Origin of the sequence: Pseudomonas sp. PA-1-6B, assembly GCF_021609545.1 — a bacterium.
GTDB classification, from domain to species: domain Bacteria; phylum Pseudomonadota; class Gammaproteobacteria; order Pseudomonadales; family Pseudomonadaceae; genus Aquipseudomonas; species Aquipseudomonas fluorescens_BV.
In genome coordinates, this window is sequence record NZ_WJZM01000023.1 from 1 (window position 1) to 57671 (window position 57671).

The 57671-nt window shown below is 62.3% G+C and carries 33 protein-coding genes (1 of these 33 running past the window's edge); 19 read left to right on the forward strand and 14 right to left on the reverse strand.

Features of this window, described 5'->3' with window-relative positions; genetic code table 11:
• On the forward strand, positions 1 to 254 hold a 254-nt coding region (locus tag GIV35_RS13045; RefSeq protein ID WP_236265952.1), incomplete at its 5' end, for a hypothetical protein.
• On the opposite strand, the gene GIV35_RS13050 is transcribed toward GIV35_RS13045, so the two are convergent.
• The 5 genes from GIV35_RS13050 to GIV35_RS13070 all read right to left on the reverse strand — a co-directional run bounded on the left by GIV35_RS13050 (position 232) and on the right by GIV35_RS13070 (position 4429).
• Entirely contained in the window at positions 232 to 1461 is a 1230-nt protein-coding gene (locus tag GIV35_RS13050; RefSeq protein ID WP_089042803.1) for a M20/M25/M40 family metallo-hydrolase, read from the reverse strand. The genes GIV35_RS13045 and GIV35_RS13050 overlap by 23 nt on opposite strands.
• A gap of 48 nt (positions 1462 to 1509) precedes the next feature.
• Positions 1510 to 2568: a diguanylate cyclase gene (locus GIV35_RS13055; protein WP_236485881.1), complete on the reverse strand. Its 1059-nt coding sequence runs from the start codon at positions 2566 to 2568 to the stop codon at positions 1510 to 1512.
• Between the two features lie 79 nt (positions 2569 to 2647).
• Positions 2648 to 3280: a LysE family translocator gene (locus GIV35_RS13060; RefSeq protein WP_034127731.1), complete on the reverse strand. Its 633-nt coding sequence runs from the start codon at positions 3278 to 3280 to the stop codon at positions 2648 to 2650.
• A 69-nt stretch (positions 3281 to 3349) separates the two neighbouring features.
• On the reverse strand, positions 3350 to 4219 hold the full coding sequence (locus GIV35_RS13065) for a sugar phosphate isomerase/epimerase family protein (RefSeq protein WP_236265919.1): 870 nt from the start codon (positions 4217 to 4219) through the stop codon (positions 3350 to 3352).
• Positions 4220 to 4246: 27 nt separating this feature from the next.
• The gene (locus GIV35_RS13070; protein ID WP_014718115.1) at positions 4247 to 4429 is read right to left on the reverse strand and encodes a rubredoxin; all 183 of its coding nucleotides are present in this window, start codon (positions 4427 to 4429) and stop codon (positions 4247 to 4249) included.
• A 158-nt stretch (positions 4430 to 4587) separates the two neighbouring features.
• Here GIV35_RS13070 and GIV35_RS13075 point away from each other — a divergent pair, with 158 nt between their 5' ends.
• Positions 4588 to 6018 (forward strand): aminotransferase-like domain-containing protein, encoded by a 1431-nt coding sequence (locus tag GIV35_RS13075; RefSeq protein ID WP_105226591.1) that lies wholly within the window; start codon positions 4588 to 4590, stop codon positions 6016 to 6018.
• A gap of 51 nt (positions 6019 to 6069) precedes the next feature.
• Here GIV35_RS13075 and GIV35_RS13080 read toward each other — a convergent pair whose 3' ends face one another.
• Positions 6070 to 7059: a GlxA family transcriptional regulator gene (locus tag GIV35_RS13080; protein WP_236265521.1), complete on the reverse strand. Its 990-nt coding sequence runs from the start codon at positions 7057 to 7059 to the stop codon at positions 6070 to 6072.
• Between the two features lie 109 nt (positions 7060 to 7168).
• On the opposite strand from GIV35_RS13080, the gene GIV35_RS13085 reads away from it, so the two are divergent.
• Positions 7169 to 7711: a thioesterase family protein gene (locus GIV35_RS13085; protein WP_105226589.1), complete on the forward strand. Its 543-nt coding sequence runs from the start codon at positions 7169 to 7171 to the stop codon at positions 7709 to 7711.
• A gap of 9 nt (positions 7712 to 7720) precedes the next feature.
• On the opposite strand, the gene pvdP is transcribed toward GIV35_RS13085, so the two are convergent.
• The gene (gene pvdP, locus GIV35_RS13090) at positions 7721 to 9349 is read right to left on the reverse strand and encodes a pyoverdine maturation tyrosinase PvdP (protein WP_236265522.1); all 1629 of its coding nucleotides are present in this window, start codon (positions 9347 to 9349) and stop codon (positions 7721 to 7723) included.
• Positions 9350 to 9491: 142 nt separating this feature from the next.
• Here pvdP and pvdM point away from each other — a divergent pair, with 142 nt between their 5' ends.
• From pvdM to pvdO, 3 genes are read left to right on the forward strand one after another with little or no spacing between them, the layout of a single operon-like run.
• Positions 9492 to 10841: a pyoverdine-tailoring dipeptidase-like protein PvdM gene (gene pvdM / locus GIV35_RS13095; protein WP_236265524.1), complete on the forward strand. Its 1350-nt coding sequence runs from the start codon at positions 9492 to 9494 to the stop codon at positions 10839 to 10841.
• A gap of 18 nt (positions 10842 to 10859) precedes the next feature.
• The gene (gene pvdN, locus GIV35_RS13100; protein WP_236265526.1) at positions 10860 to 12128 is read left to right on the forward strand and encodes a pyoverdine-tailoring periplasmic protein PvdN; all 1269 of its coding nucleotides are present in this window, start codon (positions 10860 to 10862) and stop codon (positions 12126 to 12128) included.
• A gap of 29 nt (positions 12129 to 12157) precedes the next feature.
• A complete protein-coding gene (pvdO, locus tag GIV35_RS13105; protein WP_213153954.1) occupies positions 12158 to 13030 on the forward strand; it encodes a dihydropyoverdine dehydrogenase in 873 nt (290 codons plus the stop codon).
• 123 nt (positions 13031 to 13153) lie between these two features.
• On the opposite strand, the gene GIV35_RS13110 is transcribed toward pvdO, so the two are convergent.
• On the reverse strand, positions 13154 to 13981 hold the full coding sequence (locus GIV35_RS13110) for a N(5)-hydroxyornithine transformylase PvdF (protein ID WP_236265529.1): 828 nt from the start codon (positions 13979 to 13981) through the stop codon (positions 13154 to 13156).
• Between the two features lie 202 nt (positions 13982 to 14183).
• On the opposite strand from GIV35_RS13110, the gene GIV35_RS13115 reads away from it, so the two are divergent.
• Entirely contained in the window at positions 14184 to 15836 is a 1653-nt protein-coding gene (locus GIV35_RS13115) for a cyclic peptide export ABC transporter (protein WP_019816834.1), read from the forward strand.
• Between the two features lie 118 nt (positions 15837 to 15954).
• Complete coding sequence (locus GIV35_RS13120) at positions 15955 to 18396, forward strand: TonB-dependent siderophore receptor (protein WP_236304467.1); 2442 nt, start codon at positions 15955 to 15957, stop codon at positions 18394 to 18396.
• Positions 18397 to 18540: 144 nt separating this feature from the next.
• Here GIV35_RS13120 and GIV35_RS13125 read toward each other — a convergent pair whose 3' ends face one another.
• Positions 18541 to 30396, reverse strand: a complete 11856-nt coding sequence (locus tag GIV35_RS13125) for a non-ribosomal peptide synthetase (RefSeq protein ID WP_236485882.1) — start codon at positions 30394 to 30396, stop codon at positions 18541 to 18543.
• 3 nt (positions 30397 to 30399) lie between these two features.
• On the reverse strand, positions 30400 to 44433 hold the full coding sequence (locus GIV35_RS13130; RefSeq protein WP_236491402.1) for a non-ribosomal peptide synthase/polyketide synthase: 14034 nt from the start codon (positions 44431 to 44433) through the stop codon (positions 30400 to 30402).
• A gap of 210 nt (positions 44434 to 44643) precedes the next feature.
• On the opposite strand from GIV35_RS13130, the gene GIV35_RS13135 reads away from it, so the two are divergent.
• The 3 genes from GIV35_RS13135 (at position 44644) to GIV35_RS13145 (ending at position 46498) form a co-directional block, all read left to right on the forward strand.
• Positions 44644 to 44895, forward strand: a complete 252-nt coding sequence (locus GIV35_RS13135; RefSeq protein ID WP_223023880.1) for a type II toxin-antitoxin system HicA family toxin — start codon at positions 44644 to 44646, stop codon at positions 44893 to 44895.
• On the forward strand, positions 44892 to 45254 hold the full coding sequence (locus GIV35_RS13140) for a type II toxin-antitoxin system HicB family antitoxin (protein ID WP_105226582.1): 363 nt from the start codon (positions 44892 to 44894) through the stop codon (positions 45252 to 45254). Before GIV35_RS13135 ends, GIV35_RS13140 begins: the two co-directional genes overlap by 4 nt.
• Positions 45255 to 45493: 239 nt before the next feature.
• Positions 45494 to 46498, forward strand: a complete 1005-nt coding sequence (locus GIV35_RS13145; protein WP_236265053.1) for a terpene synthase family protein — start codon at positions 45494 to 45496, stop codon at positions 46496 to 46498.
• Between the two features lie 13 nt (positions 46499 to 46511).
• Here GIV35_RS13145 and GIV35_RS13150 read toward each other — a convergent pair whose 3' ends face one another.
• Positions 46512 to 47684 carry an MFS transporter gene (locus tag GIV35_RS13150; RefSeq protein WP_105226580.1) on the reverse strand — a complete coding sequence of 391 codons (1173 nt, stop codon included), beginning with the start codon at positions 47682 to 47684 and terminating at the stop codon, positions 46512 to 46514.
• Between the two features lie 144 nt (positions 47685 to 47828).
• Between GIV35_RS13150 and GIV35_RS13155 the strand changes: the two genes are divergently transcribed.
• A complete protein-coding gene (locus tag GIV35_RS13155) occupies positions 47829 to 48416 on the forward strand; it encodes a TetR/AcrR family transcriptional regulator (protein ID WP_054918657.1) in 588 nt (195 codons plus the stop codon).
• Here the strand turns inward: GIV35_RS13155 and GIV35_RS13160 are convergent.
• Both GIV35_RS13160 and GIV35_RS13165 read right to left on the reverse strand, forming a co-directional pair.
• Positions 48400 to 49755: an MATE family efflux transporter gene (locus GIV35_RS13160; protein ID WP_236265055.1), complete on the reverse strand. Its 1356-nt coding sequence runs from the start codon at positions 49753 to 49755 to the stop codon at positions 48400 to 48402. The two genes, GIV35_RS13155 and GIV35_RS13160, sit on opposite strands and share 17 nt — an antisense overlap.
• A gap of 80 nt (positions 49756 to 49835) precedes the next feature.
• Positions 49836 to 50666, reverse strand: coding sequence for an IclR family transcriptional regulator (locus GIV35_RS13165; RefSeq protein ID WP_236265057.1), 831 nt, complete (start codon positions 50664 to 50666; stop codon positions 49836 to 49838).
• 242 nt (positions 50667 to 50908) lie between these two features.
• On the opposite strand from GIV35_RS13165, the gene GIV35_RS13170 reads away from it, so the two are divergent.
• From GIV35_RS13170 to GIV35_RS13200, 7 genes are read left to right on the forward strand one after another with little or no spacing between them, the layout of a single operon-like run.
• Complete coding sequence (locus GIV35_RS13170) at positions 50909 to 51937, forward strand: ABC transporter ATP-binding protein (protein ID WP_223023875.1); 1029 nt, start codon at positions 50909 to 50911, stop codon at positions 51935 to 51937.
• A complete protein-coding gene (locus GIV35_RS13175; RefSeq protein WP_198714555.1) occupies positions 51934 to 52779 on the forward strand; it encodes an ABC transporter permease in 846 nt (281 codons plus the stop codon). Before GIV35_RS13170 ends, GIV35_RS13175 begins: the two co-directional genes overlap by 4 nt.
• Positions 52780 to 52783: 4 nt before the next feature.
• Positions 52784 to 53578 carry an ABC transporter permease gene (locus tag GIV35_RS13180; protein WP_198714554.1) on the forward strand — a complete coding sequence of 265 codons (795 nt, stop codon included), beginning with the start codon at positions 52784 to 52786 and terminating at the stop codon, positions 53576 to 53578.
• Positions 53578 to 53868, forward strand: a complete 291-nt coding sequence (locus GIV35_RS13185) for a (2Fe-2S)-binding protein (protein WP_198714553.1) — start codon at positions 53578 to 53580, stop codon at positions 53866 to 53868. The genes GIV35_RS13180 and GIV35_RS13185 overlap by 1 nt, the downstream gene beginning before the upstream one ends.
• Positions 53865 to 55208: an FAD-dependent oxidoreductase gene (locus GIV35_RS13190; protein WP_202691571.1), complete on the forward strand. Its 1344-nt coding sequence runs from the start codon at positions 53865 to 53867 to the stop codon at positions 55206 to 55208. The genes GIV35_RS13185 and GIV35_RS13190 overlap by 4 nt, the downstream gene beginning before the upstream one ends.
• A complete protein-coding gene (locus tag GIV35_RS13195; RefSeq protein WP_236265058.1) occupies positions 55205 to 56302 on the forward strand; it encodes an NAD(P)/FAD-dependent oxidoreductase in 1098 nt (365 codons plus the stop codon). The genes GIV35_RS13190 and GIV35_RS13195 overlap by 4 nt, the downstream gene beginning before the upstream one ends.
• 13 nt (positions 56303 to 56315) lie before the next feature.
• Positions 56316 to 57347, forward strand: coding sequence for an ABC transporter substrate-binding protein (locus GIV35_RS13200; RefSeq protein ID WP_198714550.1), 1032 nt, complete (start codon positions 56316 to 56318; stop codon positions 57345 to 57347).
• Positions 57348 to 57350: 3 nt separating this feature from the next.
• Here GIV35_RS13200 and GIV35_RS13205 read toward each other — a convergent pair whose 3' ends face one another.
• Positions 57351 to 57671 carry the 3' end of an isochorismatase family protein gene (locus GIV35_RS13205; RefSeq protein ID WP_202691569.1) on the reverse strand. 327 nt of this gene lie beyond the right edge of the window, so the window shows 321 of its 648 coding nt (coding positions 328–648); its start codon lies off the right edge, out of view; the stop codon is at positions 57351 to 57353.

A 57671-nucleotide genomic window follows, 5' to 3' on the forward strand; every position in this document is an offset into this window, starting at 1 on the left:
ATACGTCGAAAACCACGGCCTCGCTCAAGAAAGGCGCTGATGGCGGAAAGCTTGAATTGCGTCGTGTATTTGCTCATGAAAAAGCCCCAGGAGTTGGATGGGTGTCCAACTTCTGGGGCGCACTTCACACCGCCTTCGCGGGCAAGCCCGCTCCCACAGGGGATCTGCGTTTGCCGGACGGGCACTTCTCCCCCATTCAAACCCGATTCGTTCTGCAATCCAGTGTTCTGATCAGCGCTTGGAAAGCTCCATGATCATCCGACTCAACAAATAAACCCGCGGCACCACACTCTCCACCTCGGCATATTCCTCCGCCGTGTGAATATTGCCCCCCACTATCCCAAACCCATCCAGCGTCGGCGTGCCTACACCGGCGGACAAGCTGGCATCCGCCGCGCCGCCGCTGCCTTCGATGGTCAACTTGCGTCCCAGTTCGCCATAAATCCCTTGGGCTATCGCTACCAACTTATCCGACTCTGCGGTCTGCGGCATCGGTGGCAGGCCGCGCTGCAGGCTGGTTTTAACTTCGGTTTCCGGGATCAATTTGTTGGCTGAAACCCGCGCCAGGTCTTTCTCGATCCGGTCGAACTCTTCCGGCAAGGCCGCACGCACGTCGGCCTTGGCGGTGGCTTGGTCAGGGATGACGTTGGTGCGGTCACCGGCCTTGAGCACGGTGAAGTTGATGGTGGTTTTCTTGTCTTCATCGCCGAGTTTGCCCAGTTGCAGGATCTGGTGCGCGGCTTCCATGGCGGCGTTGCGTCCCAGTTCCGGCGCAACGCCGGCGTGGGCGGCCTTGCCTTTGACTTCGACCACCGCGGTGGCGCTGCCTTTGCGCCACACCACCAGGCCGTCGGCGGGGCGGCCGGGTTCCAGGTTCAGGGTCACGTCGTGGCCCTTGGCAGTGTTGCGGATCAGTTCGGAGGCGGCGTCGGAGCCGGTTTCTTCGCTGGCGTCGAGCAGGAAGGTGATCTGCGCGTAATCCTTGAAGCCCTGGCTTTTGAGGACCTTGAGCGCATAGATGCCCGCAACGATGCCGCCCTTGTCATCCATCACGCCGGGGCCGTAGGCGCGGCCGTCCTTGATGTGGAAGGGGCGCTCGGCAGCCGAGCCTTCCTTGAATACGGTGTCCATATGGGCCATCAGCAGGATCTTGGCCTTGCCGGTGCCTTTGAGGGTGGCGACCACATGGCTATTGTTGGCGGCTTTATCCGGCACCAATTCGATGGTGAAACCCAACTGTTTCAACTCATTCACGGCGATATCGCGCACTTGGGTCAGGCCCGGCTCGTAGCCTGAGCCCGAGTCGATATTCACCAGGCGCTCCAGCAGCTTCAAGGCTTCGGCCTTGTATTGTTCGGCCTGTTGCTGGATCTGTTTATGAGGCTCGGCGCTGTAGGCCGGCAGGCTGAAAGACAAGGCCAGGGTAGCGGCCAACAGGGTACGCGGGAACGTGAAGAGCATGGACCGATCCTTGTTTTTTGTTGGAGGGTGCCCCGCCACCCTACCCCACTAAACTGACCGCAACCAACTGCCCTGTACCGAACTGACCCGGTTGCGCCCGCTGCTCTTGGCCTCGTACAGCGCCTGGTCGGCGTCGTTGAGCCAACTGATGGAGTCGGCGTGGCTCGGCTGGTACGGCGCCAGGCCGATGCTCAGGCTCACTCGCAGTGTTGGGTCCTGAGCGTAGGCCAAGGCGTTGAAGCGACCGCGCAAGGCCTCCATCACCTCGGTGGCACGGTTGAGGGGCATACCTGGCAGGATCACGCAGAACTCATCGCCGCCATAACGGCCGGCCAGGTCGGTGGTGCGCAGGTTTTGGCGCAGCACCTTGCTCAGTTGGCGCAGGACGATATCGCCAGTCACATGGCCGTAGGTGTCGTTGATGGTCTTGAAGTGGTCGATGTCGATCAACGCGATAGCCGCACCGGCCGGGCCACGACGGCAACGTTGAAACTCGATCTCCAGGTGGTCCTTCCAGGCGCCGTGGTTGAGCAGGCCCGACAGGCTGTCGGTGCGGCTCAAGGCCAGCAGTTCACGTTTGTGGCGGGCCAAGGTGACGGCTTGGCGGTAGCAGATCCAGCCCAGGGCCAGGGGATACAGCATCAGGATCGGCAGGCAGGCATACAGCTGGGCCTGGGTGGTCACGGCGATAAACCCTGGTGTGAACAGCAGCAACGCGGTGCTCAACCCCAGCGCCTGCGCCACCCAACCCGCGAACAGGAAGCGCGGCCCGCCGATGGCAACGTTGTTCATGCTCATCATCGACAGGGTGGTGACGCTGGGCAGCGGGTTGAAGTGCATCGCGCCAACCCAGAACCCACCGCAAAAGGAATCGAACAGCAGGCTGCGGCGTTCGCTGCGCAAGGTATTGGCCGAGCGCAAAGAACATTGAAAAGCCAGGTGCGGCCACGCAAAGGCATTGATCAGCATCCAGGCCCACACCCACAGGGACGGATTCAACGGATACATGCCGAACGCCACGCACACAAAGCCGAGCGTCAGCCCCAGCACGCGAGATTTGTACAAGCGCAAAGCGAGCGGAAGTCCTTTTCCTCCGACGGCTGGCATGGTGGGGGCGATCCTGGGTGAATGCCTGGAGTCTATCAGGGCGACGGCAAATCGCCACTACCGCTTATTGGCTAATACTTCAGTGCGAAAACCCACGCGCCAGCATCAAGGCGACGCCCAGCAGCAACACGGCCGTGATTCGCTGCAACAACACCCGCCGCTTGGGGTTTTCCAGCACGTGTTTGATGCGCTGGCCGAAATAGCAATACAGGCAGCCGCTGGCAAATTGCAGCAGCAGGAAGGTCAGGCCAAGGATGGCGATGTCCGCCGCCGAACTGTGTTCACCGGCGCCGGCAAACTGCGGGAACACGGCGCTGAACATGATGATGGTCTTGGGGTTGGAAAACCCGGTCAACAGTCCTTTGCCAAACAAGCTGCGCGCGCCCTCGACCTTGTCGGCGTTGTTGATCGACACGCCACTGCTGGTCCACTGCTTGTAGGCCAGGTAAAGAATGTAGGCCACCCCGACAAACTGAATGGTCTGGGTAATGGCGAGGTTGCCCTTGATCAACTCCGAGAAGCCGACGGCAAAGATCAGGATCGAAATCAGGTACGACACACTGGCGCCGACCTGCGCCGGGATCGAACTGCGCAGGCCGTCCTTCAAGCCCAGGCTCAGCAACAGCAACGTCATGGGGCCCGGGCTGAAGGTCATGGTGGCGCAAAACAGCAGAAAGTAGAGAAACGACGACAGGGTTAACGCACTTGTCATGGCCAGCACCTTGAATAAAGAGAAACAGCAGCAACGGGGCGAACGCGGCCGGCGCTCGCCCCAGGCCGATCAGGCGACGGCGATTTCGGTGGTCAGGGAGTCGCGGTACATCACCGCCAGGTCAGCCAGGGCAGCCTTGGCGGTCTGGTTGCGGGTTTCAAACGCGACCAGGCCCTTCCAGTTGGTCTCGACAATGGCCTGCAGCACATCGGCGTAATCGCAGTTGCCGTCATGGATGCCGAAGTGCTGGTCTTGCACGCCGTTGTTGTTGCTGAAGGAAATGCCCTTGATCAGGTGGTGGTATTTGCGCACCACTTCTGCCGGCAGGCCGTTCTCGATGTTGGCGTGGCCGGCATCGAGGAAGAAATACACATTGCTGTGGGCTTGCAGGCGCTCGAACACAAAGGCGTATTCGGCTTCATGGGTAAAGATGTAGTGGAACGGCCGATAGTTGACGTAGTTGGACAGGTTCTCCAGGTAGATATCCGTGCCCTTGGACTCGGCGTAGCGCGCCAGTTCCTGCACCGACTTGAGGTAATGCTCCAGGGCAACCTTCTTGGCCATCAGCACCATTTTCGGCTCGACGATGCAACCACCGTGAATGATCAACGGCGCGCCCAGGCAGCTGGCGATGTCGATTTCTTTTTTGACGTACTCCACAGCCGCACTACGGAAGGCTTCGACATCACTGCCCAACGGCGCTTTGAAGTTGCCATGGAAAACCGGCTTGACCCCCGTGGCCGCGATTTGCGCCTGCAGGCTCTCGATACGCGCCTCGGTCCAGTCATCGACCATTTCGCCGAACAGGCTGCCGTCGATGTACCAGTGGGTGCAGTCACCTTCGATGGCGGTTTGCAGGCCCTTTTCGGCGCCCAGGTACTTCTGGTGGGCCACACCGGTGCAGAACGGGACGGTGGCGTTGATCAGTTTGCTGTTCATGGGACGATTCCTTTCGTTGATGGAGTGTCAGGCGAATTGACGTTCAGGAAGATTGATGGCCATGAAATCGGCCTTGGTCACGCCGCAATCCGGGCATGTCCAGTCTTCAGGCACCTCTTCCCAAGGGGTGCCTGCGGGAATTCCGTCCTCCGGAATACCCAGTTCTTCTACGTACATAAAACCGCAGGGTGCGCACATATAAGTCTTCATGGAAATGCAAAATCCATTGCTCAGGTGTAGGAAATATCGCCATCTCCTGGCGAGATGCCGCGCAGTCTAGGGGAGTGGCATTGCGCAAGGCAGGTAAAGTGGTGCCTAATCCGGCCTAACTTCACCGGTAAAAGCACCGGCAAACACAAGGACGCGTCATGTTTGTATCCGCCATCGCTTTCGTAGAAGGCACGCCCAAGGTCCAGCAGATCGTCGAGGCGTTCAGCCAGGCCATCGAAAATGGCGAATGGGCACCGGGCAGCAAACTGCCATCCGTGCGTGAACTGACCCAGATCCTCGGCGTCAGCAAGTTCACCCTCAATGAGGCACTCGACCGCCTGCGCGGTCGCCACCTGCTCACCTCGAGCCAGGGCCGCGGCTACTTCGTGGCGATGGACAGCACCCGCCCTGCCTCGGTGACCTGGGTGGACCTATTGCCCCAAGACCTGCTCAGCGTATTGCGCCGGCCCTTGGCCACCGCCAGTGGCGAACTGCGCCCCGGTGGCGGGCACTTGCCGGAGGACTGGCTCAATGGCGAAGCGATCCGCCAGGCCATGCGCAGCGTAGTGCGTGCGCCGTCACTGCGCATCGCCGGGCTGGGCACGCCGGCGGGGCTGTTGCCGCTGCGCCAGGCGCTGCAACAGAAACTGCACGGCGAAGGCTTGTCGGTGCCGGTGGAACAGATCATCACCACACCCAATACCGTGCAGGGCCTGGACATGCTCATGCGCCTGCTCGCACGCCCCGGCGACACGGTGCTGCTCGACGCGCCGTGCTACTTCAACTTCCACGCCAACCTGGCGCTGCACGGCGTCAAAGTCATCACCATTGCACGCCGCCCCGACGGCTTTGACTTCAGCGCCCTCGAACAGCTGCTGGCCGAACACCGCCCCAGCCTGTATCTGACCACCAGCGTGTTGCACAATCCCACCGGCCACTCCTTCAGCCCCAGCCAAGCGTTTCGCCTGTTGCAACTGACCCAGCAGTACCACTGCCACATCGTCGAGGACGACCTCTACGGCGACTTGCACCCCAACCCTCCCCCACGCCTGGCCGCCGTCGCCGGGCTGGACCAGGTCACCTACCTGTCGGGGTTCTCGAAGATCCTGAGTGCCAACACCCGCGTCAGCTATGTGGTGGCCGCTCCGCAACTGGCCGCCAACCTGACCAACATGAAATTGATGAGCGGCGGCGTCACCTCGGAACTGTTCGAACAGATCGTCTACCGCATGCTCAGCGAAGGCAGCTACGCCAAGCACCGCAAACGCATGGTGCAGCGCCTGATGGAAGCCGGTGGGCGCGTCGAACAATGGCTCAAGCGCTGCGGGTGCGAACTGCCCATGGCGTATGAAGGCGGGATGTTCATCTGGGCACGCCTGCCGCCTGGCGTGAACGGCGAACTCCTGGCCCAGGAAGCCCTGAAACGCAGCATGGTACTGGCACCTGGCGCGCTCTTCGGCTACGACCCGGCCCACCGCGACTCAATGCGCTTCAATGTGGCCCACAGCGACGAACCACGGGTACAGCGGGTGTTTGAGGCGCTATTGCTGCACGGTGTTGCACAGAGCAATCCCCGCGCAAAAAAGTGATACACGTCCACGGCGCAGCGCGCCTGCTTACCTGAGCGGCATCAAGGCAAATCAGGACCTCGGTGCATCAGGTACACAGGCGTCGCCCTGGGCGATCAGGAACTTCTTGCGATACGCCGCCGGCAGCATCCCCACCCGTTGCTGGAACAGACGCCGAAACGAGTTGCTGTCCTCATAGCCCACCGCATACGTGATGCTGGCGAGGGTCATGCGTGTTGACTCCAGCATCTGCTTGGCTCGTTCCAGGCGCAGGGTTTGCAGGTAGCCAATCGGCGTACAACCAGTGGCATCCTTGAAACGCCGCTTGAAATTACGCACGCCAAAACCAAAGCGCCGGGCCACCTCATCGATCACCATTGACTGGGCAAAGTGCTGCTCCAACCAATGCTGCACACGCAGGATCTGCGCATCACCGTGGCTTTTGGGCAGCGACCACATCGCGTAGGCCGACTGCTCGGTGCGGCCGGCATCGATCAGCAGGTACTTGCCGCAGGTATGAGCCAGCTCCGGCGAGCCGAAACGGCGGATCAGGTGCAGCATCAAGTCCATCGCCGCCGTAGCGCCCCCGCACGTGATCAGGCGATTGTCTTCGCAAAGGATCTGCCCCTCATCCAGGCTGACCTGGGCATACCGACGCCGGAAGAACCCGGCAAATGCCCAGTGAGTCGTCGCACGCAAGCCGTGCAATATCCCGGTCTCGGCCAGCATGAAGGCCGCCGTGCACATCGACGCCAACACGGCGCCCTGCCCATGCTGCTCACGCAACCAGGGGCCGTAGGCGGCAAACGTCGGCATAGCTTCCTTGAGGGTAAAGAGAAACCCGGGAATCAGCACCAGGTCGGTGTGCGCGATCTGCGCCAGTGAACCGTGCACCTGCAGGCACTGCCCGCCCCATGCTGTCACCGGCTGGCCGTCCATAGACGCGAGCATCACCTCAAACGGCGGGCTGTCAGCGAACAGATTGGCCGCACTGAGCATTTCCATGGCCAGGGTGGCACTGGCAGCGGAACATTGATCCGCCAGGAGCAAGGTGACATGCATGTAATAACTCCGGCTTGCACTTTTCGCATGTAATAAGTCATTTACGCATCTACCTTAGCCGATTCCGCCCCCGTACAGTGCGGCCATTGATCAACTGTCTGGCGTTTTTATGAATCTCTGGTTTCGATTACTGCACATGCTGTTGCGCCGCCCCTGGCGCAAACCGGTTCACGGCCTGGCCACCACGGTGGTGCGCATGCGGGTCTGGCCGCTGGACCTGGACCTGAACCGGCATGTCACCAATGGCCGGTATTTCACCCTGGCCGATGTGGCGCGTATGGATTTTGTGCTGCGCACCGGCGCCTTTCGCGTGGCACTGCGCCATAAGGCGATGCCGATAGTCGGCGATACCTGGGGCAAGTTCCGTAGGGAATTGAAGCTGTTCGAGGCATTCGAGGTGCATACCCGCATTCTCGGCTGGGACCACAAGTGGAACCTGATGGAGCACCGTTTTGTCAGCCATGGGCGAGTGGTCGGCGTGGTGGTGATGCGTGGGCTGTTTCGATCTGCCAAGGGCACCCTGCCCCCGGCCGAATTTATCCGCGAGTTGGGCTTGGACGACACCTCACCGCCGATGCCGCAATGGTTGAGCGACTGGGCACGCAGTTGCGATGAGATGAGTGCGCAATTGCGCGAGCAAGAGCAGGTTTAAAAACCCCTGCTAAGCCTCGCGTTTGAGTTTCAGATGCCGCGCATACCATGGCCGCTGCGGCACACGTTTGAACAGCCCCTTGAGCAGCGCTTCATCGGCACCGAAGGTAATGCGCAGGGCCAGCTTCATGATCTCTGGGTCCATCTCCATCGAGCGCCCCTGTTGCAGCCCCGGCGTGGTGCTGCAGCCGTGGGTGTCCGGGCCCAGCCACGGGTCACCTATTTCCACCCAGCGGCCTGGCGCAAACCAGGCTACGCCGTTGACTTCCAGTCGGCTCACCTCGCCTGGGTTGAAGCGCTCGTGGGCACGAAACCAGTCTTCGATGCGGTCATCGATCCAGCCGTGGAAATGCCAGAACACCGGGTTCACATGGGATGAAAACGGGTCGCCCAGAAAGTCGTTCTCCGGCGCATACCAACGTGCGGCAAAGTCTGCGGGGTCACGGGCGAAGGGGACCGGGGCGCCGTTGGACGGGTCGCGGGGCACCGAGGCCCAGCGCATATGCAGCCAATCGTGCAGGCCCAGCTCCATTTCCGAGCCCAGTTGGCCCAGGGTCAACTTGGCCAGGTAGCGCGGGTCGCGGTATTGGGATTCCCATACCTGGAAGTTGCTGTGGTAGGTCTCGGCCGCCTTGATATCGCTGACCCACTGGGTGTAGTCGGCATCATCCGGCGCTGACCAACAGGGCGGCAGCGCGAAACCGTCGTGGTTGTCAAAGTAGCGTACAAAGCCCAGGCGATCCCGCTCCAACGGCGGTTGCGGCTCGGGGAATTGCGGCCAGGAGGGCAAGTCCTGCATGGAACGTGCGGTGCCGAGCATGTGGCGGTGCATGAAGAAGAAGTCGATGCCCGAACCATTGCGGTCCTTGCGCTTGCCGCGGGCGTCGCGTTCCTGACCACGGGGCCCCGGTTGCCAGCCGATGCCACGCAGGGCCTCGCGTTTTTCTTCGGAGAGCTTGTGCCATTGGTCACGGGTGGCATGCCACAGTTGGTGAAACAGGCGGTGCTCGGGAGAAATCAGCCAGGCCAGCAAGGTTGGGTTGAGGCCGATGCGCTGGCGGGCCTCGGGGAACAGTTGTTTGTGGGCGATAAAACGGTTATCGCGTTCGGTCAGCGCCAGGGGCCGCTCGAGGTCGAGGATATTCCCGCTGAGGGTGGCGCTGCCGGCATTGCCGAAATCGGCCCAGACTTCATCCAGGGTCATCTTGAATTCATAGGCCGGCACGCCGCCGGCTGAATCGCGGTCGATCAAGCGCCAATAGAGCACGGCGCCCTCGCCCGTGAGCACATCACCCAAGACCCGGTAGCGCGGCTCGCCTTCAGCGCGCAGCTGCTCGGCGGTGTCCAGGTAACCGCGCAGGCCACGGCCACGGGGGGCGATGTCGAGCAGTAACTCCAGGCCATGCAGCGGCAGGCCCGCAAGGCCCGCATCGCGGCCTTCCAGGCGCAGGTTCCAGACGCCCCGCAGGGTGTTCGCCAGGTGCTGGCCCTGGGTGTCAGCGAGGTCGACCGTGGCTTCGCCGGGGGTGATGGGAAACTCTTCTTCCCGTGTCAACTCGCGATGGGCATAAAAGGCCGCGGGCACGGCTGCACCGGTCAGCGCCAGGCCTGCGATGAACCCACGTCGGGAGATTGTCATTGGCTACCTTAGGAAACGGCTTGATCAGAGCTAGAACGTTTGCAGCCTGACGAAATTTACCGCCCTGCCCCCGCCACCTAAATTTCCCCCGTCATCGCTCGTTCTTCCCTGATAGCAAAGGCCTCAACTGACTGAGATGGCAATGACAAAATCACGTTCGAAAAAGGCGCTGTATATCGGCCTGCCGCTGGCCCTCGCTATCGGCGCCGGGGCTGGCTTGCTGGTCTGGGATCAGTGGTTCAAGGGCAACGCCGGCTACCCGCTGGAGGTGATCAAGCAGGCCAATGAAATGCAGGATCGCCTGTTGTCGTTCGACAGCCACATCACCCTGCCCCTGGATTTCGGCACGGCGGGCAACGAGGCCGACAAGGATGGCAGCGGCCAGTTCGACCTGGCCAAGGCCGCCCGCGGCCGATTGTCGGGCGCCGCGCTGACGATCTTCGGCTGGCCGGAAATCTGGAACGGCGCCAACGCCCCGCACAAGCCCACCGACGGTTTTGTCGAAGAGGCCCGCCACGAGCAGGAAGTGCGCTACAAGATCATCTCCGGCATGGTGCGTGACTTTCCCAACCAGGTGGGCATTGCCTACACACCGGACGATATGCGCCGCCTGCACGGCGAAGGCAAGTTCGCGATTTTTATCAGCATGCTCAACGCCTACCCCTTGGGCAATGACCTGAACCAGCTGGACTTGTGGGCCGCACGCGGCATGCGCATGTTCGGGTTCAGCTACATCGGCAATAACGCCTGGTCCGACTCGTCGCGCCCGCTGCCGTTCTTCAATGACTCCACCGATGTCCTCGAGGGCCTGTCGCCTATCGGCCAGCAAGCGGTGCATCGCCTCAATGACCTGGGGGTGATCATCGACGTGTCGCAGATGTCGACCAAGGCCCTGGAGCAAGTCGCGCAGTTGAGCCGCACGCCGATGGTGGCGTCGCACTCGGCGCCACGGGCATCGGTGGACATCCCGCGCAACCTCAGTGACAAGGAACTGCAACTGATCAAGAACAGCGGCGGCGTGGTGCAAGTGGTGGGTTTCCCCGCCTACCTGCGTCCCTTGAGCCAGCCGACCCAGGACAAGCTCAATACCTTGCGCGCACGCTTCGACCTGCCGCCACTGCCCAACCTGGCCATGGCCCTGATGCCCGGCGATGCAATCATTGCCGCCTGGCCCGAGCAACGCTTCGGCCAATACGCCAGCGCGCTGTACGGCATTCTCGAGGAAGAACCCAAGGCCACCCTCAAGGACCTGGGCGACGCCATCGACTACACCGTGCGCAAGATCGGCATCGATCATGTCGGCATTGCCTCGGACTTCAACGATGGCGGCGGCCTCCAGGGCTGGGAGAACGTCGGCGAGGTGCGCAACGTCACTGCCGAACTGATCCAGCGCGGCTACTCCGAAGCCGATATCGCCAAGCTGTGGGGAGGCAACTTCCTGCGGGTGTGGGACCAGGTACAAAAAGCCGCCAAGCCATTGGCCAATCGCTAACCACCACGAAGTAAGTCCATGACCGACCGCCGTACATTTCTCAAGCAGGCCGGCGTCTTTGCCGCGAGCCTGCCACTGGGCACCGCGTTGCTGCCTCAGGCAGTAGCCACCGTTACGAACGACCCATGGACGGGATTGAAGCAACTGTTCAACCAGGACCCCAATTACCTGCATTTTTCCAACTTCCTGGTGGCCTCGCACCCCAGGCCCGTGCGCGAGGCCATCGAACGCTACCGCCAACAGATCGACCGCAACCCTGGCCTGGCCATGGACTGGGACCTGCAGGAAACCTGGAAGCGTGAGGGCCAGGTACGCGAGTGGGCCGGCCGCTACCTGAACGCCACGCCAGCGCAGATCGCCCTCACCGGCAGCACGTCCGAAGGGCTGGCGATGATCTATGGCGGGATCAAGGTGCGCGCCGACCAGGAAATCCTCACCACGGTGCATGAGCATTACGCCACCGCGTTCAGCCTGGACTTCCGGGTACGCAAGGAGCAAACCCAGGTTCGCAAGATACGCCTGTTCAAAAACCCCAATCAGGTCTCGGCCGATGAAGTGCTGGGCAACATCCAACGCAACATTCGCCCCAACACCCGCGTGCTGGGCATGACCTGGGTGCAATCCGGCAGCGGCGTAAAACTGCCCATCGGTGAGATCGGCAAGCTGGTGGACGAACACAACCGCAACCGCGACGAGCCGGACCGCCTGCTCTATATCGTCGATGGTGTGCACGGCTTCGGCGTGGAAGACCTCGACTTCCCCGCTATGCACTGCGACTTCTTCATCGCAGGCACTCACAAATGGATGTTCGGCCCGCGTGGCACCGGCCTGGTGTGCGCCCGCGAGACCGAAAACAAATACGTCACACCGATGATTCCGACCTTCTCCGAAGACAAAAACTTCGCCACGACCATGACGCCTGGCGGCTACCACGCCTTCGAACATCGCTGGGCCGCCGACGAAGCCTTCAAGTTGCACCTGCAACTGGGCAAGGCACCGGTGCAGGCACGTATCCATGCCCTCAACACCGAACTCAAGGACCAACTGCTGGCCCACCCGCAGATCGAACTGGTGACGCCGCACAGCCCCGAGCTGTCAGCAGGTTTCACCTTCTTTCGGGTCAAGAACCAGGACAGCGATGCCGTCGCGGCCTACCTGATGAAAAACCGCGTGGTGGTGGACGCAGTGGACCGTGACGTTGGCCCGGTGATTCGCACCTCGCCGGGCCTGCTTAACAACTCGGATGAGATCCAGCGCTTCATGACCCTGCTGAGCCAGCGGTTATGACCCCTTTTCCCTTTGAACGAGACGCTTCCATGACGCCATCCCGACTCAAACCGCTCACCGTATTGGCACTCACCGCCCTGTGCGGCGCCCTGCTGCCCGGCCTGGCCCAGGCCGCCGCCCCACAACCAGGCAAGGTCTTCAAAGACTGCAAGGACTGCCCGGAAATGGTGGTGCTGCCCGCCGGCACCTTCACCATGGGTACGCCGGACGACGAAGTGGGCCGCGAGCCTGACGAAGGCCCTATGCATGCCGTGACGTTCGCCAAGCCGTTCGCCATGAGCCGCTTCCACATCACCGCAGGCGAATGGGACAGCTACGTGCGCCAGACCGGGGTCAAGATCGCCAATGGCGACGACCGCCCCGGCCGCGAATGCATCGCCAGCAAGCCGCGCTACCCCCAGGGGCCACGCCAACCGGCGGTGTGCATGGACATGGACGACATCAAGCAGTACGTGAGCTGGCTGTCGAAGAAGACCGGGCACACGTACCAGATGGTCAGCGAAGCCCAACGCGAATACGCCGCCCGCGCCGGCACCACCGGCCCGTTCCCCTTCCCGTTCGACGAAGGCAAGGGCTACAGCATCGCCCAGCACGCCAACACCTACGGCCCGGCGGACGGCTACAGCTATTCGTCGCCCGTGGGCAGCTACCCCCCGAATGCCTTTGGCATGTATGACATGCACGGCAATGTGTATGAGCGGGTGGCTGATTGCGAGCATCCGAACTACGTCGGCGCACCAACTGATGGCAGTGCCTGGGTGGAGCCCAACTGCGAGGCCTACCAGATCCGCGGCAATGACTGGGGCGAGGCGCCGGTGTTTTCACGCTCGGGTAATCGCAACAACATCTACCCGCAGACGCGCGGGGACTGGATTGGCTTTCGGGTCGTGCGCGAGCTCTAATACCTTGTAGGAGCGAGCTCGCTCGCGAAAAACGCCAACGATGACGCGTGTTCTCTGAATAAACGCGGCGTCTGTGAGATTTTCGCGAGCAAGCTCGCTCCTACAGGGTTCGCGTCCGCCTGTTCAGCCTTGTTTGGCCAACAGCTCCAGGCCTTCATGCAGCGCCGGGAACAGGCTGTTGTTGAAGTTGTTCCAGCGCAACTCAAGGATGGTGTCTTCGGGCGAAATCTCGGTCTTGAGCACGTCGTGGAATACCTCTCCCGAGTCGATGCCGTTATCCACGTAGTGAAATGACGCACCGGTCCAATACAACGGCTCGCACGCCTGAGTCGCTTTGGTTGCCCAGTCGGTGATCGCCTGCCCACGTGCGCCGTACAGCGCATTCCAGGTGGCGTACGCCCCACGGCGCTCGTAAGGCGACTCGAGGCGGGTGATGCCCGGATGAATGTTCATGATGCGCCGCGCAAACGGCGCACCCGGGCGCACCAGTTCGTCGAGGATCACCAGCAAACCATCCAGCACCACGATGTCAGCCTCCAACTCCACCAGGGTGTCATGCAGCCGACGCTCGAAATCCTGCTTGCCGGCGACATGTTCGGCGCTGCCTCGTGGCAGACGACGATAGGTCGACGGCACGCTGAGCAGCAGGTCATTGACCAACGTGCCTTGCACACGCAAATCCGCCGGGTACAACCACTGGCGACCCGGCTGGTAGGCGAAGCCGTAGTCCGCCACCAACTGCTGGTCCCGCGGGTTGTGCTCATCGTCGTCATACACCACGCCTACGAGGTTGTAAGCCTCGCCCAGAGACGTGTCGTTGAGCGAGCCCACCAGAAACTCCAGCACCGATTTCATATAGCGCTCGTGGTCTTTATAGGCCACCGGCTGCCCCGCCTTGTCGGCGGCGGCGTTTCTCAGGGACCAGACATACACCAGGTTCTTTTTCGTCATGTGTTTCGCTCTCGCTCAAAGGGCCACGCACTGTGTCGGTACACGTGCGCCTACAGAACAAGAACGAACCAGGCCCCGGGCAATTTATCGCTCACTGTCACCGTCCGGCACGCCGCGCTAAATAGTCACGCCACAGCTTCGTTTGTCATGGGTAAGGGTCTGTGTGCCCAGCCCCCTCTTTTTCACTTTCCGGGAAGTATTTATGACCGACCCCAAGCGCGGCGCCTTCAAAGGTTTGCTCGCATTGCTCAGGCCCTTTCGCACCATCGTGACGGTCTCCGTCGCCCTTGGCATGGCGGGCGGCTTGGCCATTACCTTGCTGTTGGCGACGATTAACAATGCCCTGCATTCGGCGGGGGGGATGACTCAGGGTGTGGTGTTGACCTTCGCCGCGTTGTGCGTGGTGGCGCTGGTCAGCTCGATTATTTCCGACATCGGCACCAACTACGTCGGGCAACGGATCATTGCCGCCCTGCGCAAGGACCTGGGTGAAAAGGTGCTGTCAGCGCCCATCGGGCAGATCGAGCAATATCGCTCTCACCGCCTGATCCCGGTGCTGACCCACGACGTGGACACCATCAGCGACTTTTCCTTTGCCTTCACGCCCCTGGCCATCGCCGCCACCGTTACCCTGGGATGCCTGGGTTACCTGGCTTACCTGTCCGTGCCGATGTTCCTGATGATGGTGGTCGCAATCATCATCGGCAGCGCCGTGCAATTCATCGCGGGCGGCAAAGGCATCCAGGGCTTCGATCTGGCCCGTAGCCACGAAGATGAATTGCAGCGTTACTACAATGCGATTGCTTCGGGAGCCAAGGAACTGCGCATGCACCGTCCGCGGCGGTTTCGCATGAACACCCACCGCATCCAGGAAACCGCAGACCGCATCAGCGATATCCAGGTGCGTTCAGTCAACATCTATATCCTGGCCAAGACCTTTGGCTCGATGCTGTTCTTCGTGGTCATCGGCCTGGCCCTGGCAATGCAGGCCTACAACCCCAACCCCGACCCCACCGTGATTACCGGCTTCGTGCTGGTACTGCTGTATATGAAAGGCCCGTTGGAACACCTGCTGGGCTATTTGCCCGTGGTTGGCAAGGCGAAGATTGCCTTCGGGCGCATCAGCGAACTGTCGGAGCGCTTTTCTTCGCCCGAACCCCACTTGTTGATGGACGACAGTGAAGCGCCGAAGCCTGTGGTCAACAGCCTTGAACTGCGCGGCGTCAGCTACAGCCCGCCAGCGGTTGAAGGCAGCCAACCGTTCCACCTGGGGCCGATCAACCTGAGCATCAAGCAAGGCGATATCGTGTTTGTCGTGGGCGAGAACGGTAGCGGCAAAACCACCCTGATCAAGCTGCTGCTGGGCCTGTATCCGCCTCAGGCGGGTGAGATCCTGCTCAACGGTACAGCGGTGACCGACCCAGAGCGCGACGATTATCGCCAGTTGTTCACCACGGTGTTTTCCGACTATTACCTGTTCGATGACCTGGTACAAGGCAGCGCCACCCAGTCCCTGGACAGCGCCACCCAATACCTTGAGCGCCTGGAAATCGCGCACAAGGTCAGCGTCAAGGACGGCGTGTTCAGCACCACTGACCTGTCCACCGGCCAACGCAAGCGCCTGGCCCTGGTCAATGCCTGGCTGGAAGAGCGTCCGGTACTGGTGTTCGACGAGTGGGCCGCCGACCAGGACCCGGCCTTCCGCCGCATCTTCTACACCGAGCTGCTGCCGGACCTCAAACGCCTGGGCAAGACCATCATCGTGATCAGCCACGATGATCGTTATTTCGACATCGCCGATCATCTGGTGCGCCTGCGTGCCGGTCAGGTGGTGCATGAGATGGAGCCTGCATGAAGTACCGGAATAATTTTTTCCGGTTTTACGAAGTAGGAACGTCTCACTAGTGGTAATGAGAACTAACCTCAATAAACACTTAGAATTGCCCACTTAAAACATAGAAGAGAAAGCATCCATGCCAGCACGACTCGGTCTCAGCCCCCTGAGCAAAGCGCTATCCATGCGCCGGGCCCTGAACATCAACCTCTTGCCCAGTGCCTTGGCGTTGGCTGTGTCGATGCCGATTGCAGGCTATGTGCAGGCCCAAGAGATCGAGTTGAATATTCCTGCGCAGTCGCTGGGGAGCGCACTGCAGGAATTTGGCCGCCAAACCAATGTACAAGTGCTCTACAGCCCGGGCGATGTGCAGGGCAAGAACAGCCCCGCCGTCAAGGGCAAGATGCAGCCGCAGCAGGCCATAGCTGCGTTGCTGGCCGGTAGCCAGACTACCTATAACCTCAATGGCAATACCTTGACCGTCACTGCTGCTGGCAGCGGTGGTGGGCTCGAGCTGAGCCCGACGCAAGTGACCGCCAACTACTTGGGCAACGTCACCGAAGGTTCTGGTTCCTACACGCCTGGCACGATTGCCACGGCTACACGTTTGACGTTGACCCCACGGCAAACTCCGCAGTCGATCACCGTGGTGACTCGCCAGCACATCGAGGATTTTGGCCTCAACAACATGGATGACGTGATGCGCCATACGCCGGGCATCACCGTTTCCGCCTACGACTCCGACCGCACCAACTACTATTCCCGTGGTTTTTCGGTCAATAGTTTCCAGTACGACGGTATTCCATCGACTGTGCGTAACGTCGGCTATTCGGCGGGCAACACCCTGAGCGACATGGCGATCTACGACCGTGTTGAAGTCCTCAAGGGCGCTACCGGCCTGCTCAACGGTGCCGGTTCCCTGGGTGCGACCATCAACTTGATCCGCAAGAAGCCAACCGCGGAATTCAAGGGCCATGTGCAATTGGGGGCGGGTTCCTGGGACAACTACCGCAGCGAAGTGGATGTCAGTGGCCCCTTGACCGACAGCGGCAATATCCGTGGCCGTGCGGTGGCTGCGTATCAGGACAAAAAGTCCTTTATGGACCACTACTCGCGCAAGACCGAAACCTACTACGGCATCACCGAGTTCGACCTGTCTCCCGATACCATGCTGACGGTGGGCTTCGATTACCAGGACAACATTCCGCAGGGTTCCAGTTGGTCCGGCTCCTTCCCGCTGGTCAACTCCAATGGCAGCATCAACAAAATGCCGCGCTCCTACAACAACGGCACCACCTGGAGCTCGTGGGAGCAAAACACGCGTACCGCCTTTGCCATGCTCGAGCATGACCTGGGCGACGGCTGGGTGACCAAATTCCAGCTCGACCACAAGATCAACGGCTACCACGCCGATCTGGGTTCGATCCAATTCGTCCAGCCGGCAGCAGATGGCACCGCTGAGATCAACGGGCAGAAATACACCGGCGAGACCAAGAGCACCTCGGCCGACCTCTACGCCACCGGCCCTTTCAGCCTGTTTGGCCGCGAGCATGAACTGGTGGTGGGCGGCTCGATCGGCACCTCACGCTGGCAAGGCAAGGGGTACTGGTCGCCGGAATGGCCTGGCGGTAACAAGGTCGATTTCTGTAACTGGAACGGCCATATCGCCAAGCCTATTTACGGCCCTGCCCAACAGCACATCGACGACACTATCCGTCAAACCGGGTATTACCTGACCGCGCGTTTCAACGTGATTGACGACCTGAACGTGATCCTGGGTGGGCGCGTGGCCAACTATCACGTGACTGGCAACAACCCTTCCTACAAGGAAACCGGGCGGTTCATTCCTTACGCCGGTGTGATCTACGACCTCAACGACAACTTCTCGGTATACGCCAGCTACACCGATATCTTCCAACCTCAGGAAAGCACCTATAAGGACCGTAACGAGAAGCTGCTGGAGCCAGACGAAGGGCAGAATTACGAGTTGGGCCTCAAGGGCGAGTTTTTCGATGGCCGCCTCAACACCAGCATCGCTTACTTCGAAGTGCATGAGACTAATCGCCCCATCTCGGATGATGCCTACAACAACCAGACACCTGCCCCGAACAACTGGGCGTTCAAGAGCTCCAAGGCCGTCACCAAAGGCTACGAAGCGGAAATTTCCGGTGAGTTGAGCCCAGGCTGGCAACTTCAAGGTGGCTACACCCACAAGATCGTACGAGACGAAGACGACAAGAAACTCTCCACCTTCGAACCCGAGCATCAGGTCAACCTGAACACCACCTACAAACTCAAGGGCGACCTGGACAAGTTCACCATCGGTGGCGGTGTACGCTGGCAGACCAAAGGTTGGAACGAGATTTGGAACGGGCCACTTGAGAAAAACCAGGACATCACCCAGGAGTCCTACTGGTTGGTGGACTTGATGACCCGCTACCAGGTCACCAAGAACCTGTCGGCTACCGTCAACTTCAACAACATCTTCGACAAGTCTTACTACACCAACGTGGGCTTCTATAACTCGGCCGCCTACGGTGAGCCACGTAATGTGATGGTCAGCACGCGCTGGGACTTCTGATTCCACGCGTCGATCAATCAAACGCCCGGTGAGCGCCCCATGCTCACCGGGCTTTTTTTTGCGCGTGCAGAGATACTGGCGAAGAGGGATTGGAGCATAAAAAACCCGGACACTGGATCCGGGTTTTTGTGATTGAGCGGCGGCTTACCTCAACGCCTCTACCAAACTGCTGATAAACACCGCGCTGTCGATAATGCCGTCATGATCGGTCTCAATCATCACTGAGCGCTCGATGCGCCCTTGGCTGATCACCGTTGCCATTTGCTGCTCGATCAGGTCCTTGAAGCGCCCTGCCCGGCTCATGGACGCCCACCAACAAGTGACGGGCGCCTTGATCGGCTTGAAGTCAGCTTGCAGCAAACGCTCACTGAGTGCCCGGTCAACGTCCCAGGAAATCTGCGCCTCATTGCCACGCAGTAATTCATCCTTGATCACCGTGAAGGCTTCGCCCAAAGACTGTTCAGCCCAGTTCAAAAATTCCAGCCATTGTCCCGTTTCATCCTCGCTATCCCGTTGGCATTGCTGCCAGGCGTGTTGGATGGACTCGGCGAACTCAGGAAACATAACCCCCAGCAACGCTGCGCGGCGCTCATTGGCTGAGATCTCGCGAGCGTCCTCGACCACCACTGCGTCCCAATAGGGTTTGACCCATTGCGGCGGCGCAGCGTCGATCCAGCCGACAAACTCCACTTCTCGGCCGGCTTGCTCCAGGCCGTAGGCTACCTCCATCGCCAGGTTGCCGCCCAATGACCAGCCACCCACGCGGAACGCGCCTTGGGGTTGGGCCACTAACAATTGCGCGGTGTAGTCCTCGACCATTACCTGCCATTGCGGCACCGTGGCGCCCTCTTCGGCCAAGGCACGACACATGACCCCGAACACCGGGCGCTGCTCGCGCAAGGCCAGGGCAATCGCGGTGTAGCAATGCACCGAGCCGAAGCTTGGGTGGAACAGGAACAACGGCGTGCCTTGCGTCTGCTGGTTGAGCTTGACGATCAACGAAGACCGGCTATTGCCCTGCAGGCATTTGACCTGTCCCGCCACAGTAGGGTTAAGCATCAGTTGGCTGACAGACAGGTTCACGCCGCTGACCTTGCGAATTCGCTCCTTGAGCATCAGCACTCGCAATGAATGGCCACCGAGCTCGAAGAAGTTGTCGTTGAGCCCTACGCGCTCCACCTCCAGCACCTCGCTCCAGACCGCTGCGATTTGCTGCTCGATCTCGCTAACGGGCGCCTGGTATTGCGCGGCACCGTGAGCCTCTGGCTTGGGCAACGCCTTACGGTCCAGCTTGCCGTTCGGGCTCAACGGCATCTGCGCCAGTACCACCCACTGCGCCGGGACCATGTAGTCGGGCAACTGCTCGGCCAGGTGTGCAACCACCCCTGCCTTCCACTCTTCAAGGGGCTGTTGCAGCACCAGGTAACCCACCAGGTGGGTACCGTCCACCGCCAGCACCGCGGCTTCGCGGACATTGTCGAGCTCCAGCAGGCGCGCTTCGATTTCGCCCAACTCTATGCGCAGGCCGCGCAGTTTGACCTGGTGATCGATGCGCCCGGCATATTCAATCACGCCATCGTCGCGATAACGCGCCAGGTCACCGGTGCGATACAGACGTGTGCCGCTGCCGAACGGGTCGGTCACAAACCGCTCGGCGGTAAGCGCCGCACGGCGGTGATAACCCCGCGCCAAGCCAATACCGCTCAAATACAGTTCGCCCAGCACACCCACTGGCGCAGGTTCCAGGTTGTCGTCCAGCACGTAGCAGCCCAGGTTGGCAATGGGTCGGCCAATGGGCACGGCGTCGCGACCTTCCTCGACACAGGTCCAATGGGTTACGTCGATAGCGGCTTCGGTAGGGCCGTACAGGTTGTACAAGCCGGCGCGGGGCAATTTGACGAACACCTGTTGCTGGGCATCCGCAGGCAACGCCTCCCCACTGCAAACGATGTGTTGCAGGCTCTGGCATGAAGTAACCGCCGCGTCTTGCAAGAACGCTTGCAACATGGAAGGCACGAAATGCAACGTGGTGACCTGTTGCTCGTTGATCAGCCGTACCAGCCTGGCTGGATCACGATGATCGCCCGGTGCCGCCACTACCAGACGCGCGCCGGTCATCAGCGGCCAGAAAAACTCCCACACCGACACGTCAAAGCTGAACGGAGTTTTCTGCAACACGCTGTCGTGCGGCGTGAGCCCATATGCCTGTTGCATCCAGCACAGGCGGTTGGTCAGCGCGATATGGCGGTTGCCAGCGCCCTTGGGCTGACCGGTGGAGCCGGAGGTGTAGATCACATAGGCAAGGCTTTCGCCGTGCACCGGGATATTCGGGTTGTGGCTGCTGAAGGTTTCCAGCCAGGTATCGCCACATTCCAGCACCAGGGTTTGTACACCGGCGGGAACCGGCAGTTGCGCCAGTAGATGAGCCTGGGTCAACAGCAGTTGCACACCACTGTCCTGCAGCATGTAGGCCAGGCGATCACGAGGATACTCAGGGTCCAGCGGCACATAAGCGCCACCGGCCTTGAGCACCGCCAACAGGCCAACCACCATCTCCACCGAGCGCTCTGCCGCCAGCCCCACCAGCACATCCGGGCCAACCCCGGCCATCATCAAGCGATGTGCCAGGCGATTGGCCCGGGCGTTCAACGCGCTGTAACTCAAGGCTTGCCCCGCGAAAATCAAGGCAGGTGCATCCGGTGTACGCAGCGCCTGAGCCTCGATCAGCGTGTGGACCGCTTGATCCAGCGGGTAATCCACCGCAGTCGCATTCCAATCATGCAATACCCACTGCCGCTCGGCCTGCGCCACTGAGGGCAACGCGCCAAGGCGTTGACTGCCGTCACTGGCCAGGGCCAGCAGCAACTGCTGGAAGTGCTCGGCCAAGCGCTGGATATGCGCGCCGCTGAAAGCCTGGCGGGAGTAGTTGAACTCCAAGCCCAGTGTCTGGCCTATAGCCAACAACACGGTCAATGGATAGTGGGTCTGTTCCAGGCTGTGCACTGCGCCAAAACGCAGCCCCGACGGTGCGCCCTGCTCCAGCGCCTCAGACACCGGGTAGTTCTCGAACACCAGGATACTGTCGAACAGCGCTTCTCCACCCAGCCCGGCCCAACGCTGGATCTCGAACAGCGGCGTGTGTTCATGCTCACGCAAGCCAACGTTCTGTTGCTGAAGTTGCTCCAGCCAATGGCTGACCGACATTTGCGCATCCGGCGTCGCCACCACCGGCAGCGTGTTAATGAACAAGCCGACCTGCTGTTCAATCCCACGCAGTTCCGCCGGACGCCCTGCTACCGTGGCGCCGAATGCTACGGTGGCTTGCCCGGTGTGGTGATGCAACAGCAACAACCAGGCGCCTTGCACCAGGGTATTGAGGGTCACCTTGTGACGTTGGGCGAAGGCTTTGAGGTGTTCGGTTTGCGCAGCATCCAGGCTCAAGCGATGCTCGCCATTGACCGCCTGGGCCGCATCCACCTCAGTCTCTACGGCACCGGCCAGGCGCGTGGGCGCCTGCAAGTTGACCAGTTGCGCCTGCCAGAACGCCTGGCTGACGGCTTTGTCCTGTGCCTGCAGCCAGGCGATGTAGTCGCGGTACCGCCCGGTCGGCGCTGGCAGCGGCTCACCGGCATACTGTTGCAACACCTCGCCGAACAGCTGCGAACCACTCCAGCCATCCATCAAAATATGGTGATTGGTGTAGATCAGGTGGTAGCTCATCGCCCCCGTGCGTACTAGCGTCAAGCTCAACAGCGGTGCCTGCTCCAGGACAAAACCTTGGGTGCGTGCCGACTCGGCCAGCTCATCCAGGGCCTGGTTGCAGTCCTTACGGGTCTGCCAATCCAACGCCATAAACGGCAGGCGCACCCGCTTGTAGACCACCTGCAAAGGCTGTTCAAGCTCCGCCTGCCAGACAAAACCGCTACGCAGGATCTCGTGGCGTTGCACCGCCACCTGCCAGGCCTGGTGGAAGCGCGCCACATCCAGGCCCTGCACATCAATGCGCATCTGGTTGATGTAGTCACCCGAACCCTCGCCGTACAGCGATTGGAACAGCATGCCTTGCTGCATGGGTGACAATGGGTACAGGTCTTCGACCTCAGCCACGTTCAGTGCCAAGCCATCCAACTGGTCCTGGGACAACCGCGCCAACGGGAAGTCCGACGGCGTCACGCCCTGATGCGCCGACTCACAACAATGATCAATCAGAGCCTTGAGTTCCAAGGCATAGTCGTCGGCCAAGCATTTGACGGTTGCTTCACCGAACATCGCCTGGCTGAAACTCCAGTTCAACTTCAGCTCGCCACCATAGACCTGACCGTTGATTTCCAGCCAGTTGCCCAAAGGTGCCTGCAGGCTTTGCTCGGCACCGCTGGCATCAGCGGTCGGCGTGAACAGTCCTGGCTGTTCGCCGCTGTCGAAGCTGGCATCGAACTGCCCTAGATAGTTGAAGGTGATACGTGGCTGCGGCAAGGCCGCCAACGCCTGTTGCGTTGCGGTATTACCCAGGTAACGCAGGGCACCGAACCCCAGGCCCTTGTCGGGCACGGCTCGCAGCTGCTCCTTGATGCGCTTGAGGGAGGCAGCCAGGGAATCGGCCGGTACCAGTTGCACAGGGTAAAGGCTGGTGAACCAACCGACAGTGCGAGTCAGGTCGATGTCATCGAACAGATCTTCGCGGCCATGACCTTCAAGCCGGATCAACGTCGAAGCCTCGCCGCTCCAGCGCGTAATAACTCGCGCCAGAGCAGTCAACAGCAGGTCATTGATCTGGGTGCGATAGGCACTCGGCGCGTCGTGCAGCAAGCGCCGAGTATAGGTGGCATCCAGGTGTGTGCTCACACTCAGGGCCAGTTGGTTGCTCAGGCTCGCCTGTGGATCGGCGCCCGGCAAACCGACCGGGCTGCCCTGCAATTGCGTCTGCCACCAAACCAGCTCGTGTTGTAACGCCGGGCTGTGGGCGTAGGTCTGCAGGCGAGCAGCCCAGGCGCGGGTGGCGCTGGTCTTGGCTGGCAGTGTCACAGGGGCGCCTTGGGCCAGTTGCTGATACGTGCTTTGCAAGTCTTCAAGCAGAATGCGCCACGACACACCGTCCACCACCAAGTGATGGATCACCAGCAACAAGCGCTGTGAACCGTCGGCCAACTGCGCCAACACCGCACGCAATAACGGGCCTGCGCCCAGGTCGAGACTGCGCTGGGCCTCTTCGCCCAAGGCTTCAAGTTCTTCGACGCTGTTCAATGTGGTTTGCCATAGCACCTGTTCAGCCTGGTGCTGATCCGGACCACGGTAGGCCGCGCTCCAGCCCTGTGCGCCCTCGACAAAGGTGCTGCGCAAGGCATCGTGATGCACGATCAACGCCTGCAGTGCGGCCAACAACAGCGGTACCTGCAACGGCTGGTGCGGTTGCAGCACCGCAGATTGGTTCCAGTGATGACGCTGGGGAATCTCATCGGCAAAAAAACTGTGTTGCACCGGCAACAACAGCAAATCGCCAGTCAGCGGCGACTGATCCATCTGCACCACACCGTCGCCTTCCCTCGCGACCGTCGCCAGGCTCTGCACCGTCTGATGCTGGAACAACTCCTTGGGCGTGAAACGCACACCCGCCTGGCGGGCGCGGCTGACCAGTTGAATCGAAATGATCGAATCGCCGCCCAGCTCGAAGAAATTATCATGCAGGCCCACCTGTGGCAGGCGTAGCACATCGGACCAGATCGCGGCGATCTTCTGCTCCAACTCGCTCTCGGGCGCCACATACACCTGCTGCATCTGGCTCACATCCGGCAGCGGCAAGCCCTTGCGGTCGAGTTTGCCGTTAGGGGTCAGTGGCATACGCTCGAGGAACATCAAGTGCGTCGGCACCATGTAGTCCGGCAAGCGGGTTTTCAAGGCGCGCCGCAAGGTTTCGCGACCGTTTGATTGAGCGACAGCATCATCCAGGAGCGTCGGGTCCAGTGGTACTACATAGGCCACCAGTTGTTTGCCGGTCGGCCCCTCCTGAGCGACCACCACGGTTTCACCGACACTGGCTTGCTCACGCAAGCGCGCTTCGATTTCCCCCAGCTCGATACGGAAACCGCGAATCTTCACCTGATGGTCCACACGCCCCAGGTAATCCACCACACCGTCCGGACGCCCACGGGTCAGGTCGCCGCTGCGATACACGCGACTGCCGGGCTTGCCGAACGGGTCCGGCACGAAACGCTCGGCAGTCAGTGCCGGGCGCTCCAGATAACCCCGCGCCACGCCCTCGCCGCCCAGGTACAACTCGCCGGCCACGCCGATGGGTTGCAGGTTCAGTTGCGTGTCCAATACATAACCGCTGCGGTTGCCCAGCAAGGTGCCGATGGGCGCGTAGACGGCGCCGCAAGGGTCGCCCTTGCGTGCCTTCCACAGCAGCGGCGTAACCACGGTTTCCGTCGGGCCGTAGCCGTTGAACAGGTATTCAGGTTTCAGCGCGCGCCACGCCAGGTCATAGCTGGCCTGGGCCACCGCATCACCACCGAAGCAGTAAACCCGTACCGCCGGCGGGTTGCCGTCGCGCTCGGCATGCTCGGCCAACTGTTGCAGGTACACCGGTGGGAACACCGCCATGGTCACGTCGTGGCGATGCATCTGCTCGTAGGTGTATTCCGGCAGCCACAGGCTGTCATCACGGATCAACACGCTGGCGCCGTTGATCAGCGGGTGCATCCAGCCTTCGTGGGAACCGTCGAAAGCAAACGACATGAAGTGCAGTTCGCAATCGGCCGGTGAGGTTTCATAGCGCTCGCCAGTAGCGATGATATGCGCCACCAGCGGGCCGTGTGACACCGCCACGCCCTTGGGCAAACCGGTGGAGCCGGAGGTGTAGATCACGTAGGCGAGGTTGTCGCCGTCCAGCGCCACAGTCGGGGCCGTATCACTGTAATCCGCCCACGCTTGCACCTGATCCACCGCCAAGGCGTCGAGGCCGTCCGGGATCGGCAACCGGTGTTGCACGGCCGAATGGGTCAACAGCAATTTCGAGCGGCTGTCTTGCATCATGTACAGAAGGCGATCACGTGGGTATTCGATATCCAGCGGCACATACACACCGCCGGCTTTCATCACCGCCAGGAACGCCACCATGATTTCGGCACTGCGCGGCATGGCGATGGCCACCCGCACTTCCGGGCCGACGCCACGGGCGATCAGGGCATGGGCCAGGCGGTTGGCCTGGCGATCCAGCTCGCCGTAGCTCAGGGTTTGCGCGTCGAACTTCACCGCCACCGCCGTCGGGTTTGCCCGGGCGCGATCGGCAAACAGTTGATGCACCAGGCGCTCGGCCGAAAAGCCAGACTCCGTGCGGTTCCACAATTGCAGGATCTGTTGTTGCTCGGTCGCGTCCAGCAAGCTTAACTGGCTGAGCTGCTGTCGTGGGTTGGCGACCATACCTTGCAGCAGGTTCTGCCAGTGACGCGCCATGCGTTGCACGGTGCTGGCTTCGAACAGGTCCTGGGCATAACCCAAGGTGGCCCATATACCTTCGGTGGACTCCTGAATATCCAGGTCCAGGTCGAAATGTGCGGTCTTGCTGTCCCAGTCCAGGCCTTCTACCCGCAGCCCTGGCAGTTGATGCTGAACCTGAGCCTGGCCGACGTCAGTCTGATGATTGAACATGACTTGGAACAGCGGGTTGTGGCTCAGGCTACGCTCAGGTTGCAGGGCTTCCACCAGTTGTTCGAACGGCAAATCCTGGTGGGCCTGGGCTTGCAGGGCGCGTTGCCGAACGTGCTGCAGCAACTGCTCGACACTCATCTGCCCATGCACATCCGCCTTGAGCACCTGAGTGTTGACGAAGAAACCAATCAAGCGCTCGGTCTCGCTGCGATTGCGGTTGGCAATCGGCACGCCGACACGTATTTCTTCCTGGCCGCTGTAGCGGTGCAACAAAGTCTGGAACGATGCCAGCAACAACATGAACAGGGTCACGCCCTGCTGTTGGGCCAAAGCCTTGAGCCCCTGGGTGAGTTCGGGCGCCAGCTCGAACGCCAGGCGCGCGCCGCGGTGGCTCTGCACAGCCGGGCGCTGGTGATCGAACGGCAACTCCAGCACGCTCTGCTCACCGCCCAACAGTTCACGCCAGTAGGCCAGTTGACGTTGCTTCTCACCGGCGTCCATCCAGCTGCGCTGCCATACGGCATAGTCGGCATACTGGATCGGCAGCGCCGGCAACTGCACGTCCTGGCCCTGGCTGTAACCGGCATACAACTGCACCAGTTCCTCGACCACCAACTGCATCGACCAACCATCGGAGACGATGTGATGTTGCACCAACACCAACACATGCTCGTCGGCGGCCAGGCGCAACAGCGTGACGCGCAGCAACGGGCCTTCTTGCAGGTCGAACGGCTGGGCGATCAGCGCTTGCACCCTGGCTTTGAGCTGGGCTTCATCGGTATCGGCCTGGGTGATCGGCAAGGACATTGGCGGCTCAATCACTTGCACCGCGCCGTCGTGATCCTGGCGGATATGGGTGCGCAGACTTTCATGACGCGCCAGCAAGCTATCGAAACTGCGTTGCAACGCAGCCAGGTCCAATTGCCCTTTCAGGCGCAGCGCGCTGGGAATGTGATACGCCGCGCTGTGGGGTTCCAGTTGCCAGAGAAACCATTGTCGTTCCTGAGCGTAAGACAGTGGCAACGGCTGCACGCGCCCCGCCGGCAGTAGGGCCGGCGCCGTTGGCAATAGGCGCTCCTGGGTTTGCAAGGCCGCGACAAACGCCTCCAGCCGCGGGTGTTCGAACACGGCTTTGAGCGACACTTCCAGGCTCAGGGTCTGGCGGATGCGTGACACCACCTGCATCGCTAACAGGGAATGCCCTCCCAGTTCGAAGAAGTGCTGGTTCAAGCCCACCCGTTCGGCCCCCAGAATAGCCGCCCAGATCGCCGCCACCTGCTGTTGCAACGGGGTGACCGGCGCTCGCCAATCCTGTTGTTCCACGCTGGCATCTGGCTTGGGCAGCGCCTGGCGATCCAGCTTGCCGTTGGGGTTGAGCGGCATGCGGTCGAGGAAGATCAGGTGCGCCGGCACCATGTAGTCCGGCAGGTGGTCGCGCAAGGTGGCCATCAACTGTTCGCACACCTCGGCGAGCTCGGTTTCAGACAGCGTCTGCGCAGGTACCAGGTAGGCCAGCAGTTGGTTGTCGGCAGCCAGCAACAGCGCTTCACGCACGCTGTCTTGGGCCAGCAGCACGGTTTCGATCTCACCCAGTTCTATGCGAAAACCACGGACCTTGACCTGGTGATCGACCCGCCCGACATATTCCACCACACCATCGGCGCGATAACGCGCCAGGTCGCCGGTGCGGTACAGGCGCTCGCCGGATGGGCTGAACGGGTCAGCGACAAAGCGCTCGGCGGTCAGGCCTGGCCGTTGCAAATACGCACGGGCCAAGCCATTGGCGCTGGCGATATAGAGTTCACCCACGGCGCCCAGCGGTAGCAGGTTCAGGTCACGGTCCAGCACATACAGGCCACGCCCTGGCAGCGCCCGGCCAATGGGGCTGGCACCGCCGGCGCCGACGGCGCTCGGGTCAGTGCAGTCCAGCACGCTGGAAACCACGGTGGCCTCGGTAGGCCCGTAGGTATTGAGCAAGCGCACATGGCCGAGCCCGGCGCGCTGCCACAATAGTGGGCCGTCCAACGGCATGGCTTCGCCGCCGATATGGATCTGGCGCAAAGCACCATAGGTCCTTGGGCCTGCTGCCAGGCAATCTTGCAGGAACAGCTTCCAGTAGGCCGTGGGCAAGTCGGCCAGGGTAATGCCCTGGGCGATGATCTGCCGATACAGCTCGGCACCGTCCCATAACTGCGGGCCACGCAGTACCACGGTGGCACCGAGGGTCAGGGCTGGGTACAGCTGCTCGACGAAACCGTCGAAGTTCAAGGTGGCAAACTGCAGCACTCGGTCCTGGGCAACCAGCTGCGAGTAATCCGCCGCGATGCCAGCAAACTCACTCAGTGCAGCCTGGCTGATGGCAACCCCCTTGGGCTTGCCGGTGGAGCCGGAGGTGTAGATCACATACGCCAGGCTCTGGGGCTCGACATCAACCGGTAAATTACTGTCGGCACACAACGCCAACTGCGCCTGGACCCGGTCGATGTCCACCGCCAGCACCCGGGCCGGCAACGGCAGACGCCCATGCAGGTGGGATTGGGTCAACACCAGGCCCACACCACTGTCCTCAAGCATATGCGCCAGGCGTTCGCGGGGGTATTCAGGGTCCAGCGGCACATAGGCCGCTCCTGTCTTGAGCACCGCGAGCAAGCTGACCACCATGGAAAAAGAGCGCTCCACGGCGATCCCCACCAGCCCTTGGGGGCCGACGCCCTGGGCCAGCAGGTAATGCGCCAGGCGGTTGGCCTGACGGTTCAGCTCCCCATAGCTGAGGGCCTGCTCATCCAGGGCCAGGGCCTGACGTTCCGGCTGCTGATCAGCCTGGGCTTCAAACAGCCGGTGTACAGCCTCAAAGGGGGTGACACCAGCCGGGGTGTTCCAGTCCTGGAGCATCCTGTGTTGCTCAGCGGCGCTCACCATCGGCAGCTCGCAGAGGCGGCTGCGGGGCGCACTCACCACCGCCTGCAGCAGGTGCTGCCAATGTTGCGCCAAGCGCTCGATGGTGGCGGCATCGAACAGGTCGGTGGCGTAGGTCAGCGCGGCCCAAAGCCCGTCGGCGGATTCATGGGTGTCCAGGCTCAGGTCAAAATGGGTGGTCTGGCTGTCCCAGTCCAGTTCCACCACACGCAGGCCCGGCAACTGTTGGCCTTCGCGGCCGCCCTGGGCCTCGGTCTGGTGGTTGAACATCACCTGGAACAACGGGTTATGGCTCAAGCTGCGTTCAGGCTGCAATGCCACCACCAGTTGCTCGAACGGCAGGTCCTGATGAGCCTGGGCCTCCAGGGCGCGGCGTTTGGTTTGTTGCAGCAGCTCGGCAAAGCTCATCTGCCCGTCAAGGTCAGCCTTGAGTACCTGGGTGTTGACGAAGAAGCCGATCAGCCGCTCGGTTTCGACGCGGTTACGGTTGGCGTTCGGCACGCCAATGCGGATATCCGACTGCCCGCTGTAGCGATACAACAGGGCTTGGAACGACGCCAGCAGTAGCATGAACGCGGTCACGCCCTCTTGCTGCGCCAGGCGCTTGAGGCCCGCCACCAACGTCGGTTGCAGATGCACCTGCAGGCTTGCACCGCGATGGCTTTGCTGCGCCGGGCGCGGGCGGTCCAGCGGCAATTCCAGCACCGGTTGCTCGCCGCCCAGCAGGGCCTGCCAATACGCGAGTTGGCGCGCCTGTTCCCCGGCTTCCATCCAGCCGCGTTGCCACAGCGCGTAGTCGGCGTACTGGATCGGCAGTTCCGGGAGTTGCAGGTCATGGCCCTGGCTATGGGCGGCGTAGAGCTGCACCAGTTCCTCCACCATCACCTGCATCGACCAGCCATCGGAGACGATGTGGTGCTGCACCATCACCAGCACATGCTCATCCTCGGCCAGTTGCAACAGCGTCACACGCAACAACGGCGCCTGGTGCAAATCGAACGGCCGCGCCACCTCCTCTTCCACCCGCGCCATCAACTGCGCTTGGTCGACGTGCGCCTGCTGGATCTGCAACCGCGCCTGCGGCATCACTGACTGCCACAGACGTTCATCGTCCTCGACCAATTGCGTGCGCAAGCTTTCATGCCGGGCCAGCAGGCTGTCGAAACTGCGTTGCAACGCTGCCAGGTCCAAGTGCCCGTGCAAACGCAGGGCGCCAGGGATGTGGTAGGCGGTGCTGTCCTTGTCCAGTTGCCAGAGGAACCACTGGCGTTCCTGGGCGTAAGACAACGTCGGTGTGTCGCTGTCGTGGCGGGTGGGAGCAATCGGCAGTTGAGCGAAACTCATGCCCCGGCTTTGCAGGCGCTGGTAAAACTGCTGGCGCTGCTCCAGAGGCAAGCGAAGAAAGCGCGACACCAGGTCGATATTAGGGTTGGAAAGCATGGTTCAAATCGCCTCTAGTTCGCTCAAAAAGTCACGAAGGTCATCAAAATCTTCCACGCTGCCGGCGCGGAAAGTGGCTGCGGCCTGCACGTAGGCGCGCAGCGATTCAGTCTGGAACAGTTCCATCAACGGTACGTCCAGGCCGAGCTCGGCCTGCACCCGAGAGGTAATCTGGATCGCCAGCAAGGAGTGGCCACCGACATCAAAGAAGTTGTCGTTCAGGCCCACTTGCGGCAGGTGCAGAATGTCGGCCCAGATCGTGGCGATCTGCTGCTCAAGCTCGGTTTGCGGGGCCAGGTACTGCTGCTGCATCTGGCTCGCATCCGGCACCGGCAGGCCTTTGCGGTCGAGCTTGCCGTTGGGGGTCAGCGGCATCTGCGCCAGGAATACGAAGTGGCTGGGCACCATGTAGTCCGGCAGGTCGGCTTTCAGGGCACGACGCAGGGCGTCACGGAACTCAACCTGGTCGGCCAGGCTGGCGTCGGCCGGTACCACATAGGCCACCAGTTGTTTGCCGGTCGGCCCCTCCTGAGCGACCACCACGGTTTCACCGACACTGGCTTGCTCGCGCAAGCGCGCTTCGATTTCCCCCAGTTCGATACGGAAACCACGGATCTTCACCTGATGGTCCACACGCCCCAGGTAATCCACTACGCCATCCGGACGACCGCGGGTCAGGTCGCCGCTGCGATACACGCGACTGCCGGGCTTGCCGAACGGGTCCGGCACGAAGCGTTCGGCGGTTAACGCCGGACGCTCCAGATAGCCCCGGGCCACACCCTCGCCGCCCAGGTACAACTCGCCGGCTATGCCGATAGGTTGCAGGTTCAGTTGCGCATCCAAGACATAACCGCTGCGGTTGCCCAGCAAGGTACCGATGGGCGCGTAGACAGCGCCGCAGGGATCACCTTTACGGGCCTTCCACAACAGCGGTGTGACCACGGTTTCCGTCGGGCCATAGCCGTTGAACAAGTACTTGGGTTTCAGCGCTCGCCAAGCCAGGTCATAGCTGGCTTGAGCAACGGCATCACCACCGAAGCAATACACCCGCACCGCCGGTGGGTTGCCGTCGCGCTCGGCATGTTCGGCCAACTGTTGCAGGTACACCGGTGGGAACACCGCCATGGTCACGTTGTGGCGATGCATCTGCTCGTAGGTGTATTCCGGCAGCCACAGGCTGTCATCACGGATCAACACGCTGGCGCCGTTGATCAGCGGGTGCATCCAGCCTTCGTGGGAACCGTCGAAGGCGAAGGACATGAAGTGCAGTTCGCAATCGGCCGGTGAGGTCTCATAACGCTCGCCAGTGGCGATGATATGCGCCACCAACGGCCCATGAGCCACCGCCACGCCCTTGGGCAAACCGGTGGAGCCGGAGGTGTAGATCACGTAGGCGAGGTTGTCGCCGTCCAGAGCCACATCCGGTGCCGTATCGCTGTAACCGGCCCATTCTTCGGTGCGATCAATCGCCAGGGTATCCAGACCCTCGGGGACTGGCAGTTGCTGCAACGCCCGGCTGTGAGTCAGCAGCAGTTGCGCACGGCTGTCTTGCATCATGTACAGCAGGCGATCACGTGGGTATTCGATATCCAGTGGCACATACACGCCACCAGCTTTCATCACTGCCAGGAACGCCACCATGATCTCGGCACTGCGCGGCATGGCAATAGCCACCCGCACTTCCGGGCCGACGCCACGGGCGATCAAGGCATGGGCCAGGCGGTTGGCCTGGCGATCCAGTTCACCGTAAGTCAGGGTTTGCGCATCGAATTTAACCGCCACTGCGTCCGGGGTTTGCCGGGCGCGATCGCCGACCAATTCGTGTACCAGCCGCTCGGCCGAGAAGCCGGCGTCGGCCTGGTTCCATAGCTCAAGAATCTGCTGTTGCTCATCCTCGCCCAGCAAGCTCAATTGGCTGATGGGTTGCTGTGGGTCGATCACCATTGCGCGCAAGAGGTTCTGCCAATGCCCGGCCATGCGCTCGATGGTCGCCACGGCGAACAGATCGGTGGCATAACTCAGGGAGGCACGCAGGGCCGTCTGGCTTTCTTCCACATCCAGCGCCAGGTCGAACTGGGCCACGCCTTCGTCCAGATCCAGGACTTCGACGTGCAGGTCGGCCAGGCGATGCAGATGGCTGTCGGCAGCGCTCACACGGTGGTTGAACAACACTTGGAACAACGGGCTCAGGCTAAGGCTGCGCTCCGGTTGCAATGCCTGCACAAGCTGTTCGAACGGCAGGTCCTGGTGAGCCTGGGCCTCCAGGGAACGCTGACGCACCTGGTGCAGCAGTTGCTCGGTGCTCATTTGCCCGTGGATATCGGCCTTGAGCACTTGGGTGTTGACGAAGAAGCCGATCAATCCCTCGGTTTCCAAGCGGTTGCGGTTGGCAATCGGCACGCCTACGCGCACATCTTCCTGGCCGCTGTAGCGATGCAGCAACGCCTGGTAAGACGCCAGCAGCAGCATCGGCAGCGTGACGCCAGCGTGCTGCGCCAGTGCGCGCAAACTGCCCAACAACTCCGGATGCAACTCGATACCCAAGCGTGCGCCACGATGGCTTGGCTGTGCCGGGCGCGGCTGGTCGAACGGCAACTCCAGCACCGGTTGCTCGCCGCTCAACTGCTCGCGCCAGTAGGCCAGTTGACGCGCCTGCTCCCCCGCCTCCATCCAACCGCGCTGCCACACGGCATAATCGGCGTACTGGATCGGCAGCGCCGGCAATTGCACGTCCTGGCCTTGGCTGTTAGCGGCATACGCCTGCACCAACTCCTCGACCATCAACTGCATCGACCAACCGTCAGAAACGATGTGATGCTGCACCAGCACCAGCACGTGGTCGTCCTCGGCCAGGCGCAGCAAGGTGGCCCGCAGCAGCGGCCCACGCAGCAGGTCGAAAGGCTGGGCGACCACCTGGGCGACCCGCGCCTTGAGGCCGGCATAGTCGCTGTCGACCTGCTCGATATCGACCCGGCCCTGGGCGTCAATGACTTGAACCGCGCCAGTGGCGTCCTGACGGAAATACGTGCGCAGGCTTTCATGGCGAGCCAGCAAGCTATCAAAGCTCTCTTGCAGCGCGGTCAGGTCCAACGGCCCCTGCAAACGCAAGGCGCTGGGGATGTGATACGCGGCGCCGGCCGGGTCCAGTTGCCAGAGGAACCACTGGCGCTCCTGGGCATAAGATAGCGGCAGAGGCTGCGTGCGGTCGGCCTTGATCAACGCCGGCGCGGTGACGCCCTCCTCGCCCAAGGCCCGCACGAAATCACCCAGTAGCGGCTGTTCGAACAAGGCCTTGAGTGGGACTTCCAGCGCCAGGGCCTGACGCACCCGTGACACCACCCGCGTGGCCAGCAATGAATGCCCGCCCAACTCGAAGAAATGATCGTCGAGGCCCACTTGGGGCAACTCCAGTACCTCGGCCCAGATCGCCGCCACCTGCTGCTCGCGCGGGGTGACGGGCGCTACATGGCCCTTGAGCGAGAGGCTGACATCCGGTTTGGGCAATGCCTTGCGGTCGAGCTTGCCGTTGGGGGTCAGCGGCAGGCTGTCGAGGAACAGCCACTGCGCGGGCACCATGTAGTCCGGCAAGCGCTCGCGCAGCGCGGTTTTATAGACCTGCGACGCCTGCGGCGCGGCGCTGACCAGGTAAGCGATCAGCCGGTCGTTATCGGCCAGCACCACGGCTTCGCGTACGCCGTCGAACTCACGCAAGCAGGCTTCGATTTCACCCAGCTCGATACGGAAACCCCGGACCTTGACCTGATGGTCGACGCGGCCGATGTATTCCACCAGGCCGTCGGCCCGATAGCGTGCCAGGTCACCGGTACGGTACAGGCGTTCGCCCGGAGCTCCAAACGGGTTGGGCACGAAGCGCTCAGCGGTCAGCGCCGGCTGCCCGTGGTAACCCCGCGCCAAGCCGACACCGCCGATCAGCAGCTCACCGGACACACCTTGGGGGCATGGCGTGAGACCGGCATTGAGGATGAACAAGCCGGTATTGGCGATGGGCCGTCCAACGAACGGCAATGCCTGGTGCAAACGATGAGCCGCCGACCAGATGGTGGTTTCCGTCGGGCCATAGAGGTTCCACAGTGGGCCTTGCAGTTCGAGCATGCGCTGGGCCAAATCGACGGGCAGCGCTTCGCCACCGCACAGGCAGGCGATGCCACGCAGTGAATGAGCCCGTGGGCTGTCGAGCAACATGCGCCAGGTCGAGGGCGTGGCTTGCAGCACATTCGCCGCCTGACGCTGAGCCAGATCGAGGATCGCCTCGGGGTCGAGGGCCGTTGCCTGGGTGCTCAGCAACACGGTACCGCCGACACTCAGCGGCACATACAGCTCCAGGGCGAAGATATCGAACGAGAAGGTGGTCAGCGACAACAGCCGCGCATCCTGGCCGATACTCAACGTGCCGGCCATGCCGCTGGTGAAGCTGCACAGCGCCTTGTGACGAACCATCACCCCTTTGGGCTTGCCAGTGGAGCCAGAGGTGTAGATCACGTAGGCCAGATGCTCCGGTGTCACGGCAACCTGGGGGTTGTGCTGCGCTGTGCCGGCCTCCTCCACCATCAGCACCTGCACGCCGTGCGGCTGAGCCAGGTGCCCCAGCAGGTGCGGTTGCGTCAGCAGTACTTGGGCGCGGCTGTCTTCAAGCATGTAGGCCAGGCGCTCTGCAGGGAATTGTGGGTCGAGCGGCACATAGGCGCCACCGGCCTTGAGGGTCGCGAGCAAGCCAACCACCATGTCCAGGGAACGCTCCACGTGTACTGCCACCAGCACGTCCGGGCCGACGCCCATGTCGATCAGACGATGGGCCAGCCGATTGGCGCGACGGTTGAGTTCGCCGTAGCTCAGGTGCTCGTCATTGAAGTGCAGCGCGATGGCGTCGGGTTGCGCCGCGGCCTGGGCCTCAAACAACTGGTGTACGCAGCGTTCGCGTGGGTAGTCGGTGTCGCTCCGGTTCCAGTCGTGCACCATGTGCTGCCATTGCGACGGGCTGAGCATCGCCAGGTCGTCCAAGGCCACCGAGGCATCCTGCAGGACTGCGCGCAGCAGGTTTTGCCAATGCTCGGCCAGGCGTTCCACGGTCGCCGCGTCAAACAGATCCGTGGCGTAAGTCAGCGAGGCCCAGAGACCGTCCACCGATTCCTCGGTTTCCAGGTTCAGGTCGAATTGCGTGCTGTGACCGGCCCAATCCACTGGCTGCAAAGCCAGGCCGGGCAATTGCACCGGGGCTGAACGCAGGCTGTCCTGATGGTTGAACATCACCTGGAACAGCGGGTTATGGCTCAGGCTGCGCTCGGGCTGCAACACTTGCACGATCTGCTCGAACGGCAGGTCCTGATGGGCCTGCGCCTCCAGGGCACGCTGCTTGACCTGGGCCAGCAACTGGTCGAACGGCATCTGCCCGTGCACGTCAGCTTGCAGCACCTGGGTGTTGACGAAAAAGCCCAGCAGTCGCTCGGTTTCGAAGCGATTACGGTTGGCGACCGGTACGCCGACACACACCTGTGCCTGGCCGCTGTAGCGGTGCAGCAAGGTCTGGAACGAGGCCAGCAACAGCATGAACAGCGTCACGTCCTGACGCTGGGCCAGGGCCTTGAGTTCAGTCAGCAGCGCACGCTCCAGATGAATCTGGCGGCGCGCGCCACGATGGCTCTGCACTGCGGGGCGTGGATAGTCCAGCGGCAGGTCCAGCAACGAATGTTCGTGCCCCAGACGAGCGCACCAGTAATCGAGCTGGCGTTGTTGTTCCCCAGCCGCCATCCAGTCGCGCTGCCACTGCGCGTAGTCGGCGTACTGGATCGGCAAGGCCGGCAACCCTGCGTCGCCTTGGTACAGCGCCACCCACTCGTCGATCATCACTTGCATCGACCAGCCGTCAGAGATGATGTGGTGCTGGGTGATGACCAGCACATGGTGATCAGGCGCGACGATCAGCAACTTGACGCGCATCAGCGGGCCGTTGCGCAGGTCGAACGGGCGCTGGATCTCTTCGGTGGCAGCCTGCTCGATAGCGCCGGCGTCGACCTTTTGTTGTTCAACCGGCACTGCCAGGCTTGGGTGGATGACTTGCACGGTGTGCTCGCCCGACTCCACGAAGGTGGTGCGCAGTGGTTCATGGCGCTGCACCAGGGCTTCGACGGCGCGCTCCAGCGCCGCGATGTCGAGTTCACCGCGCAGGTGCAAGACGCTGGGCACATGATAGGCCGCGCTGGTGGGATCCAATTGCCAGAGAAACCACTGCCGCTCCTGGGCAAAGGACAACGCCAGCGGCTGCTCACGGCCAACCGCCTGCATCACGGGCGCCGTATCGGCCTGCACGCCTGCGCACGCCGCTGCGAAAGCGGCCAGCGTCGGCTGTTCGAACAGGGCCCGCAACGGCACTTCCAGCTTGAGATCGTGGCGCACCCGGGAGATCACTTGGGTGGCCAGCAAGGAGTGGCCGCCGCGTTCGAAGAAGTGATCTTCCAGGCCAACCTGCTCGACCTGCAACACTGCTTGCCAGATCGCCGCCAACTGGATTTGCAATGGACTTTGCGGCGCCACGTAGGCGGCGCTGGCCTGGTTCAGGTCGGGTGTGGGCAGCGCACGGCGGTCGAGCTTGCCGTTGTGGTTCAACGGCAAGGCATCGAGGACCACCCAATGGCCCGGCACCATGTAGTCCGGCAACGTCTGGCGCAAGCGCGCCGCCAGTGCCTGGGCCTCCAGCGCTTGGCGTTCGGCGGGCACCACGTACGCCACCAACTGCACGCCGGTCGCGCTCGGCTGCGCAAGCACGGCGGCTTCTCGCACGTTGGGCAAGGCTTGCAGGCTGGCTTCGATTTCGCCCATTTCGATACGCAGGCCACGAATCTTCACTTGATGGTCGATACGCCCGACGTACTCCAGCGCACCCGCCGGGTTGTACCGGGCCAGGTCGCCACTGCGATAAAGCCGCGCACCGGGCATGGCGGAAAACGGGTCCGGCAAGAAGCGCTCGGCGGTCAGCGCCGGGCGGTCGAAATAGCGTTGCGCCAAGCCAACCTCAGCACCAATGCACAGCTCGCCCACGCCATCGGTGGCCAACAATTCGAAACCGCTGTCGAGTACATACAGGCCGCGCCCGGCAATCGCCTGCCCGATTGGCACGCCGTAGGCGTCGTTGGCATCGGCCAATTGGCACTCATGCACGCTGGAGACCACCGTGGCTTCGGTCGGCCCGTAGGTGTTGACCAGGCGCACATTGCCCAAGCCCGCGGCGTACCACGCACGCACGCCCTCCACTGACATGGCTTCACCCCCCACATGTACCTGGCGCAGCTTGCCCAGGGAGCGACGGTGCTCGGCGCACTCTTGCGCCAACAGGTACCAGTAGGCGGCGGGCAAATCGGCCAGGGTCACACCCTGCTCGACAATCTCTTGCGCCAGCTGCCCGGCATCCCAGAGTTCATCGCCACGCATGATCAACGCCGCGCCCGCACACAGGGGCGGGAAGCACTGTTCGACAAAACCATCGAAACTGAAGGTCGCAAACTGCAACACGCGGTCCTCGGCGCTCAGTCGGCTGTACAGCGTGGCGCTGTCACAGAACTGGCCAAGGGCGGCATGGTCGATGGCCACGCCTTTGGGCTGGCCGGTGGAGCCAGAGGTGTAGATCACATAGGCCAGGTCAGCCGCCGCCGCGTGATTAGGCGGATTGGTCGTCGGGTAGCCGGTCAGTTCGTCGCCACTGGCGCTGAAATCCATACGAGTCAGGCCGCGGGGCAAAGGTAAGTCGGCGAGCAAGCCGGTTTCGCTGAGCAGCACGTCCAGGCGGCTGTCGGCGAGCATGTAGGCCAAACGTTCCGCCGGATATTCAGGGTCCAGCGGTACATAGGCCGCCCCGCTTTTGAGCACTGCCAGCAGGCTGACGATCAATTGCGGGCCACGCCGCGAAGCCAGGCCCACCCGTTGGCCGGGGCCGACGCCAAGCGCCAACAGGCGATGGGCCAGGCGGTTGGCGCGCTGGTTCAACTGGGCGTAGCTCAAGCTGGCGTCACCGGCCTGTACAGCCAGGGCGTCTGGCGTCGCCTCGGCCTGGGCTGCGATACGCTGATGCACGCGTTCGTTGGCCTGGGGCGCTGCGGCTGAGCGGCTCAGAGCGAGCATCTGCCGTTGCGCAGGGGCGTCGAGAAGGCGCAGGTTGCCCAGCGGCATGTGAGCGTCTGCGAGCAATTGCGCCAGCAGGTGTTGCAGGTTGGCGCTCAACTGCGCCACGTGCGCCTCGCTGAACTGGGCACGGTTATAACTGAATTCCAGGCGCAGGCTGGCGCCCAGTTCGATGCCCAGGGTCAATGGATAGTGCGTGCGCTCATGGTTGTGCAGGCGACCGAAGGTCAGGCCGGCTGGCGCGCCTTGCTTGAGCGCCTCGGCAACCGGGAAGTTCTCGAACACCAGCAAGGTGTCGAACAGCGCGCCCTGCTGGCCAGCCCAGCCTTGGATGTCGTAGAGCGGCACATGTTCATGGTCGCGCAGGCTGAGGTTGAGCGCTTGCAGTTCGCTGAGCCAGGTTGCGGCCGACTGGGCTGGCGAGGCTGCGCTGATGATCGGCAAGGTGTTGATGAACAGGCCCAGTTGCTGCTCGATCCCCGGCAGCGGTGCGGAACGCCCGGCCACGGTGGCACCGAAGGCGACGCAGTCCTGGCCGGTGTAGCGTTGCAGCAACAGGCTCCAAGCCCCTTGCAACAGGGTATTGAGGGTGACTTTGTGCTGGCGTGCGAACTCGCCGAGGCGGCGGGTAAAGTCACTCTCCAGCGCCACGTGATGGTCAGCCATGCCCACCCCGTCTACCGGCGTGCGCAGCGCTTGCGCCAGCAGGGTCGGCGCCGGCAATGCCGCCAGGGCGTTTTTCCAGAACGCTTCGCCCGAGGATTGTTGTTGCAGCCAGGCGAGGTAATCGCGGAACTGCCCGAGCGGCGCCGGCACTGCCTGCCCCGCATAGTGAGCGATGACTTCACCGAGCAACTGCGCGTTACTCCAGCCGTCCATGAGGATGTGATGGCTGGTGAAAATAAAGTGCCAGGCCGCACCGGCACCGCGCACCAGCGTCAGGCGAAACAGCGGCGCGGCATTCAGCGCAAAACCGCGTTCGCGTTCGGCTTGGGCCAGGGTGTCGAAATCGGCGTCGGGGTCTTCGATCACTTGCAGTTGCAGGTCGACCTGGCGCTGGATCATCTGGTGAGCACTGTCCAGGCCCAGCCAATGGAAGCTGCTGCGCAGGATGTCGTGACGATCCAGTGCAGCCTGCCAGGCACGCCCGAAAGCGAGCAAATCGAGGCCCTCGATGTCCAGGCGCAACTGGTTGATGTAGGCCTGGGCCTCGGGTTCCAACAGGGTGTGGAACAGCATGCCTTGCTGCATCGGCGACAGCGGATAAAGGTCGGCAATCGCCGGCCCGGCCACGGGCAAGGCATCCAGTTGCTGCTGGGTGAGGCGTGCCAGCGGGAAATCCGACGGGCTCACCTGGCCTGCCGGCGTGGCACAGCAATGCTCGATCAGCGCCCTGAGTTCGGCTGCGTACTCGTCCGCCAGACCTTGAACAGTTGCCGCCTCGAACATCTCCCGGCTGAACCCCCATTGCAATGACAGCTCGCCGCCATACACCTGACCTTCCAGTGTCAGCCAGTTGGCCAGCGGTGCCTCTGGATCCTGGGCCTGGCCACTGCCCTGACTGGCCGGCACAAACAGTGCCGACTCGTTGAACTGACGGTCGAACTGGCCCAGGTAGTTGAAGGTGATGCGCGGCGCGGTAAGGTTCGCCAGGCTTTCCTGCGCGTGTGGCGCGCCCAGGTAGCGCAGCAGGCCGTAGCCCAGGCCTTTGTCGGGCACGGCGCGCAGTTGTTCCTTGACCGCCTTGATCGCCTCGGGCAACTCGCCTTCGGCGTGCAGGCGCACCGGGTACAGGCTGGTGAACCAGCCGACGGTGCGGCTCAGGTCGATGTCGTCGAAGAGATCTTCGCGACCGTGACCTTCCAATTGGATAAGCGCAGCAGGTTGCTCGCTCCAACGGCTGATCACCCGCGCCAGGGCGGTCAACAGCAGGTCGTTGACCTGGGTGCGATAGGCCGCTGGCGCGTCTTGCAGCAGTCGGCGGGTGTGCTCGACGTCGAGGCGTGTTTCCAGCTTGGCACCCAGGCGGTTTTGCAGGCCGCCTTCGGGGTGATCACACGGCAGCTCGGCGTCGATGGATTGGGCTTGCCAGTACGGCAGTTGCTCCTCGACGGTCTGCGCGTGGCGGTGCAACTGTTGCGCCCAGCGCTGGTAGGCACTGGTTTTTGCCGGCAGCACCTGTTCCCGGTAGGCCTGTTGTAGGTCTTCAAGCAGGATGCGCCAGGACACGCCATCCACCACCAAGTGATGGATCACCAACAGCACACGCTGGCTGCCATCGGCCATGCTCACCAACGCGGCGCGCAGCAGCGGGCCTTGGGCAAGGTCAAGGCTGCGCTGGGCTTCATCACACAGCGCCGCCAGCTCAGCGTCGGTGCCGGCCTGGCATTGCCACAACAGCGGTTCGCTGACATAGGCAGCATGGCTCTGCTGCCAGCCGCCAGCCTGCTGCACAAAGCGCAGGCGCAAAGCGTCGTGATGCTGGATCAACCGCGCCAGCGCGGCCTCCAACCGGGCAGGCTCAAGCACCTCGCCGGGCACCAGCAACAAGGATTGATTCCAGTGATGCCGCGCCGGGATCGGCTGGTCGAAAAAACTGTGTTGGACGGGCGTCAGCATCACCTCGCCACTGACCGGGCCCTGGTCGATCAGGCTGACCTGCTCAAAGCGCGCCACCAGAGCCAGGCTGCGGATGCTCTGGTATTGGAACAGGTCACGCGGGCTCAGGCGAATGCCGGCCTGACGGGCGCGGCTGACCACCTGGATAGAGATGATCGAATCGCCGCCCAGCTCGAAGAAGTTATCGTCCTGGCCGACCTGCTCAACGCCCAGCACGTCGCTCCAGATGGCAGCCAGGGCTGTTTGCAGGTCGCCTTGGGGGGCGACAAATGCCTGTTGCAATGCCTCATCCGGCACTGGCAACGCCTTGCGGTCGAGCTTGCCGTTGGCGGTCACCGGCAGCTTGGGCAGCGCAATGAAATGCGTCGGCACCATGTATTCCGGCAAGCTGCTGAGCAACCATTCCTTGAGGTCCGTTGGCGCCTCGCCTTCGTGTACAAGATAGGCGACCAACTGCTTGCCGCCCTGTACCAGTACCACGGCTTCGCGCACGTGTGGATGCTGCATAAGGCGTGCTTCGATTTCGCCCAGCTCGATACGCAAGCCGCGCAACTTGACCTGATGATCGAGACGGCCGAGGTATTCGATTACCCCATCGGCACGCTGGCGCACGCGGTCACCGGTGCGATACAGGCGTTCGCCCTTCAAGAACGAGCTGGGCACAAAACGTTCGGCGGTCAACGCCGGGCGTCGATGGTAACTGCGCGCCAGGCCGACGCCGCCCAGGTAGAGTTCGCCACTGACGCCGGCCGGCACCGGGTTGAGTTGCGCGTCCAGCACGTAGGTGCCGAGGTTGGCGATGGGGCGGCCGATGGGCACGCTGTCGGCGCCTTCGTCAATGCAGGTCCAGTGCGTGACGTCGATGGCCGCCTCGGTCGGGCCATAGAGGTTGTACAGCGCCGCAGCGGGCAACTTGGCGAACACTTGCTGTTGCGCATCCAGGGGCAAGGCTTCGCCGCTGCACACAATGCGCGTGAGGCTTGCGCACGCCTGTACGCCCGGCTCATGGATAAACGCCTGCAACATCGACGGCACGAAGTGCAAGGTGGTGATGGCGTGTCGGCCAATGGTGTCAATCAGGCGCGCCGGCTCACGGTGTTCGCCAGGCGCCGCGACCACCAGGCGGGCGCCGGTCATCAGCGGCCAGAAGAACTCCCACACCGACACGTCAAAGCTGAACGGGGTTTTCTGCAACACCGCGTCATTGGCACCCAGGCCATACGCCTGCTGCATCCAGCTCAAGCGGTTGACCAAGGCGCGATGGCTATTGCCGGCGCCTTTGGGCTTGCCGGTGGAGCCCGAGGTGTAGATCACGTAGGCCAGGTTCAGGGTATGCAAGGCCACGTTCGGCGATTCGCTGCTGTAGCCGTCGAGCCATAGCGCCGGCTGGTCCAGGGCAATTACCTGGATACCGGCGACGGGCAGCGACGCCAGCAAGCTCTGCTGGCTGAGCAGCAGTTGTATGCCGCTGTCTTCGATCATGTAGGCCAGGCGTTCCCGGGGGTACTCAGGGTCGAGGGGCACGTAGGCGCCACCGGACTTGAGAATCGCCAGCAGGCCAACCACCATTTCGATGGAGCGCTCGATGCAGATACCTACCAGCACGTCGGGCCCCACGCCCTGCTCGCCCAGGGCATGGGCCAACTGGTTGGCGCGCGCATCCAGCTGGGCGTAGGTCAAAATGGTGGTACCGAACAACAGTGCCGGTGCATCGGGGCTGCGCCGCGCCTGGTCTTCGATCAGGTGATGAATCCCGCGCTCGGTCGGGTACGCCTCGGCGGTCTGGTTCCAGGTGTGGACCAGCCGTTGCTGTTCAGCCGCGTCAAGCATGGGCAATTCGCCAATGCGCTGTTCGCCATCGAGCACCATGGCTTGCAACAGGCTGATCCAATGCCGGGCCATGCGCTCGATGGTGGGCGTATCGAACAAGTCATTGGCGTAGGTCAGCGCGGCATGCAGGGTGCCGGACTTTTCATAGGTGTCCAGGGTCAGGTCGAACTGGGTGGTGCGGCCTTGCCATTCCACCAGGGCCAATTCCAGCCCCGATGCAGTGCTGACCGAGGCGATATCGGCGACTACCGGCTGATGGTTATACATCACCTGGAACAGCGGCGTGTGGCTCAGGCTGCGCTCGATTTTCAGCGCTTCCACCAGCCGTTCGAAGGGCAACTCCTGATGGGCCTGAGCGCCCAGGGCATGCTCCTTGATACCTTGCAGCAACTCGGCAACCCGCGTTTGCCCGGTCAGTTCGGTGCGCAAAACCTGGGTGTTGACGAAGAAACCGATCAGCCCCTCGACTTCGGTGCGATTGCGATTGGCAATCGGCACACCGACGCGAATGTCGCCCTGGCCGGTATAGCGGTGCAACAGCACATTGAAGGCACCGAGCAGCAGCATGAACAGGGTGACGTTGTGTTTTTGCGCGCAGCTGCGCAGTTGCGCGGCCAGTGCCGGCTCAATCGCGAAGTTGTGCCGTGTGCCTTGGTAGCTGGGCATGGCCGGGCGCGGGTGGTCGGTGGGCAGCTCCAAAACCGGATGCTCATCGCCCAGGCGAGCCTGCCAGTACTCCAACTGGCGGGCCTGCTCGCCCGCTTCCAGCCAGCGGCGCTGCCACAGGGCGTAGTCACTGTACTGGATGGGCAGCGCCGGCAGTTGAGGTGCTTCGTTGCGCTCATGGGCGTCATAGCAGCGGATGAACTCGTCGATCAGCACATTCATCGACCAACCGTCGGAGACGATGTGGTGCAGGGTCAGCAGCAGCACGTGTTCCTGCTCGGCAAGCTTGAGCAGTTGCACGCGCAGCAGTGGCCCGTGCTCCAGGTCGAACGGCAACAGCGATTGACGGGTGGCGGTGGCGTTAACGGCCTGCTCCCGTGCGTCGATGGCCAAGGCCGTGAAGTCCAAGTGCTCGACTGTCACCGACGGCTCCACCGCCACCTGCGCCAGCCGCTCATCAGCCTGACGCTGGAACACCGTACGCAAAGTTTCGTGACGCGCCACCAGGCTGGCGAACGCTTGCTCCAGCGCTGGCACGCTCAGCGCCCCGCTCAAGCGCACTGCGCCGGGCAAATTGTAGGCGCCGCTGGCCGGGTCCAACTGCCATAGAAACCACATGCGCTGCTGTGCGTAGGACAGAGCCTGGCGGTCCTCCACCTCCACCCCTGCCGGAATCGGAAACCTTGAAAAATCCACGCCTTCTTTCTGCAAGGCTTGCAGGAACAGTTGGCGTTTTTCCAGGGGCAGCCCGATAAACCGGCGAGCAAGTTTCAAGGAGTCTTCAGCATTCATTTCTTGGAATCCGGGGCAATAGGCGGGAAGCACAAAGGCACGTCGTCCCTATAAAACGAACCGGGCGGGGAAAAATTAGCGAGGGGATGGGTGGCGCCGAGTGAGCTGTCATCAGGGGTTACATCAATCCCCGGGAGGGGACGCGAACCTGAGTTAGGATTGACGAACACCACTTTTTGCAACTACATTTAGTTACACGCAGGGAACGCCGTGTCCAAAAATGAAAAGCTGCTCGCCAAACTGCTCAATGAGCACATGGCATTTACCTGGTCTGAGCTCGTCACGTTATTACGCCGATTGGGATACGCACAGATTGAAGGGGCTGGAAGCCGGGTCAAGTTCGACATTGGCGACCCCAGTGCAATGATCACCCTGCACAAGCCTCACCCCGGCAACGAACTGAAACACTACATTCGCCGCCAGATCATCGAACAATTGAAATCAGGAGAACTGATTCAGTGAACAACCAACTGAAACACAAAGGCTACATCGGCTCCATCGAAGCCAGCCTCGAAGACAACTGCCTGTTCGGCAAGATCCTCTTCATCAAGGCGCTGGTGAGCTACGAAGGCAAGACGGTCGCAGAGTTGGACGCCGCGTTCAAAGAGGCGGTGGAGGATTACCTCACTACGTGCCAGGCCCTGGGCCAGACACCCGAGAAACCCTGCAAGGGTTCATTCAATGTGCGTGTCGGCCACGACCTGCACCTGGCCGCGGCCCTGGCGGCGACTCGAAAAAAAGTGACGTTGAACGACCTCACGCGCCAGGCGCTCAACGAGTTCCTGCAGCAACATGGCGCAGAGGGGCTTGCCGCCGTTTGAACGCGAGCGTGCAGGCCAGGCGCCGGCGTCCCTGGCGTCTTTCGAGGCTAGGGGCGGGCGCAAGGGGCTAGGTCATGGTGCGCCCTTATCCCTTTCTCCAACGAAATTGATTCCAAACAGAACTAACGTATCCAATTGTATTTTTCGTCCAAGCTTCTAGATTGAAAAATCAAACGCCTTCCTTTCCTGACCCTTGGTCCGCAGTAACGTCCAATGGCATAGACACGCGGAGTCTTGCTATGAACGACATCACCCCACACTCAGCCCTGCCAAAAACCACAACCCGCCTCCAGCTTCCTGCCCTTGAATGCCCGCTACCGCTAAGGGTCGATGAAGCGCTGGGTGAGCACATCAATGAGCTGTTAGTCGGATGGGTGCGGCGAACCGGTATTTTCAAGGGTCAAGTGGCGCACGTAAGGGCCTCGAATTTCGGACGCTTCCTGATGCTGTGCCACCCCGACACCGACGACGTACAACGCTTGTTGTTGGCTGCAAAATGCATGGCCGCGTTGTTCGCGGTGGACGACCATTATTGTGATGACGAACGACGCGGCGCCAACCCCAAGTTATTGGGTGCGCGCTTATCACGGGCTCTGGCCACAATGGACAAGGCTTACCTGAACCCACCCTACGATCGCGCACTGAAACACACTCTTGAAGATGACCCCGTGCTGCGTGGCCTGAAAGGCTACATGAACCATCTGGACCGCTACGGCACGGCGTCCCAAAAGGCGCGCGTACGGCACGAGACCATCGCCATGTTCGTCAGCATGGGTGCAGAGGCGTCGTGGCGGATCGAACACAGCCTGCCCCACATCTGGGAGTATCTGGCGCATCGTCAGGTCAATAGCTTTATCCCCTGCATGGCCCTCATTGATATCGTTGGCGGCTATGAGCTTGAGGCCGATATCTATTTCTCTGCGCCTGTGCGTGAAGTGGTAACGCTGGCCGCCAGTACAACCATGATCGTCAATGACCTGTTCTCCGCCGCCAAAGAGCAACAGCCTGACCTCAGCGATTTCGACCTGCCCTCGTTGCTCGTACACGAACAGGGCCACTCGTTTCAGGATGCACTGGCGCTTAGTGCAGACATTCACAACGCACTCATGCGTCGCTACGAAACCAAGGAAAGACAAGCCCTGGAAGGCGCCTCGCCTTCGCTCCAGCGGTTCCTCGGCGGGGTAAAAGCCTGGTTGGCTGGCAACTACGAATGGCACCGGCACAGCGCTCGCTATCAGGTGTAAACCGACCCGGCATTCAACCCAACCGTCGATACCCCAGCACGGCTGAGCCCATGACGACGCACCCCGCCGCCAGCGCCACCCAAAACCCGCTGGTGGCGCCAAAGTGGTCGATCATCCACCCCGAACTCGCGGCGCCAATGGCCACGCCGATGCTCAGGCCGGTGATCAGCCAGGTCATGCCTTCGGTAAGACGGCTGGCCGGGACGATCTGCTCCACCATGGCCATCGACACAATCAAGGTGGGCGCGAAGAACAGCCCGGAGATAAAGATTGCAGCGGCCAAGCCGGGAATATTACTCACCAGCAGCAAGGGCAAGGTGGTCAACGCTGTGGCTACGCCGCAGTACAGGAACTGACGTGGCAACGGTGCCTTGAGTTTGAGGGCACCGAAGGCCAACCCCGCCAGGCACGAACCAATGGCATACACCGACAGCACGATACTCGCCGCCGCCGGCTGGCCTTGATGCTGGGCGAAGGCCACGCTGACTACATCCACCACGCCGACGATCACGCCCATGGCCAGCAGCAAAATCATCAGGATCAATACCGACGGCGCCGCAATCAGCCAGCGACCGTGCGCGCCCTGATGCGCGTGTACCGGTGGCTCGGTTTGCCGTTGCAACACAAAGGTGGTGACGCCCACCGCCAGCAACAGCGCCGCCACCAAGGGCCCGGCTTCTGGGAATACCGCCACGCTCAACCCCACCGAAATGGGCGGGCCGATGATGAAGCACACCTCATCGAGTACCGACTCCAGGGCAAACGCGGTTTGCAGCCTGGGCTGGCCACGATACAACTCGGTCCAGCGCGCTCGCACCATGGCCGACATATTGGGCATGCAGCCCGCCAGCGCGGCGAACAGAAACAGCGTCCAATTCGGCGCCTGCAACCGCGTACACAGCAGCAACATCAATAGCGCCCCGCCTCCGATCAGCGCGGCAATCGGCAGCACCCTGCCCTGGCTGTAGCGGTCCACCCAACGTGACACTTGCGGCGCGCAAATCGCCGTGGCCAAGGCAAACACTGCCGCCACCGAACCGGCCAGGCCATAGCCGCCATGCACCTGGGACAGCATGGTGATCAGGCCGATGCCGGTCATGGATATCGGCATGCGCGCCAGCATGCCAGCGAGCACAAAGGCCCGGGCACCAGGAACCTGGAATAATTCAGCGTAGGGGTTTGCCATCCTGCTCGACCTCTTGCTCGACCTCTTGCTCGACGCCCTGGGCTTGCTATCTGAATCCATCAGGGCAAAATACATACGACGCGTATGTGGCAGATCATGCTTCGCATACGCAGCGTATGTCAATCACTTAGCCAAGAGACGCCCATGAGCCGAGCCCGAGCTGAAATGATCGAAGACACCCGCGCCCGCCTGATAGCGAGCGCGCGCCGGGCCTTCGCCACCCAAGGCTATGCCAATACCTCGATGGATGACTTCACTGCCCGCGCCGGCCTGACGCGCGGTGCGCTGTATCACCACTTTGGTGACAAAAAAGGGCTGCTGGCGGCGGTGGTCGCTCAACTCGACAGCGAGATGGACGCGCGCTTGCAACGCATCTCGGAGCAGGCCGTAGAGCCTTGGAGTGGTTTTTGCGAGCGCTGCCGGGCTTATCTGCGCATGGCCCAGGACCCGGAAATCCAGCGCATTGTATTGCAGGATGCACCGGCGGTACTGGGCGACACCGGCTCCCAACAACACTGCGTGGAGTCCTTGCGCCAATTGCTGGAGGCCCTGATGCAAGCGGGCCTGATGCCGACGGCACCCAGCCACGCACTGGCGCAGTTGATCAACGGCAGCCTGGTCAATACCGCGTTGTGGATTGCCCGGGATGAACACCCGGGCACACGGCTGGAGGAAGGCTTGCAAGGCCTGGAGCTGCTCCTGCAGGGGCTGAGCCTCACACCAACCGTTTGATCTGCTTATGCCGCCACACCAGGCGGTAATAGGCGATCTGCAACACCAGCATCGCCAGGTAGGTCACCGGAAATGCCATCCACACCCCTTCCAATCCGAAGTGCGCGTTGAACAGATAGGCCATTGGCAGTTCCACGCCAAGCACGCAGAAGATCGAGATCGCCACCGGCATCAGCACCACGCCGCTGGCACGCATGATGCCGCCGATCACCGCCTGGAAGCCGAATACCAGAATGCTCCAGAGCATGATGTGCAGTAGGTGTTCGGCCCGCAGCCGTGCGCTGTCGTCGGTGATGAACAGGCCCAGCAACCAGTGGGACAGCCCATAGCCGAGCACGATCAAGCCACCGGTGAGGCACAGGTTGATCACAAGCCCCGTGCGCAGGATCGGCCCGATACGATCCAGGCGCCCGGCGCCAATCGCCTGGGCGCCGAGGATCGAGGCGGTGATGGCAATCGACAGCGCCGGGAACTGCACGTAGTTGACGATCTGTGTCACCGCGCCATAGGCCGCCGTGGCCTGGGAACCGTGGCCGTTGACCAGGGCCAGGATGACCAGCTCCGACAGCGATAGCACCACCATCTGCAAGCCCGTCGGCAGGCCGATGCGCAGGACTTTGCCGAGGATGACGCGGTCCAGGCGCAAGGCGGCAAGCAGCTCGCGGTCTGGCGCCATCACGTGGTTTTTGTGGCGCAGGCGCAGGACCAGAAACAGCATCGCCAAAGCGTTACCCACCAGCCCGGCATACACCGCACTCTGGATGCCCAAGGGCGGCAGGCCGATCCAGCCGCCAATCAGCGCAGGCGTCAGCAGCAAGCCCACCAGAGTTGAGACCATCAATGCCAGCAACGGCGAAATCGTGTCGCTGACCCCACGCAACAGTTGGGTATAGAGGATGAACACCAGCAGCAACGGCATGATCAACATCATCATCTGGGCGTAGCCCACGGCATCGTCGAGCACATCCACCGGCGTGCCCAACGCCTGCAATGCCGGGCGCGCAAACAGGCTGCCCAGCACGGCGGCCACCAGGCCCACCAACGCGCCCAGGGTCAGGGTGGCACCGGTAATCACCTTGACCATTCCGGTCTCCTGGGCGCCCCATGCCTGGCCGATCAACACCGAGGCGCCCGCCCCCAGGCCGATCACCAGGGCGATAAAGAAAAACACGATGGGAAACATCCCCGACACCGCGGCCAAGGCCTGGGTGCCCAGCATCTGGCCAACGTAAATGCCGTTGAGGGTGCCGGAAAAGCTTTGCAGGAAATTGGACAGCACCATCGGTGCCAGGAACAACAAATAGATTTGCCACAGCGGGCGTTGCAAAGGGTTTTGCATGAAAAACGGGGCCTCGAATCACGAAAGCGTCTCAGGGTTATACCGTAACTGGATCCAATATGCTGTTGTGGAGGCCCGGGCTAACCCCCAAAGGTCTGCGACGGCCTGCGCAACGTCGGGTCAAACGGATTGAGCCGCGGCCCGATGGCCGCCGCCTCGCGCTTCAACAACTCCACCACCATCGGCAAGCGGCTCGGCCCCAGGCGGTCGCTGATGGTCGCCACGCTCAACGCCGCCACCGCATACCCGTCGCGGTTGAGGATGGGCACCGCCAGCCCTGCCATGCCTTCCAGCACACCGGTGTTGCGTGCCGCATAACCCAGCTTGCGCACGTTCTCCACTTCGGAGCGCAGCAGCACTTCGTCGTACAGGTGGAAGTCCTTGAGCCGTGGCAGGTTGTAGCGGATCACCGTCTCGCGCTCTTCTTCCGGCAGAAACGCCAGGATCGCCAGGCTACCCTGCCCCACCCCCAAGGCCACGCGCCCACCGATATCGCCGGTGAAGGTACGGATCGGATACGGGCCCTCGCTGCGGTCCAAGCAAATGGCGTCGAAGCCGCTGCGCGCCAGCAGGAACAGCGAGTCCCCCAGCGACGCGCTCAGGCGCAACAGGCTGGGGCGCACCAGGTCGCGCAGGTTGCCGGTCTTGCCCGCGTTGGCCGCCAACGCGAAGAACTCCAGGCTCAGGCGATAGCGTTTGCTGCGTGCATCCTGCTCAACCATGCCTTCGTCCATCAGGCTGCGCAGCAGGCGATGGGTGGTGGGTTGGGACAAGCCCACCTGTTGGGCGAGCTGGGTGACCCGCTCGCCGCCCTCGGGTACCTCTCCCAGGGCTCGCAGCACAGCAAACAACCGGGAGACGCTGCCCGCACCAACTTCTTTGCCGCCGTCATTTCGCTCAGTGGAATCCATAACACCTAATCTCGTTAATAATTCTGATCAATGAATAAATCGCAAAATAGTAGTCCGTTGAGTGAAATTTCAGCTTCCGCCCATCCTAGTCTCCGTCCTAATCTGCGTCCACAGGGGCGAAATGAACAACAACCGGCAGCCGACTTGAGATCGAGCGCCAACGCACCGGCACCGCACTTTTCGCATCTGCCCAAAACAAAAAAGCGCGTTTAGACGCGACTGAATAAAGGTGGAACGCAGACATGGCTTTTCTCCAACTCAAGGCCTTGAGCAAACGCTATGGCGCCGTCGACGCAGTGGTCGCCACTGATCTGGCGGTGGAACAAGGCGAGTTCGTTTCCCTGCTCGGCCCTTCAGGCTGTGGCAAGACCACCACCCTGCAAATGATCGCCGGTTTCGTTGACGTCAGCGGCGGCCAGATCCTGCTCGACGGTCGCGACATTACCCACGCCAAGCCCGCCAGCCGTGGCCTGGGTGTGGTGTTCCAGAGCTACGCGCTGTTCCCGCATATGAGCGTGCGCGACAACGTGGCCTTCGGCCTGAAGATGCGCAAGGTGCCTGCGGCCGATATCGCCACCCGCGTCAATACCGTGCTGGAGCTGGTGCGCCTGGCTCAGCATGCGCAGCGCTACCCTCGTGAGCTGTCCGGCGGCCAGCGCCAGCGCGTGGCCCTGGCCCGTGCACTGGTGATCGAACCGCCGGTGTTGTTGCTCGATGAGCCGCTGTCCAACCTCGACGCCAACCTGCGCGAAGAGATGCAATTTGAAATCCGTCGTATCCAGTGCGCGGTGGGCATCACCACCCTGATGGTCACCCATGACCAGGCCGAAGCCCTGTCCATCAGCGACCGCGTGGTGGTGATGCAGGCCGGGCGTGTGACTCAGATCGATGCGCCGTACAAGCTCTATGAGCACCCGCGCACGCGGTTTATCTCGGACTTCGTCGGCAAGGCCAACCTGCTGGCCGGCGACTACGACGCGCTCGGCGCCCCCCAAGTGCGTCAGGACGGCGGCGCAGGCGAACTGACCCTGAGCCTGCGCCCGGAAAAAATCCAACTGGTGGACCCTGGCACCGGGCGCATGCAAGGCAAAGTGCTGGACCGCTACTTTTTCGGCAGCCAATGGCTGTACCGCGTCCACACCGCCCTGGGCGAAATCACCGTGGTGCGCAGTAACGACGGCAGCGCACCTTTGGCTGGCGGCGCGGCAGTGGGCCTGCAATGGCAGGCCGATTTGCTGCGGGTACTGGCCGCCGATGAGGTGCACCCATGAGTCGCGGCTACCTGCTCTCGCTGCCAGCGCTGGTGCTGTTTGCCGGGCTGCTGATCATGCCGCTGGGCTTGACCCTGGTGCTGTCGTTCAATGTGTTCGACTACCAAGTAGGCGTAAAGGCCGATGAGTGGACCTTGGCCCATTACTGGGCGCTGTTGAGCGACGCCTACTTCTACGAGATTTTCTGGCGCACGTTCTGGATCAGTGCCCTGGTGACGCTACTGTGCGTTGTGATCGGCGTGCCGGAGGCTTACATCCTCAGCCGCATGGGCACGCCGTGGCGCTCGATTTTTCTGATAGTGATTCTCACGCCGCTGCTGATTTCAGTGGTGGTACGCGCGTTTGGCTGGAGCCTGCTGCTCGGCGCCGACGGCCTGGTCAATCAGGTGATCCAGGCCCTCGGCGGGCGCCCGATGAAGCTTCTATATACACCGTTCGCCGTGATCATTGCCTTGGTGCACGTGATGCTGCCGTTCATGATCATCCCGGTGTGGACTTCCCTGCAAAAGCTCGATCCGTCGGCCGAACAGGCGGCGTTGTCCCTGGGCGCCAGCCAGGCCACGGTGATGCGCAAGATCGTGCTGCCCCAAGTGATGCCCGGTGTGCTGTCCGGCACCTTGATCGTGTTCGGCCTGGCCGCCAGTTCCTTTGCGATCCCCGGCCTGCTGGGTGGGCGACGCCTGAAAATGGTCGCCACCGTGGTGTACGACCAGTACCTGTCGGAACTCAACTGGCCCATGGGTGCGACCCTCGCGGTGGCGCTGCTGTTGGTCAATCTGCTGATCATGCTGAGCTGGAACCGCATGGTCGAAGGCCGCTACAAAAAGTCCCTGGGGGTTTAAGCGCATGTCCAGAAACGGTCCTTTGGCCCTCGGCTTTCATGCGGTGGTGGTGCTGTTCATGATGGCGCCGCTGGTGGTGGTGTGCCTGGTGGCGTTCACGCCAGAGAACACTTTGAGCCTGCCCACGTCGGGCTTCTCCCTGCGCTGGTTTCGCGCAGTGTTCGAACGCGCTGACTTTATCCAGGCGTTCTACAACAGCCTGATCCTGGCCTTCACCGCCGCCACCCTGGCGACCCTGATTGCGGTGCCGGCGGCCCTGGCGATCAGTCGCTATTCGTTCCCGGGGCGCAATTTCTTCAGCGCGCTGTTCCTGTCGCCCATCATCATTCCGCACCTGGTGCTGGGGGTGGCCATGCTGCGCCTGTTTGCGCTGATAGGCGTAAACGGCAGCTTTACCTGGCTGATGCTTGCGCACGTGGTGATCATCACCCCCTACGTGTTGCGCCTGGTATTGGCGGCGGCCATCGGCATTGATCGCAGTGCCGAGCAGGCCGCCGAATCCCTCGGAGCCGGGCGCTTTACGCTGTTCCGGCAGATCACCCTGCCAATGATTTTGCCTGGCGTGGCCGGTGGGTGGTTGCTGGCATTCATCAACAGTTTCGATGAAGTGACCCTGTCGATTTTCGTCAGCTCGCCGGCCACGCAAACCTTGCCGGTGCGCATGTATGTGTACGCCACCGAGTCCATCGACCCGATGATGGCCGCCGTTTCGGCGCTGGTCATCGCACTGACGGCAGCGACCATGATTGTGCTCGACCGGGTCTACGGCCTGGACCGCGTGCTGGTGGGGAAACACTGATGGCCTTGTTCAAGCGACTGAGCGAAACCCAACGCCCTGCCCTGGCCTTCACCCTCGACGGCCAACCCGCCACGGGATTGCTCGGCGACACCCTGCTGACCGCCATGCTGACCTGTGCCGAGCACCTGCGCGGCAGCGATTTCAGTGCCGAGCGCCGCGCCGGGTTTTGCCTGATGGGTGCTTGCCAGGATTGTTGGGTGCGGCTGGCCGATGGGCGGCGGGTGCGCGCCTGTTCGACCCTGCTGGAAGAAGGCCAGACGATCAGCCGCGATCCGGGGCGCCAGCCATGAAGCCGGTGGTGATTGTGGGTGCAGGCCCGGCGGGGATCAGCGCGGCGCGCACGTTGCTCGACCATGGCATTACACCTTGCCTGGTGGATGAGAGCCCGCGCGGTGGCGGGCAGATTTATCGGCGCCAACCCCCAGGGTTTCAACGCACCGCCAGGCAGATCTACGGGTTTGAAGCGCGCAAGGCCAAAGCCGTGCACCGCACCATGGATGAAATGGCAGCCTTGATCGACTATCGGCCCGATACCTTGGTGTGGAATGCCGAGGACGGTCGCCTGGACATGCTCAATAACGGACGCGCCGACAGCCTCGAATACGCGCAGGTGATAGTCGCCACCGGCGCCACCGACCGCATTCTGCCTGTGCCGGGCTGGACATTGCCCGGTGTCTACAGCCTGGGCGCGGCGCAAATCGCCTTGAAGTACCAAGGTTGCGCGATTGGCGAACGCGTGGTGTTTTGTGGCTCCGGGCCGTTGCTCTATTTAGTCGCTTACCAATACGCAAGGGCCGGTGCCAAGGTGCTGGCGGTGCTCGACAGTGCGCCGCTGAGCGCCCAATACCGGGCCTTGCCGGCGCTACTCAGGCAACCGGCGACCCTGGCCAAGGGCATGTATTACCGCGCCTGGCTGACCGCCCACGGGATTCCCGTGCATCAGGGCGCAATGCTCAAGCAGATCGACGGCGACCAGCGGGTACGTGGTATTCGCTGGGGCGAACAGACCCTGCCCTGCGATGCGGTGGCCTTCGCCCACGCCCTGCGCAGCGAAACGCAATTGGCCGATCTGCTCGGCTGTGAGTTTGCCTGGAGCCGCCTCAACCGCGCTTGGTTGCCGCAACGCGACAGCGCTGGGCGCAGCAGTGTCGACACGGTGTATCTGGCGGGCGACGGCGCCGGGATCATGGGCGCCGATGCCGCGCAAATGGCCGGCGAATGTGCCGCGCTGGCGTTGCTGGAAGATACCGGCGTCGCGGTCGACCCGCACCGCCGGGCCACACTGGAGCGGCAGTTGGCGCGTATCCAGCGCTTTCGCCAGGGCCTGGAAACCGCGTTCCCCTTCCCTGAGCACTGGGCTGCGCAGGCGCCGGACGAACTGGTCGTGTGCCGCTGCGAAGAGGTCAGCGTCGGCGAGGTGCGCGCCGTGGTAGATGAAGGCCACTGGGAAATCAACCGGGTCAAAGCCCATTGCCGCGTTGGCATGGGCCGCTGCCAGGGACGGATGTGCGGGTTGGCGGCGGCGGAAATCGTGGCAGAGCGCAGCGGCCGCGACCTCCCACAGATCGGGCGCTTGCGTGGCCAGGCGCCGATCAAGCCGCTGCCGTTTGGCGTGCGGGTACAGCCATGATCGACGTCATCGTCTTGGGGGGTGGCATCGTCGGGGCTTCGGCGGCCTTGGTGCTCGCGCAAAAAGGCCAGCGGGTGGCGCTGGTAGAACGGGATTTTTGTGGCTCGCAATCAAGCGGCGTCAATTACGGCGGCGTGCGGCGCCAGGGGCGCCCCTTGCATCAGTTACCGCTGTCGCAGCGCGCTCACCAACTGTGGGCCGACCTGCCGGGTTTGATTGGTATTGAGGGTGAATACGTGCGCTCCGGGCATTTGAAGCTGGCGCGCAGCCCCGGGGATTTTTCCGCCCTGCAAGCCTACGCCGATCAGACCCGAGGTTTTGGCCTGGGCTTGCAGCTGTTGGACCGCAGCGAGTTGCGCAAGCGTTTTCCCTGGGTGGGCGACGTGGCATTGGGCGCCTCGTTGTGCCCGGATGACGGGCATGCCAACCCGCGACTGGTGTCCCCAGCCTTTGCCCGTGCCGCCCAGCGCCACGGTGCTGCGGTGTACGAGCAAGCCGAGGTGATCCGCATCGAGCACGACAGCCGGCTGTTCCAGGTGCACTGCGCCAACGGCCTGCACTTGCAAGCGCCCTGGCTGCTCAACTGCGCCGGCGCCTGGGCCGGCAAGGTCGCCGCGCAATTGGGCGAGCCGGTGCCAATCATCTCGGCGCACCCGGCGATGCTGGTCACAGAGCCACTGCCGGGAGTGATGACCGTCAGCACCGGCGTCGAGGGCGGCGGCATCTATGCCCGGCAAGTCGCCCGTGGCAATTGCATCCTCGGCGGCGGGCGCGGCTTTGCCCTGGGCCCACAGCAGGCCCGGCCGGGCCAAGCGGCGGTGCTGGAGATCCTGCGCAATGCCGGCGAACTCTACCCGTTTCTCCAGGGAGCCCAGGCCATTCGCACCTGGAGTGGCACCGAAGGTTACCTGCCCGACCACGAACCGGTGATCGGCCCCAGCAGTACCCAATCCGGCCTGCTCCACGGCTTCGGCTTTGCCGGCGCCGGGTTCCAGCTCGGCCCCGCCGTCGGTGAAGCCCTGGCAGAGATCGTCTGCGACGGCGCCAGCCGCCAGCCCATCGAAGCGTTTTCCATCCGTCGTTTTCAAGCCTGAGAGGAAAAACCCCATGCAATCACGTCTCGCGTTGTCCTGCTTGTCCCTCGCCTTGCTCGCCGGCACGGCCCATGCCACCCCCACGCTGTACCTGGGCATGAACGGCGGCACCATGGAACGGGTGTACGCCGACAAGGTGCTGCCCGCCTTCGAAAAGGCCAATAACGTCAAGGTCGTGATCGTACCCGGCACCTCCTCGGACATCCTTGCCAAGGTCCAGGCCAACCAGGCCAACCCGCAGATGCATGTGATGTTCCTCGACGACGGCATCATGTACCGCGCCATCTCCATGGGCCTGTGCGACAAGCTCGCGCCGAGCCCGCCACTGGAACAGATCCCGGCCAAGGCCCGAATCAAGGACGAAGCCGTGGCCGTGACCCTGGGCGTCACCGGCCTGGGCTACAACGCCAGGATGTTCAAAGACAAGGGCTGGGCCGCGCCCACCTCATGGATGGACCTGGCCGACTCGCGCTTCAAGGACAAAGTGGTGTTCCAGTCCCTGGCCTCCTCCACCTTCGGCCTGCATGGTTTCCTGATGTTCAACCGCATCCAGGGTGGCGATGAAACCAATGTGGAACCGGGCTTCAAGGCCTGGCCTACGACCGTGGGCCCCAACGTGCTGGAATACATCGCCAGCTCCGCGAAGATCTCCGAGATGGTGCAAACCGACGAGGCCGCGATCTTCCCCCTGACCCCGACCCAGGTTGCCACGCAAAAGCTGCTCGGCATACCGATGGAGTACGCGCAGCCCAAAGAAGGTGCGGTGGTGCTCAACGTGGCCGAATGCGTGATCGCCCGCAATGACCAGCCGGAACTGGCGCAAAAGCTCGCAGCATTCTTGCTGACCGCCGAGGCCCAGGCGCCAGCGTTGGAAGAAGGTGACCAGATCCCGTCGAACCCGACCACCCCCACCACCGACAAAACCCGTGCGCGGGTAGAGGCTATGCAGGGTTATCTGCAAACGGCCATTTCGATTGATTGGGACCAGATCAACCAGGCACGGCCGCAGTGGAATGCGCGGTGGAGTCGGTCGATTGAGCGTTGAGGCTTAGCCCTGCGCAATCAGGGCCAGTTCTTCGCGGGTGCGACTGATGTGTGCACCAGCCTTGAGCAATTCGTCGACAGCCTGTACACCGCCCTCCTCGCTGATGCCTCGGCACGCCGGCAAATGCAGGACCACTTGCAATCCGGCTTTGAGCAACTGCAACGCAGTGGTCTTGACGCAATAGTCCAGCGCCAGCCCGCCCACAATCACGCGGGCCACGCCGTGGGCCTTGAGGTACTCGATGACGCCGGTGGACAGTTTGTCGTGCAGGTCGTGGTAACAGGCGCCGTAGGGGTGCAGGTCGGGCTCGACACCTTTCCAGAT

Coding starts and splice junctions, on each gene's coding strand:
- GIV35_RS13165 (WP_236265057.1), bottom strand. CDS start 50,666: ATGGATTCCACTGAGCGAAATGACGGCGGCAAAGAAGTTGGTGCGGGC.
- GIV35_RS13120 (WP_236304467.1), top strand. CDS start 15,955: ATGCCAGCACGACTCGGTCTCAGCCCCCTGAGCAAAGCGCTATCCATG.
- GIV35_RS13075 (WP_105226591.1), top strand. CDS start 4,588: ATGTTTGTATCCGCCATCGCTTTCGTAGAAGGCACGCCCAAGGTCCAG.
- GIV35_RS13200 (WP_198714550.1), top strand. CDS start 56,316: ATGCAATCACGTCTCGCGTTGTCCTGCTTGTCCCTCGCCTTGCTCGCC.
- pvdO (WP_213153954.1), top strand. CDS start 12,158: ATGACGCCATCCCGACTCAAACCGCTCACCGTATTGGCACTCACCGCC.
- GIV35_RS13145 (WP_236265053.1), top strand. CDS start 45,494: ATGAACGACATCACCCCACACTCAGCCCTGCCAAAAACCACAACCCGC.
- GIV35_RS13130 (WP_236491402.1), bottom strand. CDS start 44,433: ATGAATGCTGAAGACTCCTTGAAACTTGCTCGCCGGTTTATCGGGCTG.
- GIV35_RS13150 (WP_105226580.1), bottom strand. CDS start 47,684: ATGGCAAACCCCTACGCTGAATTATTCCAGGTTCCTGGTGCCCGGGCC.
- GIV35_RS13085 (WP_105226589.1), top strand. CDS start 7,169: ATGAATCTCTGGTTTCGATTACTGCACATGCTGTTGCGCCGCCCCTGG.
- GIV35_RS13060 (WP_034127731.1), bottom strand. CDS start 3,280: ATGACAAGTGCGTTAACCCTGTCGTCGTTTCTCTACTTTCTGCTGTTT.
- GIV35_RS13050 (WP_089042803.1), bottom strand. CDS start 1,461: ATGCTCTTCACGTTCCCGCGTACCCTGTTGGCCGCTACCCTGGCCTTG.
- GIV35_RS13190 (WP_202691571.1), top strand. CDS start 53,865: ATGAAGCCGGTGGTGATTGTGGGTGCAGGCCCGGCGGGGATCAGCGCG.
- GIV35_RS13155 (WP_054918657.1), top strand. CDS start 47,829: ATGAGCCGAGCCCGAGCTGAAATGATCGAAGACACCCGCGCCCGCCTG.
- GIV35_RS13115 (WP_019816834.1), top strand. CDS start 14,184: ATGACCGACCCCAAGCGCGGCGCCTTCAAAGGTTTGCTCGCATTGCTC.
- GIV35_RS13055 (WP_236485881.1), bottom strand. CDS start 2,568: ATGCCAGCCGTCGGAGGAAAAGGACTTCCGCTCGCTTTGCGCTTGTAC.
- GIV35_RS13160 (WP_236265055.1), bottom strand. CDS start 49,755: ATGCAAAACCCTTTGCAACGCCCGCTGTGGCAAATCTATTTGTTGTTC.
- GIV35_RS13065 (WP_236265919.1), bottom strand. CDS start 4,219: ATGAACAGCAAACTGATCAACGCCACCGTCCCGTTCTGCACCGGTGTG.
- pvdP (WP_236265522.1), bottom strand. CDS start 9,349: ATGACAATCTCCCGACGTGGGTTCATCGCAGGCCTGGCGCTGACCGGT.
- pvdM (WP_236265524.1), top strand. CDS start 9,492: ATGACAAAATCACGTTCGAAAAAGGCGCTGTATATCGGCCTGCCGCTG.
- GIV35_RS13180 (WP_198714554.1), top strand. CDS start 52,784: ATGTCCAGAAACGGTCCTTTGGCCCTCGGCTTTCATGCGGTGGTGGTG.
- GIV35_RS13080 (WP_236265521.1), bottom strand. CDS start 7,059: ATGCATGTCACCTTGCTCCTGGCGGATCAATGTTCCGCTGCCAGTGCC.
- pvdN (WP_236265526.1), top strand. CDS start 10,860: ATGACCGACCGCCGTACATTTCTCAAGCAGGCCGGCGTCTTTGCCGCG.
- GIV35_RS13110 (WP_236265529.1), bottom strand. CDS start 13,981: ATGACGAAAAAGAACCTGGTGTATGTCTGGTCCCTGAGAAACGCCGCC.
- GIV35_RS13175 (WP_198714555.1), top strand. CDS start 51,934: ATGAGTCGCGGCTACCTGCTCTCGCTGCCAGCGCTGGTGCTGTTTGCC.
- GIV35_RS13070 (WP_014718115.1), bottom strand. CDS start 4,429: ATGAAGACTTATATGTGCGCACCCTGCGGTTTTATGTACGTAGAAGAA.
- GIV35_RS13125 (WP_236485882.1), bottom strand. CDS start 30,396: ATGCTTTCCAACCCTAATATCGACCTGGTGTCGCGCTTTCTTCGCTTG.
- GIV35_RS13170 (WP_223023875.1), top strand. CDS start 50,909: ATGGCTTTTCTCCAACTCAAGGCCTTGAGCAAACGCTATGGCGCCGTC.
- GIV35_RS13185 (WP_198714553.1), top strand. CDS start 53,578: ATGGCCTTGTTCAAGCGACTGAGCGAAACCCAACGCCCTGCCCTGGCC.
- GIV35_RS13195 (WP_236265058.1), top strand. CDS start 55,205: ATGATCGACGTCATCGTCTTGGGGGGTGGCATCGTCGGGGCTTCGGCG.